General features: G+C 65.4%; 46 protein-coding genes and 3 pseudogenes (2 of these 49 only partly in view). 23 read left to right on the forward strand and 26 right to left on the reverse strand.

From position 1 onward, the window contains the following. On the reverse strand, positions 1–936 hold the 5' portion of the coding sequence (locus A5740_RS07420; RefSeq protein ID WP_076192699.1) for a globin domain-containing protein. Its footprint begins 300 nt before the window's first position; 936 of the gene's 1,236 nt are visible here — the first part of the coding sequence; the start codon lies at positions 934–936; the stop codon falls past the left edge of the window. Then, a complete protein-coding gene (locus A5740_RS07425; RefSeq protein ID WP_076192701.1) occupies positions 933–1,382 on the reverse strand; it encodes an Rrf2 family transcriptional regulator in 450 nt (149 codons plus the stop codon). Before A5740_RS07425 ends, A5740_RS07420 begins: the two co-directional genes overlap by 4 nt. Positions 1,383–1,540: 158 nt before the next feature. Here A5740_RS07425 and A5740_RS07430 point away from each other — a divergent pair, with 158 nt between their 5' ends. The 4 genes from A5740_RS07430 to A5740_RS07445 all read left to right on the forward strand — a co-directional run bounded on the left by A5740_RS07430 (position 1,541) and on the right by A5740_RS07445 (position 5,134). After that, positions 1,541–2,266 (forward strand): MBL fold metallo-hydrolase, encoded by a 726-nt coding sequence (locus A5740_RS07430; protein WP_076192911.1) that lies wholly within the window; start codon positions 1,541–1,543, stop codon positions 2,264–2,266. A 229-nt stretch (positions 2,267–2,495) separates the two neighbouring features. Next, a complete protein-coding gene (locus tag A5740_RS07435; RefSeq protein WP_076192702.1) occupies positions 2,496–3,485 on the forward strand; it encodes a DUF2235 domain-containing protein in 990 nt (329 codons plus the stop codon). 64 nt (positions 3,486–3,549) lie between these two features. Further along, positions 3,550–4,401: a hypothetical protein gene (locus tag A5740_RS07440; protein ID WP_076192704.1), complete on the forward strand. Its 852-nt coding sequence runs from the start codon at positions 3,550–3,552 to the stop codon at positions 4,399–4,401. Positions 4,402–4,423: 22 nt separating this feature from the next. Next, the gene (locus tag A5740_RS07445; RefSeq protein ID WP_076192706.1) at positions 4,424–5,134 is read left to right on the forward strand and encodes a crotonase/enoyl-CoA hydratase family protein; all 711 of its coding nucleotides are present in this window, start codon (positions 4,424–4,426) and stop codon (positions 5,132–5,134) included. Between the two features lie 99 nt (positions 5,135–5,233). Here the strand turns inward: A5740_RS07445 and A5740_RS07450 are convergent, their stop codons facing one another. Continuing rightward, positions 5,234–6,073 (reverse strand): hypothetical protein, encoded by an 840-nt coding sequence (locus A5740_RS07450; protein WP_076192708.1) that lies wholly within the window; start codon positions 6,071–6,073, stop codon positions 5,234–5,236. A 60-nt stretch (positions 6,074–6,133) separates the two neighbouring features. Here A5740_RS07450 and A5740_RS07455 point away from each other — a divergent pair, with 60 nt between their 5' ends. The 5 genes from A5740_RS07455 to recD are packed head-to-tail and all read left to right on the forward strand — an operon-like array spanning position 6,134 to position 15,994. Then, the gene (locus tag A5740_RS07455; protein ID WP_076192709.1) at positions 6,134–6,610 is read left to right on the forward strand and encodes a MarR family winged helix-turn-helix transcriptional regulator; all 477 of its coding nucleotides are present in this window, start codon (positions 6,134–6,136) and stop codon (positions 6,608–6,610) included. Then, the gene (locus tag A5740_RS07460) at positions 6,607–7,857 is read left to right on the forward strand and encodes an MFS transporter (RefSeq protein WP_076192913.1); all 1,251 of its coding nucleotides are present in this window, start codon (positions 6,607–6,609) and stop codon (positions 7,855–7,857) included. The genes A5740_RS07455 and A5740_RS07460 overlap by 4 nt, the downstream gene beginning before the upstream one ends. A gap of 24 nt (positions 7,858–7,881) precedes the next feature. After that, entirely contained in the window at positions 7,882–11,067 is a 3,186-nt protein-coding gene (recC, locus tag A5740_RS07465; RefSeq protein ID WP_076192711.1) for an exodeoxyribonuclease V subunit gamma, read from the forward strand. Continuing rightward, on the forward strand, positions 11,064–14,321 hold the full coding sequence (gene recB, locus A5740_RS07470; RefSeq protein WP_076192713.1) for an exodeoxyribonuclease V subunit beta: 3,258 nt from the start codon (positions 11,064–11,066) through the stop codon (positions 14,319–14,321). Before recC ends, recB begins: the two co-directional genes overlap by 4 nt. Beyond that, positions 14,321–15,994, forward strand: a complete 1,674-nt coding sequence (gene recD, locus A5740_RS07475; protein ID WP_076192715.1) for an exodeoxyribonuclease V subunit alpha — start codon at positions 14,321–14,323, stop codon at positions 15,992–15,994. The genes recB and recD overlap by 1 nt, the downstream gene beginning before the upstream one ends. On the opposite strand, the gene A5740_RS29300 is transcribed toward recD, so the two are convergent. The 3 genes from A5740_RS29300 to A5740_RS07485 form a co-directional block, all read right to left on the reverse strand. Then, entirely contained in the window at positions 15,991–16,119 is a 129-nt protein-coding gene (locus A5740_RS29300; RefSeq protein WP_256386351.1) for a hypothetical protein, read from the reverse strand. The two genes, recD and A5740_RS29300, sit on opposite strands and share 4 nt — an antisense overlap. A 182-nt stretch (positions 16,120–16,301) precedes the next feature. Beyond that, a complete protein-coding gene (locus tag A5740_RS07480) occupies positions 16,302–16,718 on the reverse strand; it encodes a hypothetical protein (RefSeq protein WP_083653952.1) in 417 nt (138 codons plus the stop codon). Between the two features lie 42 nt (positions 16,719–16,760). Continuing rightward, complete coding sequence (locus A5740_RS07485; protein ID WP_139334981.1) at positions 16,761–18,536, reverse strand: alpha/beta fold hydrolase; 1,776 nt, start codon at positions 18,534–18,536, stop codon at positions 16,761–16,763. 135 nt (positions 18,537–18,671) lie between these two features. Between A5740_RS07485 and A5740_RS07490 the strand changes: the two genes are divergently transcribed. Continuing rightward, complete coding sequence (locus tag A5740_RS07490; RefSeq protein ID WP_076192718.1) at positions 18,672–19,313, forward strand: TetR/AcrR family transcriptional regulator; 642 nt, start codon at positions 18,672–18,674, stop codon at positions 19,311–19,313. Positions 19,314–19,322: 9 nt separating this feature from the next. Here the strand turns inward: A5740_RS07490 and A5740_RS07495 are convergent. After that, positions 19,323–20,188: pseudogene (locus A5740_RS07495) on the reverse strand (SDR family oxidoreductase). Positions 20,189–20,264: 76 nt separating this feature from the next. Here A5740_RS07495 and A5740_RS07500 point away from each other — a divergent pair. Further along, positions 20,265–20,822 carry a TetR family transcriptional regulator gene (locus tag A5740_RS07500; RefSeq protein ID WP_076192720.1) on the forward strand — a complete coding sequence of 186 codons (558 nt, stop codon included), beginning with the start codon at positions 20,265–20,267 and terminating at the stop codon, positions 20,820–20,822. An 8-nt stretch (positions 20,823–20,830) separates the two neighbouring features. Here the strand turns inward: A5740_RS07500 and A5740_RS07505 are convergent, their stop codons facing one another. Next, the gene (locus A5740_RS07505; protein WP_076192722.1) at positions 20,831–22,087 is read right to left on the reverse strand and encodes an Ig-like domain-containing protein; all 1,257 of its coding nucleotides are present in this window, start codon (positions 22,085–22,087) and stop codon (positions 20,831–20,833) included. 204 nt (positions 22,088–22,291) lie between these two features. Between A5740_RS07505 and A5740_RS07510 the strand changes: the two genes are divergently transcribed. Beyond that, positions 22,292–23,902: a peptide chain release factor 3 gene (locus A5740_RS07510; protein WP_076192724.1), complete on the forward strand. Its 1,611-nt coding sequence runs from the start codon at positions 22,292–22,294 to the stop codon at positions 23,900–23,902. Positions 23,903–23,908: 6 nt separating this feature from the next. Here A5740_RS07510 and A5740_RS07515 read toward each other — a convergent pair whose 3' ends face one another. The 3 genes from A5740_RS07515 to A5740_RS07525 form a co-directional block, all read right to left on the reverse strand. Beyond that, positions 23,909–26,245: an esterase-like activity of phytase family protein gene (locus A5740_RS07515; RefSeq protein ID WP_076192726.1), complete on the reverse strand. Its 2,337-nt coding sequence runs from the start codon at positions 26,243–26,245 to the stop codon at positions 23,909–23,911. A 132-nt stretch (positions 26,246–26,377) separates the two neighbouring features. Beyond that, positions 26,378–26,755, reverse strand: coding sequence for a type II toxin-antitoxin system death-on-curing family toxin (locus A5740_RS07520; RefSeq protein WP_076192728.1), 378 nt, complete (start codon positions 26,753–26,755; stop codon positions 26,378–26,380). Beyond that, complete coding sequence (locus A5740_RS07525; RefSeq protein WP_076192729.1) at positions 26,752–26,949, reverse strand: antitoxin Phd; 198 nt, start codon at positions 26,947–26,949, stop codon at positions 26,752–26,754. The genes A5740_RS07520 and A5740_RS07525 overlap by 4 nt, the downstream gene beginning before the upstream one ends. Positions 26,950–27,096: 147 nt before the next feature. On the opposite strand from A5740_RS07525, the gene A5740_RS07530 reads away from it, so the two are divergent. Together A5740_RS07530 and A5740_RS07535 are read left to right on the forward strand one after the other, a co-directional pair. After that, positions 27,097–29,088 carry an OPT family oligopeptide transporter gene (locus A5740_RS07530; protein WP_076192731.1) on the forward strand — a complete coding sequence of 664 codons (1,992 nt, stop codon included), beginning with the start codon at positions 27,097–27,099 and terminating at the stop codon, positions 29,086–29,088. A gap of 93 nt (positions 29,089–29,181) precedes the next feature. Then, positions 29,182–29,808 (forward strand): annotated as a pseudogene (locus A5740_RS07535) (metallophosphatase); the annotation flags it as partial. On the opposite strand, the gene A5740_RS07540 reads toward A5740_RS07535, so the two are convergent. Beyond that, complete coding sequence (locus A5740_RS07540; RefSeq protein WP_076192733.1) at positions 29,751–30,716, reverse strand: mechanosensitive ion channel family protein; 966 nt, start codon at positions 30,714–30,716, stop codon at positions 29,751–29,753. The pseudogene A5740_RS07535 and the gene A5740_RS07540 overlap by 58 nt on opposite strands. Positions 30,717–30,827: 111 nt before the next feature. Beyond that, on the reverse strand, positions 30,828–31,481 hold the full coding sequence (locus A5740_RS07545; RefSeq protein ID WP_076192735.1) for an NUDIX domain-containing protein: 654 nt from the start codon (positions 31,479–31,481) through the stop codon (positions 30,828–30,830). A 67-nt stretch (positions 31,482–31,548) separates the two neighbouring features. Here A5740_RS07545 and A5740_RS07550 point away from each other — a divergent pair, with 67 nt between their 5' ends. The 3 genes from A5740_RS07550 to A5740_RS07560 all read left to right on the forward strand — a co-directional run bounded on the left by A5740_RS07550 (position 31,549) and on the right by A5740_RS07560 (position 34,296). Further along, entirely contained in the window at positions 31,549–32,949 is a 1,401-nt protein-coding gene (locus A5740_RS07550; protein WP_076192736.1) for an ADP-ribosylglycohydrolase family protein, read from the forward strand. 51 nt (positions 32,950–33,000) lie between these two features. Then, positions 33,001–33,501 carry a hypothetical protein gene (locus A5740_RS07555; RefSeq protein ID WP_076192738.1) on the forward strand — a complete coding sequence of 167 codons (501 nt, stop codon included), beginning with the start codon at positions 33,001–33,003 and terminating at the stop codon, positions 33,499–33,501. A gap of 90 nt (positions 33,502–33,591) precedes the next feature. Next, positions 33,592–34,296 carry an endonuclease/exonuclease/phosphatase family protein gene (locus tag A5740_RS07560; RefSeq protein ID WP_076192740.1) on the forward strand — a complete coding sequence of 235 codons (705 nt, stop codon included), beginning with the start codon at positions 33,592–33,594 and terminating at the stop codon, positions 34,294–34,296. Between the two features lie 176 nt (positions 34,297–34,472). On the opposite strand, the gene A5740_RS07565 is transcribed toward A5740_RS07560, so the two are convergent. From A5740_RS07565 to A5740_RS07585, 5 genes are all read right to left on the reverse strand, one after another. Beyond that, a complete protein-coding gene (locus A5740_RS07565) occupies positions 34,473–35,027 on the reverse strand; it encodes a hypothetical protein (protein WP_083653953.1) in 555 nt (184 codons plus the stop codon). A gap of 78 nt (positions 35,028–35,105) precedes the next feature. Beyond that, positions 35,106–35,696: a hypothetical protein gene (locus A5740_RS07570; RefSeq protein WP_076192742.1), complete on the reverse strand. Its 591-nt coding sequence runs from the start codon at positions 35,694–35,696 to the stop codon at positions 35,106–35,108. Between the two features lie 76 nt (positions 35,697–35,772). Next, a complete protein-coding gene (locus A5740_RS07575) occupies positions 35,773–36,153 on the reverse strand; it encodes a hypothetical protein (RefSeq protein ID WP_076192744.1) in 381 nt (126 codons plus the stop codon). A 79-nt stretch (positions 36,154–36,232) separates the two neighbouring features. Then, the gene (locus tag A5740_RS07580; protein ID WP_139334982.1) at positions 36,233–36,580 is read right to left on the reverse strand and encodes a response regulator transcription factor; all 348 of its coding nucleotides are present in this window, start codon (positions 36,578–36,580) and stop codon (positions 36,233–36,235) included. A 167-nt stretch (positions 36,581–36,747) separates the two neighbouring features. After that, the gene (locus A5740_RS07585) at positions 36,748–37,155 is read right to left on the reverse strand and encodes a hypothetical protein (RefSeq protein WP_076192746.1); all 408 of its coding nucleotides are present in this window, start codon (positions 37,153–37,155) and stop codon (positions 36,748–36,750) included. Positions 37,156–37,438: 283 nt separating this feature from the next. Between A5740_RS07585 and A5740_RS07590 the strand changes: the two genes are divergently transcribed. Then, the gene (locus tag A5740_RS07590; RefSeq protein ID WP_076192748.1) at positions 37,439–38,518 is read left to right on the forward strand and encodes an HNH endonuclease; all 1,080 of its coding nucleotides are present in this window, start codon (positions 37,439–37,441) and stop codon (positions 38,516–38,518) included. A 24-nt stretch (positions 38,519–38,542) separates the two neighbouring features. On the opposite strand, the gene A5740_RS07595 is transcribed toward A5740_RS07590, so the two are convergent. Continuing rightward, positions 38,543–39,343 (reverse strand): hypothetical protein, encoded by an 801-nt coding sequence (locus A5740_RS07595; RefSeq protein ID WP_076192750.1) that lies wholly within the window; start codon positions 39,341–39,343, stop codon positions 38,543–38,545. A 120-nt stretch (positions 39,344–39,463) separates the two neighbouring features. Next, the gene (locus A5740_RS07600; protein ID WP_175616186.1) at positions 39,464–40,000 is read right to left on the reverse strand and encodes an Ltp family lipoprotein; all 537 of its coding nucleotides are present in this window, start codon (positions 39,998–40,000) and stop codon (positions 39,464–39,466) included. A 212-nt stretch (positions 40,001–40,212) separates the two neighbouring features. Here A5740_RS07600 and A5740_RS07605 point away from each other — a divergent pair, with 212 nt between their 5' ends. Beyond that, positions 40,213–41,793 (forward strand): SIR2 family protein, encoded by a 1,581-nt coding sequence (locus A5740_RS07605; RefSeq protein ID WP_076192752.1) that lies wholly within the window; start codon positions 40,213–40,215, stop codon positions 41,791–41,793. Between the two features lie 332 nt (positions 41,794–42,125). On the opposite strand, the gene A5740_RS07615 is transcribed toward A5740_RS07605, so the two are convergent. From A5740_RS07615 to A5740_RS07630, 4 genes are all read right to left on the reverse strand, one after another. Then, positions 42,126–42,515 carry a hypothetical protein gene (locus A5740_RS07615; protein ID WP_076192755.1) on the reverse strand — a complete coding sequence of 130 codons (390 nt, stop codon included), beginning with the start codon at positions 42,513–42,515 and terminating at the stop codon, positions 42,126–42,128. A gap of 105 nt (positions 42,516–42,620) precedes the next feature. Further along, positions 42,621–43,007, reverse strand: coding sequence for a hypothetical protein (locus tag A5740_RS07620; protein ID WP_076192757.1), 387 nt, complete (start codon positions 43,005–43,007; stop codon positions 42,621–42,623). 34 nt (positions 43,008–43,041) lie between these two features. After that, positions 43,042–43,596: an HD domain-containing protein gene (locus A5740_RS07625; RefSeq protein ID WP_254849099.1), complete on the reverse strand. Its 555-nt coding sequence runs from the start codon at positions 43,594–43,596 to the stop codon at positions 43,042–43,044. Positions 43,597–43,745: 149 nt separating this feature from the next. Further along, positions 43,746–44,699, reverse strand: a complete 954-nt coding sequence (locus A5740_RS07630) for a hypothetical protein (protein ID WP_139334983.1) — start codon at positions 44,697–44,699, stop codon at positions 43,746–43,748. A gap of 261 nt (positions 44,700–44,960) precedes the next feature. Between A5740_RS07630 and A5740_RS07635 the strand changes: the two genes are divergently transcribed. From A5740_RS07635 to A5740_RS07645, 3 genes are all read left to right on the forward strand, one after another. Further along, positions 44,961–46,298: a hypothetical protein gene (locus tag A5740_RS07635; protein WP_076192763.1), complete on the forward strand. Its 1,338-nt coding sequence runs from the start codon at positions 44,961–44,963 to the stop codon at positions 46,296–46,298. A 75-nt stretch (positions 46,299–46,373) separates the two neighbouring features. Next, on the forward strand, positions 46,374–48,467 hold the full coding sequence (locus A5740_RS07640) for an McrB family protein (RefSeq protein WP_076192765.1): 2,094 nt from the start codon (positions 46,374–46,376) through the stop codon (positions 48,465–48,467). A gap of 2 nt (positions 48,468–48,469) precedes the next feature. Further along, positions 48,470–49,780 carry an McrC family protein gene (locus A5740_RS07645; protein ID WP_254849112.1) on the forward strand — a complete coding sequence of 437 codons (1,311 nt, stop codon included), beginning with the start codon at positions 48,470–48,472 and terminating at the stop codon, positions 49,778–49,780. Positions 49,781–50,800: 1,020 nt separating this feature from the next. Here the strand turns inward: A5740_RS07645 and A5740_RS29030 are convergent. Together A5740_RS29030 and A5740_RS07655 are read right to left on the reverse strand one after the other, a co-directional pair. Then, positions 50,801–50,960 (reverse strand): annotated as a pseudogene (locus A5740_RS29030) (translation initiation factor IF-2 N-terminal domain-containing protein); the annotation flags it as partial. A gap of 94 nt (positions 50,961–51,054) precedes the next feature. Continuing rightward, entirely contained in the window at positions 51,055–54,435 is a 3,381-nt protein-coding gene (locus A5740_RS07655; RefSeq protein WP_076192768.1) for a DEAD/DEAH box helicase, read from the reverse strand. Between the two features lie 125 nt (positions 54,436–54,560). Here A5740_RS07655 and A5740_RS07660 point away from each other — a divergent pair, with 125 nt between their 5' ends. Further along, a protein-coding gene (locus A5740_RS07660; protein WP_076192769.1) for a helicase-related protein crosses the window boundary here: on the forward strand, positions 54,561–57,671 show its 5' portion. Its footprint extends 300 nt past the window's final position; the window shows 3,111 of its 3,411 coding nt (coding positions 1–3,111); it begins with the start codon at positions 54,561–54,563; the stop codon falls past the right edge of the window.

Genomic DNA, 57,671 nt, shown 5'->3' on the forward strand with positions numbered 1-57,671 from the left:
CAGCACCCGCACGTGGGTGTCGGGCGCCTCGGCGGCCACGAACTCCAGGATGCCGACCATCGGGGTGATCCCGATCCCGGCCGACACCAGCACCAGCGGCCCGTCGGGCAGTCCTCCGGTGTAGAGGTCACCGAACGGCAGGGTGACATCGAGAAGGTCGCCGACGCACACGTTGGCCCGGATCCAGCTCGACACCTCGCCGGCGGGCTGGGTCTCGACGGCGTCGACCGGCTTGACCGCGAACGTCAGGTCCGTCGATCCGGCCACGTTGACCAGGCTGTACTGGCGCAGCTGGCGGGCCCCGTCGGGCAAGGTCACCCCGACCGACACATATTGTCCGGCCACGAAATCGACGGGCTTCTCCGAGCGGACGGTGACCAGCACCGCGCCGGAGGGGTCGTCGACCCGGGAGACGACACGCAGCCGGCGGTAGACGTCGCCGGGCTCGACACCGGCCGCGGCGTACAGATCGCGTTCCAGGCCGATCAGGGTGTCGGCCATGATCCAGTACACGCGGTCCCAGGCCTCGGCCACCTCGGGGGTGACGGTGTCGGCGCCGAGCACTTCCACGATCGCGGCGAACAGGTTGTCGTGCACGATCGGGTACTGGTCGGCGGTGATGCCCAGCGACGCGTGCTTGTGACCGATGCGTGACAGCAGGGCTGACGGATGCGGCAGGTCGGGGTTGACCAGGTGGGTGGCGAACGTGGCGATCGAGGCGGCCAGTGCGCGCTGCTGGGCTCCCTGGGCCTGGTTACCGCGGTTGAACAGGTTGCGCAGCAACTCGGGGTGGTTGGCGAACAGCCTGCGGTAGAAGTCCGAGGTGATCTCGTCGATGTGCGCGCCAATGAGGGGCAGTGTGGCAGAGACGATTTCGGCGTGCTTGGGCTCGAGTTCGTCGCGTACCGCAGACGGCTCAGGGCTGGTGACGGTCATCGGAGATTCCCTTCGGTTGTGAGTTGTAAAACAATCGGTAGGCGGGTGTCCGCCGTGAGATCGGTGACGGTGTAGCGATCGAGTTCGCGATAGAACGCCTCCTTCGCGTCGGCCAGCACCCGGCGAAGCCGGCAGGCCGCGATCAGCGGGCAAGGGGAATCCCCTCCGCAGTTGATGACCTCCTGGTCGCCTTCGAGCTCACGTATCAGCCGGCCGATCGAGGCGTTGCGTCCGGCGTCGGTGAGTACCAGTCCCCCGACCCGGCCCCGCCGGGCGTGCACCATGCCGAGCTCGGAGAGCTTGGCCACGGCCTTGGCGACGTGGTGTTCGGAGGCGTCGGCGCCCGCGGCGATGGTCCGGGTGGTGATGCGCCGGTCCTGTGTCTCACCGGCGGACAGCAGCATCATGGCGCGCAGTCCGAGGTCGGTGAACCGGGTGAGGTGCATGGCTCTGACGCTAGTAATTCCGCATTTTTGAGGCGAGTTTTTTCCGTGTGGGCTTAAACACGCGATGACGTGCGCTTTTTGGACCTGCACGGATGCTGGGAGCCGGCACAGTCGACGGTCCGCGGCGCCGCTGTCGGGCCGCCAAATACGCTTGGCCCATGTCCGAGCCCAAGGTTGACGATCGCTTGTATTTCCGCCAGTTGTTGGCCGGCCGCGACTACGCGACCGATGACGTGATCGCCCAGCAGATGCGCAACTTCTCCTACCTGATCGGCGACCGCGAGACCGGTGATGCCGTCGTGGTCGATCCGGCGTACGCGGCCAATGATCTGGTCGACCTCCTCGAAGCCGACGACATGCGGCTGTCAGGCGTGCTGGTCACCCATCACCACCCGGACCATGTCGGCGGCACGATGATGGGCTTCACCCTGGCCGGCCTGGCCGAGCTGCTGGAACGGCAGAGTGTGCCGGTGCATGTGAACAGCCACGAGGCCGAGTGGGTGTCGCGCGTCACCGGGATCGCGCCCAGCGAGCTGACCGCGCACACACACGGCGACAAGGTCGCGGTCGGCTCGGTGGACATCGAGCTGCTGCACACCCCCGGACACACCCCGGGTAGCCAGTGCTTTCTGCTCGACGGTCGCCTGGTCGCCGGGGACACGTTGTTCCTCGATGGATGCGGGCGCACCGACTTTCCTGGCGGCAACGTCGACGACATGTTCCGCAGCCTGCAGGCGCTGGCCGCACTGCCCGGCGATCCGACCGTCTTCCCCGGGCACTGGTACTCGGCCGAGCCGAGCGCTCCGCTCGACGAGATCAAACGCAGCAACTACGTGTATCGGGCGTCGAACCTCGACCAGTGGCGCATGTTGATGGGCGGATGATGAATCGTTCCAGATCGCGAATGTGCGGAATCCGCTGAATCGACGGATCCTCCACGGGGCAATTCCACGTTGCGGCGCATCGACTGCCACGGATTTCGTTGCCCAGACTTTTGCGTTGGAAAGAATCCGCACCCGCGGGCGATTCGAGTAGTCCAATACTCAGGACATCGGCGCGCGGGCACGGCAAAGTGTGAGTCAGCACTATTTGACAGTTTTGCCGGGGGTCGCCGTGAAGAACATCGTGCTGTGCTTCGACCACACAGATGAACATCCCGGGCTCCGTGACGCGTCGAATACCGAGATGCTGTTTCGGTTGCTGGACGGCACCGAACAGCTCACTTGGTATCACAGCGGCACGGCGATGCGCCCCGGCAGACGCCTGACCCCGGCCTATCGCGGCGACTCGGTGAGCGCGGCGCGAGCCGCCATCGTCGAGGCCTACCGGTTCCTCGGGGATGCATGGGATCCCGGGGATCGCATCTACGTCTTCGGCGGGGGCGACGGTGGACACCGCGCCGGGGAGCTGGCCACACTGCTCGGCACGGTCGGCCTGCTGCCCGCGCACTCCGATGACGTGCTGGACTACGCGTTGGCCACCTACGTGCTGCCACGCACGGCCCGCACCCCGCAGGACTGGCGCCAGATCAAGGTGTTGGCGGCACAGCTGTTCGGCGATCGCGATCCGGCCGTGCCGGTGCGGTTCGTCGGCCTGTGGAACGCCACCGCAACTCCGGGCACGAAACAACACATGGGTCCGTTGCCCACCGTGGAAACCGGGCGGCATGCGGTCGGGGTGGACGGCGGACGCCGGACGATCCGGTACTGCGAAAGCCTCGACGAGGTGTGGTTCCGGGGCACGCGAGGCGACGTGACCGGCGGCAACGACGCCTGCTGGCCGCTGGCCGACATCGCGCTGGACTGGGTGCTCGACGGCGCGATCGCCGCGGGTCTACAGGTCCTCGAGCGCGGTGCGTGCCCCACTGATCTCGACGCCCTGGCCGGTACCGCGCCGGTGATCGGCCGGTGCCGCCCACCGCTGGACGCCAAGGTGCACGCCAGCGTCGAGGTGTACCTGCGGTCCCACCCGCACTACTGGCGGCGGCTGCCCGCGCGCATCGAATGGGCCGACGTCGAGTGGCTGGCCCGCGGTGAGCGGCTGGTGCACACCCCGGTCACCGCGACCGTTGCCCGTGACGTCCTCACCGCCGTCGCGTCCTGATTTCGACCCGAGTTTGCTGGGCCGGACCGCTGCCCACGCCGAAAGTCCGTGATATACCCACTTGGTGGGGATCATCGATGCGGTCACGGAGCGGGGGCGTGAGTTGGCCAGTTTCGAACCGGGTGCGTGGACGGCGCTCGCGGCGTGGGTGGCGATCGTCGTCGTCGTCATCGCGCTCATCTATGCATGGCGGCAGTATCTGAAAGCCAAGGAGCGGCGGGCCGAGCTGACACAGCCGAATGTGGCGATGTTCATGGAGCCCAGCAGTGCCGACTGGCATCTGGTGGAGCTGGTGGTCCGCAATTACGGACAACGCCCGGCCTACGGCCTGCGGTTCGAGTTCGCGAATCCGCCGACGGTCGGCAAGTACGAAAGTTCCTACGACGACAACTATGTCGACATCGTGCCGCTGAACCTGCCCGCCGAGATCCCGTATCTGGCGCCGTCGCAGGAGTGGCGCATCGTGTGGGATTCGGCGTTGGACCGCAAGGAGCTGGGTGAGGCCATCGCGTCCCGGTTCGACGGAGCGATCACCTATTACGACGAGCCCGGCTCCCCCGGCAAACCCAGTGGCCGCAAGTTGCGCAACACCGCGGTGCTGGATTGGGCGACGCTGCCGCCGGTGGACCGTATGGAGTTGTTGACCACCCATGATCGGGCCCGTCGGGAAAAGCAGAAGCTGGAGTTGTTGCGCGGGGTGCTGACGTATTTCCAGTACGCGGCCAAGGAGTCCGACGAGCAGAAGCTGCGCTCGGAGATCAACCGCATCAACGCGATGGGTGCCGAGCTGCGGTCACGCTGGCGTGATCGGTACGAGGCCACCCATGACGACGATGACGACGACGATTACGACGATGACGATCCCGAGACCGATCTGATCAAACCGGCAACCTCCGGCAGCCGTCACCGGGCCTGAACCCACTCGCTACCATCGTGCGATGAGTCCCCTGGTGAGCTATGAGCTCGACGACGCCGTCGCCACGATCACGATGGACGATGGCAAAGTCAACGCACTGTCTCCGGCGATGCAGGCCGAGATCAGCGGCGCGCTGGATCAGGCAGCCCAGGCAGCCGCCGGCGGCGAGGTGAAAGCCGTTGTGCTGGCTGGTAATTCAAAGGTGTTCAGCGGCGGATTCGACCTGAGCGTGTTCTCGGCCGGTGACGCGGCCGCGACCCTGGGCATGCTCGCCGGCGGGTTCGAACTGGCGGTGCGGTGTCTGACCTTCCCGGTGCCGGTGGTCATGGCCGCGACCGGACATTGCATTGCGATGGGCTCGTTTCTGATGTTGTCCGGTGACCACCGGGTCGGCGCGTCGACGGCGCGGTGCCAGGCCAACGAGGTGAAGATCGGGATGACGCTGCCGATCGCCGCGATCGAGCTCATGCGGATGCGGTTGACGCCGGCGGCTTTTCACCGTGGCATCTCGATGGCCGCGACGTTCAGCGGTGACGCGGCGATCGCGGGTGGTTGGCTCGACGAGACCGTCGAGGCCGACGCGGTGTTGTCCCGCGCCCAGGAGGTGGCTGCCGAGGCCGCGGCGACGTTGAATGCCGGTGCACATGTGGCCAGCAAGCTCAAGGCCCGCGCCGGTGCATTGACCGCGATCCGGGCCGGGATCGACGGGCTGGCGACGGAATTCGCGGGCTAGGCGCTCTCGGGCTTTTTCCCCACTTCCGTCACATCTCTGCGGACTCTGCTCGCGTGTGAAGCGCTGTGGCGATTTTTCGTCCGTTTTTCCGCCGCAGCGCTACACACGCGGGGCCCAGGCTTTGGCGATCCGACCGAGCACGTTGGCCGCGCCGTCCCGGCGAGTGACCCGAATGACGATCCAACCCATCTCGATCATCTCGTCGATCCGGGCGATGTCCTTGCGAAGGGTTTCCGGATCGGTGTGATGGCTACCTTCGTATTCGAGCGCGATCTTCGACTCCGGCCAGGCAAGATCGACCTCGCCGATCACGGCGCCGTATTCGTTGCAGACGGGATACTGCGTTTGTGGCCGTGGATAACCGGCGCGAACAACCAAGAGCCGCAACCAGGTTTCCTGCGGCGACTCCGCTCCTGGGTCCACCAACGCGATCGTGGCGCGGGCGCGCTTGATGCCCTTGCGGCCCGAATGGCGTTCCGCCGCCCGCTCGATGTCAGCCACCTTCAGGCGAGTGGCCCGCGCCAACGCGTCGATTGCCGCGACGGCCGTATCCTCCGGAAACTTGCAGGCCAGATCGACCGCGGTGCGGGCAGGTGTGGTGAGGCGGATATCGCCGACCCGGCAGATCTCGCCGTCCTCGATCGCGTCGGCCCACGTGACGATCCCGCGGGCCGGCCGTCGATTGTTGGTGTCGATGACATAGGCGGGCAGGCTCGCGTCGATCCACCGCGCTCCGTGGAATGCCGACGCGGAGAAGCCGGCCAGGACACCGTGCCCGCGGCATCGCAACCAGCACGCCTTGGCCCGCATGAGCGCAGTCGGCCTGGCGCCCTTGGCAACGTAGATGTCGCGATGAACGGCGACGAACCGGGTCCGCAGTTCGTGCCGCGTCAGTACACCTGAGGCCAGCGCTTGGCTTCCGACGAATGGATTCCCCATGGGCGGAGTCTGCCGAGCCCTACCGACAGCTTCACACGCGAATGTTTGATCAATATATGTATGTGCTATGCATATATAGTGCCTCGCTACAACGACCTCGATGAACTGCTGGTGCGGGTCCACCTCCTCCGGCAACGGCCGGGGTGGCGCCGCCGGCTGATCGACGCGTCGGGAAGCGTTCCGTCATTGTCGACGCTGCGGGTGCTCCGTGCGGTGGAGCAACGGCAGAAGGTCGGGCTGAGCGCATCGGTTGGCGAGGTTGCCGAGTACATGGCCGTCGAGCACTCGACCGCGAGCCGCACCGTCACGAACGTGGTGAATGCCGGTCTGCTCACCAAATCCCTGGCTCCTGACGATCAACGCCGGTGCGTGCTGACGCTCACCGACCAGGGCCGTAAAGCGCTGGCCGAGGTCACCGAACGACGACAACAGATGGTCGCCGAGACGGTGGCCGACTGGCCCGATGCCGAGGTGGACCGGCTCGTCGACCTGTTGCAGCAACTGGTCACCGATTTCGAGCGGGGTGTGTGTTCGTGACGGCCCAGACCACGGTCCGCCCGCAACCACGCGGAGCCCTGCGGCTGATGTTCGACCCGGTCTTCGGCGCGTTGTTCTGGGGCAAGATGTTCTCGGTCGTCGCGGTCTGGACGCACGGCATCGTGGCGGCCATCGTGATCTTCGACGCCACGGGCTCGGCGGTGATGGTCGGACTGGTCGGTGTCGCGCAGTTCCTCCCCCAGCTCATCCTCAGCCCGACCAGCGGCAAGTGGGCCGACATCGGTGACCCGGCCCGTCAGATCCTGTGGGGTCGGGTGCTGTGCATCATCGGGTCGGGTTCCACTGCCGTCTGGCTGGCCGCGGCGCCGGATCTGCAGGGCACGGCCGCCGCCGTGCCGGTGCTCGTCGGCTCGACCCTCGTCGGCTTCGGTTTCGTCATCGGCGGCCCGGCCATGCAGTCGGTCGTGCCGAGCCTGATACGCGACGGCGAATTGCCGACGGCCATGGCACTCAACAGCATTCCGATGACCATCGGCCGCATCCTGGGCCCGGCCATCGGCGCGTTCCTGGCCGCCCGCCTGGGTGCGGCACCGGGCTTCGCGATCAGCGCGGGCCTGCACGTCATCTTCGCGATCTTCCTGCTGCTGGTCACCTTCCCGGTCCGGCCGGACCGCAGCCCGCACGGCGATTACCGGGTCCGCGCGGCCCTGGCCCATGTGTGGCGCGACCGTCCGCTGTTGCTCGCGCTGCTGGCGGTGGCGACTGTCGGGTTCGCCTCCGATCCGTCGATCACGCTCACCCCGTCGATGGCCGAAGACCTCGGCGGCGGCCCCCACCTGGTCGGCGCCCTCTCGGCCGCGTTCGGCATCGGCGCTGCCCTCGGCATGGTGGTGCTGGCCGCGATGCGCGGAAGGTTGCCCGCCGCTCGAGTGTCGGCGATCGGGCTGTGGCTGCTGGTCGCGGGCTGCGCGCTGTTGGCGCTGGGCACCGTCACCGTGCTGGCGTTGGGCGGGTTCGCGATTGCGGGGCTCGGGTTTGGCTGGGCGATGACGGGTTTGAGCACAGTGGTTCAGGAGCGGGCCCCCGAACAGCTGCGGGGCCGGATCATGGCGCTGTGGCTGGTCGGGTTCCTCGGATCACGGCCGTTTGCCGCGGCTCTGCTCGGCGGTGCGGCCGACCTGTTCAACGTGCGAGTCGCGTTCGTCATCGCCGGTGCGATCACCCTCGCGGTCGCGCTGACCGCCCGACCGGGCGCGCTGTCGGGGCCAAACACCGCGCCGCGCTAACCCGGTCTCCTATCGTGTCTGTCGATGGCATTTCACCTGCACCGGGCCGAGCGCACCGATCTGCTCGCCGACGGGCTGGCAGATCTGCTGAGCCGATCCCCGGCTGACCCGTTCGCCCAGGAGTTGGTGCTGGTTCCCGCCAAGGGGGTGGAGCGCTGGCTGAGTCAGCGGCTGAGCAACCGGCTGGGCGTATGCGCGGCGGTCGAGTTCCGCAACCCGCGGTCGCTGATCGCCGAGCTGACCGGCACCGACGAGGGCGATCCGTGGTCGGCCGACGCCATGGCCTGGCCGCTGCTCGCGGTGATCGACGAGAACCTCGACCAGCCGTGGCTACAGGCGGTCGCCACACATCTGGGCCACTTCGAGATCGGTGACGAGCATGAGCTTCGCCAGGGCCGACGCTATGCAGTGGCCCGACGGTTGGCGGGCTTGTTCGCCTCCTATGCGCGGCAACGTCCGCAACTGCTGGCCGAATGGGAGGGTCTGCCCGAGGACCTGGCCTGGCAGGCCCCGCTGTGGCGGGCGCTGCTGGAGCGGGTCGACGCCGTACCCCCGCACGAACGGCATGCGAAAGCCCTTGCCCGCCTGAGGGACTCACCCAGCGAGCTACCCGAGCGGCTGTCTCTGTTCGGGCACACCCGCCTGCCGGTCACCGAGATCGAACTGCTCACCGCGCTGGCCACCCACCACGATCTGCATCTGTGGCTGCCGCATCCCAGCGACGTGCTGTGGCAGTCCCTGACCCCGCACACCGGTGCGATCCCCCGCCGCCAGGACACCAGCCACCGCGACGTGCAGCATCCGCTGTTGGCCACGCTCGGCCGCGACCTGCGCGAACTCCAGCGGGCCCTGCCGGTTCCGGACAGCGACGAATACCTCAGCACCCCAAGCTATCCCGACACCCTGCTGGGCTGGTTGCAGTCGGATATCGCCGCCAACGCGGTCCGGCCGGCCGGACGCGTCCATCGGCGGGAGGATCGCTCGGTGCAGGTGCACAGCTGCCACGGCCCGGCGCGGCAGATCGAGGTGCTGCGCGAGGTGCTGCTGGGCCTGCTTGCCGACGATCCGACGCTTGAGCCCCGCGACATCCTGGTGATGTGCCCCGACATCGAGACATATGCCCCGTTGATCACGGCCGGCTTCGGGTTGGGCGATGTGATCAGAGGTGCGCACCCGGCGCACAAGCTGCGGGTGCGGCTGGCCGATCGGGCGCTGGTGCAGACCAATCCGCTGCTGTCGGTGGCCGCGTCGGTACTCACCCTGGCCGGCGGACGGGCCACCGCGAGTGAGGTGCTGAACCTGGCCGAGTCCGCACCGGTGCGGGCCCGGTTCGGGTTCACCGACGACGATCTGGAGGCCGTCACCGCGTGGGTGCGGGAAGCCAACATCCGGTGGGGCTTCGACCCGGAACACCGCCGTCCGTACGGGGTCGAATTCCTGCACAACACCTGGCGTTTCGGTCTCGACCGGGTGTTGGCCGGGGTGGCGATGTCCGATGACTCGCACGCGTGGTTGGGCACCACGCTGCCGCTCGACGACGTGAGCAGCAACCGGGTCGAGCTGGCCGGCCGGTTCGCCGATTTCGTCGACAAACTCAGCCACACCGTCGATCAGCTCAGTGGGGTGCGCCCCTTGCACGAGTGGCTGGCGGCGCTGAGTACCGGGATCGACGCGTTGGCTTTTTCGGATGAGGAGTGGCCCGCAGCCCAGGTGCAGCGCGAGTTCGCCGAGATCGAAGCGGCCGCCGGTGCCGCGGCAACTCCCCTGCGGCTCAGTGATGTTCGCGCGCTGCTGGACCGGCACCTGGCCGGTCGGCCGACGCGAGCCAACTTCCGCACCGGCACGCTGACCGTGTGCACCATGGTGCCGATGCGTTCGGTGCCGCACCGCGTGGTGTGTCTGGTAGGTCTGGACGACGGGGTGTTCCCCCGGTTGGGCGCGGTCGACGGCGACGACGCGCTGGCCCGCGACCCACGCACCGGCGAGCGTGACATCCGTTCCGAGGACCGCCAGTTGCTGCTCGACGCCATCGGTGCGGCCACGCAGACCCTCGTCGTCACCTACACCGGTGCCAACGAGTACTCCGGACAGGCCCGTCCGCCTGCGGTGCCGCTGGCCGAGCTGATCGACACCCTGACAATCACCGCGGAACACCCGGTCGACGTGGTGACCACACATCCTTTGCAGCCCTTCGACATTCGCAACGTCACGCCGGGTGCCCTGTTGCCCGAGGGGCCGTTCACGTTCGATCCTTCCGCGCTCACCGCCGCGCAGGCCAGCGCCGGCCGTCGCGCCGACCGGCCGGCATTCTTCGACCAACCCCTGGCGCCGTTACCGGCGGACGACGTCGCGCTGGAGGATCTCGTCACGTTCTTCAAGGATCCGGTGAAGGGCTTCTTCCGGGCCCTCGACTACACCCTGCCGTGGGATGTCGACGGCGTCTCGGACGTGATGCCGGTGGACATCGACGCCTTGGAGGAGTGGACGGTCGGCGATCGGATGCTGAGCGACATCCTGCGGGGCATGACGCCGGCCGACGCGCAACACGCCGAGTGGCGCCGCGGCACACTGCCGCCGGGGCAGTTGGGCTGGCGACGGGCGATCGCCCTACGTGATCGATGTGCCTTGCTGGCCACCGAGGCGCTGCGCTTCCAGACCCAGGACCCGCACGCCCTTGACGTCGACATCGATCTGGGTGCCGGGCGCCGGCTGACCGGCACGGTCTCCCCGGTGTTCGATGACCGGCTGGTGTCGGTCACCTATTCCAAGCTCGACGGCAAACACCTGTTGCAGTCCTGGATCCCATTGTTGGCGTTGGCCGCCGGGTATCCGGACCGCGACTGGTCGGCAGTGTGTATCGGCCGGCCCCGCCGCGGCGACACCCCGCGGGTCACCGGGCTGGGCCCCCCGGACAACCCGGTCGAGCTGCTGGCCGATCTCGTGGCGATCTACGACGCCGGCCGCCGTGAACCGCTGCCGCTGCCCGTCAAGACCTCCTATGCGTGGGCGGCAGCCCGGCATGCCGGTGACGACCCGGAGCGCGAGGCCGGATTTCGCTGGCGTAGCGGCAGATTCCCCGGCGAAGATGAGGCGCCGGCGCACGTGCGGGCCTGGGGTCGCGGGGCGCCGCTGAGCCGGCTGGTCGGGTTGGGTGAGTATGCCGAGCGGTTGTGGCTGCCCCTCCTGCATGCCGAAAGGCAAGCCCAGTGAAGGTTTTCGATCTGCTCGGTGCACTGCCGCAGACCAACAGCACCACGGTGCTGGAGGCCAGTGCGGGTACGGGCAAGACCTTCGCGCTGGCCGGGCTGGTGACGCGGTTGGTGGCCGAGGGCGCGGCGACGCTGGACCAGATGCTGCTCATCACGTTCGGCCGGGCGGCCAGCCAGGAGCTGCGGGAGCGGGTGCGGGCCCAGATCGTCGCGGCGTTGGCGGCGTTGGCCGACCCGTCACGCGCCGACAACGATCTGTTGCAGCACCTGGTCGCCGAGGATCGGCAGGCCCGCAGTCAGCGGCTGCGTGATGCCTTGGCCGGTTTCGATGCCGCGACGATCGCCACCACGCATCAGTTCTGCCAGATCGTCCTGAAATCCCTTGGCGTGGCCGGGGACAGCGATTCGGGGGTGACGCTGGTCGAGAGTCTTGACGAGTTGGTCTGCGAGATCGTCGACGACCTGTATCTGGCTCACTTCGGCGCCCAGCGGGACACTCCGGAGCTGGGCTATGCCGAGGCGCTGCGGCTGGCCCGGGTGGTGGTGGCCACCCCGGCGACCGAGCTGCGGCCCGCGGATCCCGAACCGGATTCACCGGCGGCGATCCGGCTCGGGTTCGCCCGGGCGGTGTGTGCCGAGTTGGAGATCCGCAAGCGACGTCGGGGTGTGCTCGGTTATGACGATCTGCTGACCCGGCTGGCCGATGCGCTCGAACACGAAGGCTCGGCGGCCCGGGTCCGGATGGCGCAGCGCTGGCCGATCGTGATGGTCGACGAGTTCCAGGACACGGATCCGGTGCAGTGGCAGGTGATCGAGCGGGCGTTCTCCGGGCGGTCCACCCTGATTCTGATCGGTGATCCCAAGCAGGCGATCTATGCGTTCCGCGGCGGGGATATCGACACCTATCTGCGGGCTGCGGCCACCGCCGGGGACAAGCAGACCCTGGGCACCAACTGGCGCAGTGACAGTGCGCTCGTGGACCGGCTGCAGGCGGTGCTGCGCGGCGCCGAGCTCGGCGGCCCCGACATCGTGGTGCACGATGTGCAGGCGCATCACCAGGGTCACCGGCTGGTCGGGGCACCGCACAACGACCCGTTCCGGCTGCGCGTGGTGCCACGGAAACGCACTGGCACCAAGGTGATCCCGATCGCCGAGCTGCGCAACCACATCGGCAAGGACCTGGCCGCCGACATCGGTGCGCTGTTGGCCAGTGGGGCCACCTTCGCCGGCGAGAAACTGCAGGCCCGCGACATCGCGGTGATCGTCGAGACCCATAAGGACGCCCGAGCCTGTCACGCCGCGCTGCTCGAGGCCGGCATCCCGGCGGTCTACACCGGCGATTCGGACGTGTTCAACTCCGAGGCCGCCGAGGATTGGTTGTATCTGCTGGAGGCGTTCGATCAGCCGCACCGTCCCGGTCTGGTGCGGGCCGCGGCGGCCACGATGTTCTTCGGCGAGACGGCCGAAACCCTTGCCGCGGGCGGCGATGCACTCACCGATCGGGTCGCCGACACGCTGCGCACCTGGGCGGGGCACGCCCGGGAACGCGGCGTGGCGGCGATCTTCGAGGCCGCGCAACTGGCCGGCATGGGCAAGCGGGTGCTGTCCTGGCAGGGCGGTGAGCGGTTGATGACCGATCTGGCCCACATGACCCAGCTGCTCGGCGACACCGCGCACCGCGAGGGGTTCGGGTTGCCGGCGCTGCGCGACTGGCTGCGCACGCAGCGTTCCGAGGGCGGTGCGGCCGCCGAGCGCAACCGGCGTCTGGACAGTGACGCGGCCGCGGTGCAGATCATGACGGTGTGGGTGAGCAAGGGGCTGCAGTTCCCGATCGTCTATCTGCCGTTCGCGTTCAATCGCTATGTGCCCGAACCTGATCTGGTGCTGTTTCACGACGAGGGGGTGCGCTGCCTGCAGGTCGGCGGCCCGGATCCGGCAGTGACACGAGCCGGGCGTGCGGAGGCGGCCGCCGACGACAGCCGGCTGACGTATGTGGCGATGACGCGGGCCCAGTCGCAGGTGGTGGCGTGGTGGGCACCGTCGAACGACGAACCGAACGGCGGCCTGTCGCGGCTGCTGCGCGGTCGTGCCCCCGGCCAGGCCGCGGTGCCCGACCGGTGTGCACCGGCCAAGATCTCCGACGAGGACGCGCACGCACGGCTGCGGGCCTGGGAGGCCGTGGGCGGTCCGGTGCTGGAGGAATCGGTGATCGGCGCGATACCACCGATCCCCCGCCCGGAGATCCCAGATGATCTGGCGGCCCGCCATTTTCACCGGTCCATCGACACCGCGTGGCGCCGCACGTCGTACTCTGGTCTGCTGCGCGCGGCCGAGGAAGACGGAAACGCCGGGGTGTCCAGTGAACCCGAGGTGGCCGAACTCGACGACGAGTCGACCGACATCGCCGTCGTCGTCGCCCCCGCCCAGGGCACCGACGTGCCCTCCCCCATGGCGGCGCTGCCGACCGGCGCGGCGTTCGGCTCCCTCGTGCATGCCGTGCTGGAGACCGCTGATCCGCTGGCCGCCGATCTGGAAGCCGAGCTCCGGGCCGAGGTGGGACGGCATGCGGCGCGTTGGCCGGTCGAGGTCGGCACCGACGAGTTGGCCGCCGCGCTGCTTCCCATGCACGACACCCCGTTGGGACCGTTGGCGCCGGGGGTGACGTTGCGCCAGATCGGTCTGCCAGACCGGCTGTGCGAGTTGGATTTCGAGTTTCCGATGGCCGGCGGTGATTTGCGCGGAGGCGAGTTCGCGCGGCTGGCCGATGTGGGGGCGCTACTCGACGAGCACCTCCCGACGACGGATCCGATGGCCGTCTACGCCGAGCGGTTGTCGACCGGGCTTCTGAGTCGTCAGCCGTTACGTGGGTATCTGTCCGGGTCGGTGGATGTGGTGTTGCGGATCGGGCAACGCTTCGTGATCGTCGACTACAAGACCAACTGGCTCGGCACCGGTGACACGTCGCTCACCGCGGCCGACTACGGGCGCGAGCGCATGGTCGAGGCCATGTTGCATTCGGACTATCCGCTCCAGGCCTTGTTGTACAGCGTTGTGCTGCACCGGTTCCTGAGTTGGCGGCTGCCCGGGTACGACCCAGCGACGCATCTGGGCGGGGTGCTGTACCTGTTCGTCCGGGGCATGTGCGGGCCCGAGACACCCGTCGTCGACGGACACCCGGCCGGGGTGTTCAGCTGGGAGCCGCCGGCCGCGTTGGTCATCGCCATGTCGGAGCTGCTGGACAAGGGGGCGCGGTGATGTTGGAGGCGTTCGCCGAGATCCTCGAACCCGCCGATGTGCAGGTGGCCCAACGGTTGAGCGCCCTCGCCGAGGAAACGGACCCGCGCGTCGAGTTGGCGCTGGCGCTGGCGGTGCGGGCGCTGCGCGGCGGTTCGGTGTGTGTGGATCTGCGCGCGGTGGCCGCTCAGACGCAGCGGCCGGACCTACCCTGGCCGGCCGTCGAGGACTGGTTGGCGGCGGTGGCCGCCAGTCCGCTGCTGGGCACGCCCCCGGTGCTGCGGTTGTTCGGCGACCTGTTGTACCTCGACCGGTATTGGTTGGAGGAGCAGCAGGTGTGCGATGACGTGCTGGCCTTGATCGGTGCCAAACCCGGCGGCTCGGTTCCCGACGTGGCACGGCTGTTCCCGGACGGGTTCGAGGAGCAGCGGGCCGCGGCCAACGTGGCACTCTCGCAAGGGTTGACGGTGTTGACCGGTGGTCCGGGCACCGGCAAGACCACCACGGTGGCGCGGCTGTTGGCGTTGTTGGCCGAGCAGGCCGCGTTGGCCGGGCGCCCGACGTTGCGGATCGCGCTGGCCGCACCGACCGGCAAGGCCGCAGCCCGGCTGCAGGAAGCTGTGCAACTGGAGGTGGACCGGCTCGATGTGGTGGACCGGGAGCGCATCTCGGGTTTGCAGGCGACCACGTTGCACCGGTTGTTGGGGCCGCGGCCGGACACGTCGTCGCGGTTTCGGCATCACCGAGCGAATCGGTTGCCCCACGATGTGATCGTGGTCGACGAGACGTCGATGGTGTCGTTGACGATGATGGCCCGACTGCTCGAGGCGGTGCGGCCGCAGACCCGTCTGCTACTCGTGGGCGATCCCGATCAGCTGGCGTCGGTTGAGGCCGGAGCGGTGTTGGCCGATCTGGTCGACGGGCTGGGCTCGCGTGGAGTGGCGGCGCTGCGGACCTCGCACCGGTTCGGTGAGTCGATCGGTGCGCTGGCCTCGGCGATCCGGGCCGGGGACGCCGCCGCAGCGACGGCGGTGCTGGCGGCCGGCGGTGAGCATGTCGAGTGGGTGCAGACCGATCCGGTCGAGCGGTTGCGGGAAGTGCTTGTGCCGCATGCCCTGGCGTTACGTCAGGCGGCGGTCCTCGGTGATGCCCGGGTCGCGCTGGAGATTCTCGACGAGCACCGGCTGTTGTGTGCGCACCGGCACGGGCCCTACGGCGTCACGCAGTGGAACCGGCAGGTGCAGCGGTGGCTGGCCGAGGCGACCGGGGAGCCGACGTGGGCGCAGTGGTACGTGGGCCGGCCGATCCTGGTGACCGCCAACGACTATGGGCTCAAGCTCTACAACGGCGACACCGGGGTCACGGTGGCCACCCCGGACGGGCTGCGCGCCATCGTGGGTGGGACCGTCGGCGGGTCGGTGGGCGGCTCGGGGTCATTCGCCACCGGCCGGCTCACCGAGGTGGAGACCATGCACGCCATGACGATCCACAAGTCCCAGGGCAGTCAGGCCGACGAGGTCACCGTGCTGTTGCCGTCCGAGGACTCTCGGTTGCTGACGCGGGAGCTGTTCTACACCGCGGTAACCCGGGCCAAGACCCGGGTGCGCGTCGTGGGATCCGAAGCGGAAATCCGTGCGGCAATCGCCCGGCAGGCCGTTCGTGCGACCGGCCTGCGCAAGCGGCTGAAGCCTTAGACCGCCCGGCCGGCGAAGAAGGCGCCGGAGACGAGGCCGATGACGATCGCAAGCGTGGGCAAGCCCATGACGACGGCCGTCACCACGCCGGCGACCGCGCCGACGCCAAGCACCAGCAGAAGCACACCTACAACTGCACTCAACATTGCGCATCGCCCTTTCTATGACAGCGATCACAATGTACATCGTCCGTGGGCTGAATCACATACAGATGATGCACCGATCGGTTAACAATTCCCCCGCAGAATGCATAGCTGAGCTTGATATATGTCTCTATCAGCGCGCCAGAGCGAACCCGGTCAGCGCGCTATCCGGCGCCCGACACGTTCAGCGCCCAGATCACCACCGCGGTCAGCACCGCGAAGGCCAGCATCGAGATGGCGAAGGCCCGTCCCCACCGGCGCTTGGGGGCGACGAACGGCAATACAAACGTCCAGATGAGGCCCAGCGGCAAGTAGGCGACCATGCCGAACACGATCCCGTAGCCGTGTGGATCGTCCGCCGGGTCGCTCGAGAACGCCGAACTCAACACCATGAAGACGATGAACGCCCACAGCGCCGCGGCACCGCCACCGATCGCCCCGGCCACGCAGCGGATGACCACGACGGTCGCGTCGTAGCGGTTGGCGGGCGGCCGAACATAGGGAACGTACGGAACCTGCGCCTGCGGTCCGTACCGATCGACCCACTCGTGTGGGTACTCCTCGGGCGGCCTCTCCCCCACGGCAACCTCCCGGCTCGGCGTCCTCACCAGGATATGGGCGCATCAGACGGCGATCGCGACAGACCGTCCGGCCAACGGTTCATACACGGCGAATTGCATCAGGAAATCGAGGATCGGGCCTATCAATCCGTCCCACGGCGTCGCCTGCACCGAATCGGTTGAGGTGAACGGCAATACCACGGCGGTGGCCGTGCCGGATGGGGTCGGGATGTCGATGCGCTGTTGTGGTGCGCCGTAGACGCCGTCATGGGTGCCGTCGTACATGTCGTTGATCCACCCGGCAGAGATCGTCTTGACCGCGTCGATGTTCTGCGGCTGCGAGAAACCGGCGATCAGGTACTCGGCGAATTGCAGGATCGGGTTGGCGCCCTGCAATCCGTCGATATGACGTCCCCCGACCAGCATGACGCCGTTGAACTGTCCGGGCCGGGCCGCCTGCAGTTCGTCTCCGACGGTGCCGTCGAGATTCCACACGTAGCGCTCGGATGAAATAACCAGCACGGGACGGTAATCGGCGCCGTTCAGCTTGCCCAGCGCCTCGGTCATGTCCCCGTTGGTGTCCACGGCGTCCAGTAGCACCACCCCGGCCAGGTCGTCGACGGCGCCGTTGTCGACCATGCGGCCGGCAGCGCCCGTGACCAACATCCCGCCCAGAGAGTGGCCGACCAGAACGACTTTCGACGGCAGCGCCACGGGGTGCCCGGCCGCGGCACTGGCACTCGCGGTGAGTTCGCCACGATCGCCGGCAAACAGGTCGGCCACCGACTGCTGCATCGGTTCGCCGCCGATCCATTCGCCGCCTGTGTCGAAGAGGTTTGACGACAGGGAGGGGGCGACCACGATGCTGTTGGTCTCCTCGGCCAGGTAGGCCGCGGTGTAGCTGTACATCGGGCCCGTCGCCATGAATCCGTGCTGCAGGTAGATGACGCCGGTCGCCGAGTCCGGGTCTTCGGGGAAGTACCAGTCGGCGCGCACGTCGCGGTTGGTGCCTGGCATGGTCAATGTCGACGACCGCACCGTGACGGTGCTGCCCGGCGGGAGCACCGGCGGCCCCGAGAACACCTGCAGCGCCGCTCCGACGACGTTGAACACCAACGAGCCGACGATATTGACGATCGGCACTGAAGGCGCCGTCGCTGCGGCACTGGCGGTGGCGGCCGCCATCCGGGCAATCGGTCGCGGGGAAGGGGCCGTGGTATCGACCACCCGATCGGTGATGTCGGTGACGTCGGTGACCAGAGCGCGGCGTCGCGTGATGACGCGGTCGACGAGCGTGCTCGCCTCCGCGATCGGCGTGGCCTCGGCTGCGTCGGCAGTCTGGGGTGTCGCCTTCTCGATCGGACGCTCGGTCACGGCGGCCGCAGGTACGGAAACGTCGAGAGTGTCACGTCGCGGCGTGATCTTGGTGCGTGGGACTGACTGGCGGGCCGTGACTTTCGCCGTCCGGTCGGCGATGTCGTGGGCCAGTTCTCGCACGTGGACCGGTGGCGTCAGGACGTCCGTCACCGCCTCGGGCAGCAGCCGACGCGGGCGCTGACGCACCGGCGCACCATCGGCCTTGGCGGTCGCTGCCGTCGTCGAGGTGTCGGCGTCGCTCTTGGCGCGGTGCGGCTTCTCTTTGCGGGTGGCGACGCGGGCGGTCTTGTCACGTCGGTTCGAGGGTTTGTCGGAGTCGTTGGCGGACTGGCTCGTCGACTTGCCGGCGCCGGGCTCGGCATGAGCCATCGGGGTCGCGACGACCATCAGCCCCATCCAGAGCGCGATCACCAATACGCCCCACCCCGTCGTCAACACTGCAATTCGCCCCGGTTTGATCACGTCGGCACGCTAACCGGCATCGTCCACCCTCCGCAGGGAAATAGAACAAATTCGTTGGAATGTGTCATTAATGCGGTCGGCCAGACGCGTCCGGCATACTGAAACCCCAGCACGCCGCCGAAGCAGGACAGTCAATTGTCAGCACCAGAACCCCGCCGTCGTGGGCGGCCGGTGGGCGGCGGCAATACCGCCGAGCAGGCTCGCGAGATGCTGATGGACGCCGCCGAGCACATGTTCGTCACCCGCGGCTACCGGGCCTCGACCATGGAGGTCATCGCCCACGAGGCCGGCTATTCCCGCGCCGCGATCTACCGTCAATTCGCCAACCGCGACGAGCTCATCGCGGCCATGGTGCAGCGAACCACCCAGCGGCACATGTCCTCGATCATGCCGCGCCTACCCGAGGGCGCCGGGCCGATCGAGCTGTTGGTCGAGAGCCTGGTCATCGTCGCGACCGAGCTGGTCTCCGATCCGCTGCTCAACACGATGGCCGAGCAGACTCCCGACGGCACGATCGCGTCGTTGATCGCCAAGGACTCGGACCTGACCGAGCTGGTGACCGCCACCATCGAGTCCATCATCGCCGACGACGACACCCGGTTCCGGTCCGGCGTGCACCCGAACGATCTGGCTCAGTTCATCATCGCGACGTCGTTGAGCTTCCTGTTGAAGGCCGTGCCGGTCCGCAACGATGCAGCCGTTGCGCGGCGCTACATCGAGACGTTCGTCCTGCCGGCCATCGTGACGGAACCGCCGTCGCCGCGCCGGGTGTTCTGAGCGGCGCGCTCAGTCGAAATAGTGGCCATGGGCAAGGTCCTCGAGAAGCCCGACTTCGCTTGGTCGCCAACCGAACCGCTCCCGCGTCATCGCACTGGAGGTCGGCGCGTCGAGCGCGAACATGCCGCCGATCCACCCGAAGTGTTCGAAGGCCTGTTCCGCCGGGACTGTGTCCACCGGCAGGTTCAGATGGCGGCCGATCGCGGTCGCGATGTCGCGGCCCGCGATCCCCTCCTCGGCGACCGCATGCAGAACTGTCCCCGTGGGCGCCTGCTCCAAGGCGAGCCGGAACAGCGGGGCGGCGTCGAGACGATGTACGGCCGGCCAGCGGTTGGCGCCGTCACCGATGTAGGCCGAGACCCCTTTCTCGCGGGCGACCTCGATCAGCCGGGGCACGAAGCCGTGATCACCGTCGCCGTGGGTCGTCGGTGACAGTCGCACGATCGACGCCCGGACCCCCTGATCGGCAAAGGCCAGCACGGCCTGCTCCGAGTGTCGGGGCAGGCCGGATTGAGACGCGTCGTCCTCCGTCAGGACACGGCCGGGCTTGTGCCCGGCCACGCCGGAGGTGACCACCAGCGGGCGGTCCGAGCCGGCGAGGGTCTTGCCGAGAACCTCGATGGCACGACGGTCCAGCGCGCCGGCGTCCGCGAAGTTGTCGAAGTCGTGATGAAAGGCCAGGTGGATGACGCCGTCGCCCGCAGGCTGTCATGGTCGTTCAGGTCGCCGCGATGGACGTCGGCTCCGGCCGCACGAATTGCGGCGGCCGCGGCGTCGGAGCGAGCCAGGCCGACCACGTCGTGCCCGTGCGCGACGAGGTCACGAACCACGGCCGTGCCGATGAAACCTGACGCGCCGGTGACGAAAACCTTCATGAGAACCTCCTGAGGTCAGTGACTGTCGTCAAGACAACGCGATGACAGTCACTGACATTCCCTAGGATCACCATTCATGAGCCGCTGGGAGCCCAATGCGAGAGACCGCCTTCAGGAGGCGGCATTGCAGCTCTACCTCGAGCGCGGGTTCGACCAGACGACGGTCGCCGAAATCGCCGAGCGGGCCGGGCTGACCGAGCGCACCTACTTCCGTTACTTCGCCGACAAACGCGAGGCGCTGTTCGGCGGGCAGGCAATTCTCACCGAGATCCTGCGGACCGCCGTCGCCGACGCCCCGGCCGACATCCCGGCGCTCGATGTCATCGCCGCAGCGCTGGCCGCACTGGCCCCGGTGTTCGACGGGCGGCGCGACCATGCCCGGCGCCGGCAGTCCGTCATCGACGCCAACCCCGCGCTACAGGAACGCGAACTGATCAAGCTGGCCACGCTGTCCACCGAGCTGACCGAGGCGCTGGCTCATAAAGGCATCGCCGAGACGAGCGCACGTTTGGCCGCCGAAACCGGGATGGCGGTGTTCAAGGTCGCGTTCGGCCGCTGGGTGCACGACAACCACGACGGCGGTTTGGCGTCCATCGTCACGGCGACGATGGACGAGCTGAAAGCCTTCGAGTAGCGGATGGGTCAGTGCAGCGCGCTGCCCTTGACCCACTCCGCCCAGGGCACCGACCAGTCGCCGTTGTTGGTCGGCTTGAGCGGGTCGCCGCCGGTATTGCGGATCTCGACGATGTCGCCGGGCACCGAGAAGTTGTAGAACCATTCGGCGTTCTCACCATTGAGGTTGAGGCAGCCGTGGCTGGTGTTCTCCTTGCCCTGCGCCCACACCGTCGCGTTGAGCTGGTGCAGATAGATGCCGTCGATGCTGATGCGGGTGGCCCACGGGATCGTGGTCTTGTACCCGAGCCGCGAATTGACCGGCAAGCCGTAGGTCGAGGAGTCCATGACCACCGGATTGGCCTTGTCCATCACGGTGTAGATGCCGCGCGGAGTCCAGAAACTCATCGTGGTGCCGCCGATGGTCTCGGTGCCGCCCATGCCCATCGACGTCGGCATGGTGCGCACCAGCTTGCCGTTCTCGTAGACCCTGACCTGCTTGTCCTTGTCGTCGGCGACCGTGACGTGTGAGGCACCGACGGTGAACGACACCTTCTCGTCCTGCGCGCCGTAGAGGTCGTCGCCGAGCTTGGCGCCGTAGATGCCGGCGTCGACGGTCACCTTGGTGCCGGGCGCGTAGTAGCGCTCCGGACGCCAGTGCGCGGTCTGGTCGTCGATCCAGTTCCACGAGCCGGCGGCCTTGGGCTCGGTGGTCACCTTCATCCGGCGTTCGGCGGCGGCCTTGTCGGTGATCGGCTCGTCGAAGCGGGCCACAATCACCATGCCGACGCCGTAGGTGGCGCCATCCTGCAGCGGGGCATAGTTCGTGCCATTGAGGTAGACCCGGGCCTGGTAGCCGGGGGTGACGGTGCTGAAGCTCGTGGTCTTGTGGGTCGGCATGCCGCCGGGGCCGCGGCCGGTGATGGTCAGGGTGTAGGTGCGGCCGTAGCCCAGCGCCGTCGTCGGCTTCCAGGTCTTGGCATCAGGGGTGAGGACGCCGGGGATCTCCTTGCCGGAGTCGTTGACCATCTTGACGCTGACGACGGTGCCGGTGTCGGCGGTGACCATGATGCGCGCGAGCGGGTCGACTTCAGCGTTCGGCTTGGGGGTGATGGTCAGCTTGGCCGGTTCGGTGGGTGAGGGCTGCGGTGCGCCCTGGGGCGCGGCCGCCAACGTCTGGCAGTGTTCGGCGCAGTCCGGCAGGGCCGAAACAACGACACCACCCGATACGGCCAGCACGGCAAGTGCAACCGCCAGGTAGGCACGACGAACAGACGTCAATGTCACTCCAATGTGGTTTGGCGAGGGCCGGATTGAGCCAGGTCATGATCGGAAACCGATCGGTGACCCAATCGTAGCCGGACCATGCGGGCATCGGTGCGACGCCTCGGGAGTGTGGGCGAGTCGTGACGCTGTCGTTGCCCGCCTGCGGTCGCGGGCCCCGCTCGATTACGGGTTTGCCCCCGAACGCCAATACCATCGCTAGTCGAGATGACCGATAACGCCCTCGCCACCACCCCGCACGCTGCCAAGATCGCCGCCGAAGCGGCCCGCCGTCGCACCTTCGCCGTCATCAGCCACCCCGACGCCGGTAAGTCCACGCTGACCGAGGCGCTGGCGCTGCATGCCCGGGTGATCACCGAGGCCGGCGCGATCCACGGCAAGGCGGGCCGGCGCTCGACGGTGTCGGACTGGATGGAGATGGAGAAGGCCCGCGGCATCTCGATCACCTCCACCGCGCTGCAGTTCCCGTATCGCGACTGCGTCATCAACCTGCTCGACACCCCAGGCCACGCCGACTTCTCCGAGGACACCTACCGGGTGTTGACGGCCGTGGACTGCGCGGTGATGCTGATCGACGCCGCCAAAGGTCTTGAACCGCAGACCCTCAAGCTGTTCCAGGTGTGTAAGCACCGGGGCATCCCGATCATCACCGTGATCAACAAGTGGGACCGCCCGGGCCGGCACGCCCTGGAGCTGATGGATGAGATCCATGAGCGGATCGGGCTGCGCACCACTCCGCTGACCTGGCCGGTGGGTATCGCCGGAGATTTCAAGGGCGTGATGGACCGTCGGGCCGAGAAGTTCATCCGGTTCACCCGTACCGCCGGCGGCGCTACCGCCGCCCCCGAAGAACACATCGCCGCCGCCGACGCGCACGCCGCTGCGGGTGACGACTGGGACACCGCGGTCGAGGAATCCGAGCTGCTCAGCGCCGACGGATCCGACTACGACCGGGAGACCTTTCTGTCCGGCGAGTCCTCCCCGGTGCTGTTCACCTCGGCGGCGCTGAACTTCGGCGTGAACCAGCTGCTCGACGTGCTGGTCGAGCTGGCCCCGTCGCCGAGCGGCTCACTCGATGTCGACGGTGTGCGGCGGGCGGTCGATTCCCCGTTCAGCGCGTTCGTGTTCAAGGTGCAGGCCGGCATGGACACCTCCCATCGCGACCGCATCGCCTACGCGCGCGTCGTCTCGGGCACCTTCGAACGCGGTGACGTCCTGACCCACGCCGCCACCGGCAAGCCGTTCGTCACCAAGTACGCGCAGTCGGTGTTCGGTCAGCAGCGCTCGACGCTCGACGACGCCTGGCCCGGTGACGTGATCGGGTTGGCCAACGCCGCCGCACTGCGCCCGGGTGACACGCTCTACCGCGACGTCCCGGTGGTGTATCCGCCGATTCCGAGCTTCTCCCCCGAGCACTTCGCGGTGGCCCGCGGCACCGATCCGAGCAAGCACAAGCAGTTCCGCAAGGGCATCGAGCAGCTCGAGCAGGAAGGCGTCGTGCAGGTACTGCGCTCGGACAAGCGTGGCGACCAGGCGCCGGTCTTCGCCGCGGTCGGGCCGATGCAGTTCGAGGTGGCCGCCCACCGGATGGCCACCGAACTCAGCGCCCCGATCGCATTGGAGAACCTGCCGTATCAGGTCGCCCGGGTCGTCTCACCCGAGGACGCCGAGTTCGTGAATCGTCAGGTGTCGGCCGAGGTGCTGACCCGCAGCGACGGTGTCATGCTCGTGCTGTTCTCCACGCCGTGGCGGCTCGAAGGTTTCCAGAGGGACAACCCCGACATCAAGCTCGGGTCGTTGGTGGCCGCCGAGGGCTGAGCGTCGTCATCCCTTCAACGCCTCGGTGGCCGGTCCGAGATCGAGGAACACCGTTTCCCCGTTGGCGTCGTCGAGTCCGTCGTTGTCGGTGATGACGTACAGGTTGCCGTTGCCGGCGATGGTGACGCCCTCGACCTTCTCCTGCACATAGCCGTTGGTGGCCTGCAGATCCGGCAGTAGGTTGCGGGCCAACGTCTTCGGCAGGGCCTGGGGCTTCTCTGCGGCCGATGCCACGCCTCGGGCTTCGGGGATCGCCACTCGGTACAGTGCCTTCACCCGGGCGTCCGGCCCGTTGAGTTTGTCGCGTTCCAGGACCAGCAATTCGCCGTCGTGGACGCTGATTTCGGACAACCCGATCCAATCGTCCTTGGTGGTGGTGGCGTCCAGTTGGTAGCCGAACCACTCCCACGTATCCCGGCCTGGCGTGTAACGCCCGATCCGGACGACGCCCTTGGGGTCGGTCTTGAGTTCGCGCTGCAGCGCCACCCACACCGCGTCACCATTGCTGCTCGGCTGGACGGCAACGCCTTCGAGGCCCTGGCTACCGAGTTGTGCGGCAATGTCTTCGGGTAGCGCGACCCGCTTCTCGATACGGCCGCCGGCGTCGACGTAGACCAGCTGGTTGCCGGGGCCCTCGTCGCCTTCGGTGGCCAGCACAAATCCCCCGTCGGGTCGGGCCGAGAGGCCTTCGGTGTCGAGGGTGACGGGCGTGCCGTTCTCCGTGATCGGTAAGGCGGTGTCGATCAGCGTCGGCGTCTGCGCCACGTCCACCCCGAGAATGCACGCCGGGCCGTAGGCGTTGTCGGTCGCGGTGTAGAGCCGGTCGGGGTTCTGCGGATCGGCCGACAGTGCGCCGAGCGCACCCCATCCGATCGGTGCGCCGTCGAGATCTGCGGAGACGATCGACGGGAAATTTGGTTTGCCTGCGGCCGCGAAGGTTTCGCCGTATCCGTAGAGGTTCACCGAAGCCCGCACGTGCGCCTCGGCGTCGTCGGACTCCGAGGAGATGGCCAGCAGGTTGCGCGACGGGATCGGCAGAACACCTTCGGGCCCAGGCGTGGTGGGCAGGATCTGGCGGAACACCGGTGCGGTCGGGTCGCTGACGTCATAGACCGCGACGAAGTTGCTGCGTTCGGAGGCGATCAGCGCGGTCGGCTTGCCGCCAAGCTCGGTGATGGCCAATCCTTCAGGCTCGGGGCCCTTTTTCTCGGATCGACTTTCGATGTGCAGGCCGGTGCGTACCGCGAGTTGTTCGAGGGCGTTGCCGGAATCCCACACCACCTTGCCTGTCGCAGCGTCGAAGATCGTCCAGCCTCGGGTGCCGCCCTTCCAGTCTCCCTCGTTGGCGGTGGCGACGTGGTCATCACCGATCCAGCCGATGGCGTCGGGCTCGCGCGGGGTGTCGTTGATCGAACCGGTCTGGTCGATCGCGTCATCCTCTTGGGTATCGATGCCCTCGACGGACTCACTTCCGGCGCTGAAGATCTTTTGCACCGCGCCACTGTGGCCGTCGATGACGGCGAAACCGTTGTTCTCCTGCAGGGTCACCGCAACCTGGCCGCGGGAGTTGATGCTGACGTACTCGGGTTCGAGATCTTCGGGAGTGTCCAGCCCGGCTGCGCGCGCGACCTCGACGTCGAAGTCGACCTTGCGTGCCGTCCAGGTGTTCGGCACGCCCTGGAGGTCGATCAGTTGCACGAAACCCGTTGGGGGTTGGGGAAGGTCACCTTCACCCTTGCCGGGCGGGGTGAACTTCTCGTCGCGCTGGTTTTCCATGGCGATCGCGGCGAACGTGCCGTCGGGACTGATGGCGATCGAGTCCGGTTGCCCGCCCAGGTCGATGGTGTGTGCGCGGCTACGGTCAGCGATCCGGACGATGTCGACGCGCCCGGACGGATGAGTGAAGTCGCCGCCGGTAGTGTCCACCACGACCAGAACGACGTCGCCGACGGCGGCCACCGAGGTGGGCTGGTCGTCTTTGTGGCCCAGCTCGGCCAGCGAAAGCGTGCCGATACCAATTGGTTTGGCCGGGTCATGGATGTCGACGAAGCCGATGCGCTTGGCCGCAGCGTCGGTGTAGATGAGGGTGTTGCCGTCGGGGGTGACAGTGGAGATCTCGGCGACGGTCTCCCGGTCGGCCGGGTCGTCGGCCGGCTTGTTGAGATACACCGGGTAGGTGGCGGTGCGGTGGTAGCGGTCGGCATCGGCCAGGTTCCAGTCGATGGGCGACGAAGCCTTCGGGGTCTGCGGTGCACCCTCCCCCGACTTCGTGTCGTCCGTGGCGCAACCGGCCAGAACCATCGCCGCCGCCGTGGTCACCGCTGCGGCCCGTGCCGTTTTCATCCGTCACCCTCTTCAGTTGTGCCGATGCGTCGAGGCGAGCTTGGCGTGCACGGGTGACCGGGCGGGCGGCTTTGGGTGAACGGTGCGCAACGGCTGGGTTTCGGAGTGGGCATGCGGTCGGGCGCCAGCCTCTTACCCGCTGAAACCCCTCAGCAATGTAGCGATCTCCCCGAGTTCGCAGTCCTGGACCGCGACGTCGTTCATCAGACGCTCGGCCCGATCGACGTCGAAGTCGGCCGCAAGTTCAATTCCGTTGATATGCAGGAACGTCCACGCCGACGCCCAGGCGGTGCGCTTGTTCCCGTCGACGAGGGCATGATTGCGGGCCAGGGACTGCAGCAGTGCGGCTGCCTTTTCCCACACCTCCGGATAGGCGTCCACGCCGAAGACTGTCGCCTGAGGCCGGGCGATAGCGGCGTCGAGCAGGCCGTAGTCACGCACCTTCAGTTCCCCGCCGAACGCGATCGATCCCGCGGTGAGGACATCGTCCCGGTCGAGGTATTCGATCACGCCAGGCGTCGATTGAGTTCGGCTGACCTCTCGGCCACGACGCGCGCCGCCTCGGCCACTCTGCGTTTGTGCATGCTGGCTCGATCCATGACTGCGGCGTGGGCGAACTTCTTCAACGACAAGTCATCGACGCGGGCAGCGGCGCGAATCTGCTCCATTTCCGCGTCGTCGAATTCGATGTTGAGCGAAGGCATAGTTTTATGATACCGGTATCGGTACCAAAACCGGTACCTTCGAGCTCGTACCAATTCCCGTCGATGCGTTCCCAAGCGCCTACCGTGTAATGACGAAATTTGCCGAGGACGCCGCGCGGCCTTGGGTACAACCGAGAGGATGTCGCGTTGGCCGGAGTACCAGTAGAGCCCGTCGCCTCTGCCGCACCGACGCTGCGGGAACTGACCGTCCGCGGGATCCTGCTCGGCGGCGTGATCACGCTGGTGTTCACCGCCGCCAACGTCTACCTGGGTCTCAAAGTCGGGCTGACGTTCGCGACGGCGATTCCGGCCGCGGTGATCTCGATGGCCATCCTGCGTAACTTCGCCAACCACTCCATCGTCGAGAACAACATCGTGCAGACCGTGGCCTCGGCGGCGGGCACCCTCTCGTCGATCATCTTCGTGTTGCCCGGGCTGGTCATGATCGGCTGGTGGACCGGGTTCCCGTACTGGATCACCGTGGCGGTGTGCGCCGTCGGCGGCATCCTTGGCGTGATGTACTCCATCCCGCTGCGCCGCGCCCTGGTGACCGGATCGGATCTGCCCTACCCCGAAGGGGTGGCCGCCGCCGAGGTCCTCAAGGTCGGTGACAGCTCCGGCGGCGCCGAGGACAACCGTGTCGGCCTGCGGGTCATCGCGTTCGGCGCCCTGGTGTCGGCCGGGTTCGCGCTGTTGGCCAACGTCAAGGTGCTGGCCAATTCGGTTGCGGCGTATTTCCGTGTCGGAGTGGGTGGTTCGATGTTCGGCGCCAGTTTGTCGCTGGCGTTGATCGGCGTCGGGCATCTGGTCGGCATGGGTGTCGGTATCGCGATGCTCGTCGGGCTGGTGATCTCGTTCGGGGTGCTGTTGCCGATCCGGACGATCGGGGCGTTCGGGGCCGACGCATCCGTGGCCGACGTGATCGATGGCGTCTTCGTGCACGAGGTGCGGTTCATCGGCGCCGGGGCGATCGCGGTGGCCGCAGTGTGGACGCTGTTGAAGATCCTGCGGCCCATCGTCAAAGGCATCACCGACGCGTTGGCCTCGGCCCGCAACCGCCGCGAGGGTCAGCTGGTCGATCTGACCGAACGCGACATCCCGTTCCCGATCGTGGCGGCCGTCGTGGTGGCGATGCTGATCCCGATCGGCGTGCTGCTGTGGGAGTTCAGCCACGGCACCGCGTTGCATGGCAGTTCGGCCGGGATCATCGCGGCCAGCTTGATCTTCATCTTCCTCGTCGGCCTGGTGATCGCGGCGGTGTGCGGCTACATGGCGGGGTTGATCGGCTCGTCGAACAGCCCGATCTCCGGGGTGGGCATCCTGACCGTGCTCATCGCCGCGGTGCTGATCAAGGTGGTGTTCGGCCGCGCCGACGACGAGCAGGCCCTCGCCCTGGTGGCCTTCACGTTGTTTGCCTCGGCCATCACGTTCGGTGTCGCCACCATCTCCAACGACAACCTGCAAGACCTCAAGACCGGCCAGCTCGTCGGCGCCACGCCGTGGAAACAGCAGGTGGCGTTGGTGATCGGGGTGTTGTTCGGCGCGGCGATCATCCCGCCGGTGCTGGATCTGATGCAGCAGGCGTTCGGCTTCCTGGGTGCGCCCGGCGCCACCGACCACGCGTTGGCCGCTCCGCAGGCCGCGCTGATCTCCTCACTGGCCAAGGGGGTGTTCGGTGGATCACTGGACTGGTCGCTCCTGGGGTTGGGCGCGGTGATCGGCGCCGGGATCGTGATCGTCGATGAGATCCTCACCCGCACATCACGATTCACCTTGCCGCCGCTGGCCGTCGGGATGGGCATGTACCTGCCGATGAGTCTGACGCTGATCATCCCGCTGGGCGCCGTGTTGGGTCACTTCTACAACCGCTGGGCCGACCGCAGCAGCGACGTGGAGCGCAAGAAACGGCTCGGGGTGCTGCTGGCCACCGGCCTGATCGTCGGCGAGAGCCTCTACGGCGTCATCTTCGCCGGGTTCGTCGCCGGCACCGGTAGCGACGATCCGTTCGCTCTCATCAGCGGGAACGACGGGACGCTGGCCGAGGTGCTTGGCGTGGTGGGCTTTGCGGCAGTGCTGGCGTGGCTGTACGGCCGCATTCGACGGGTCGCCGGGCGGGCAGCCGTGGCCCCGTCGGAATAGTCGCGCCCGCCTTCATGGCACCGGTCATCAAGGCCTCGGTTTGCGGTCAATATCAAGCAGTAGACCGCGGCGTTGATGCATCGCTCATCGGGGTTCACCACCATCCCGCTGTGGCTGGATCTCGGTGGCTTACGCGTCGTGCATGCCTGTTGGCATCAAGACTCCATCGACATCGCCGAGAATCTCTGCGGCACAAGCACTCCGTTCGGCGAGGTGAAGCACCTCGTGGCCGCCAGCACCAAGGACCATCCGCTATACCGGGCGGTCGAGACGCTGCTCAAGGGTCCGGAGATCAGCCTCATCGAGCATGACCAACCGGAATACCACGACAAGGACGGTCACCCCCGCGACAGCGCGCGGGTGCGGTGGTGGAACAGCGAGGCCCGCACCCTGCGCGATCTGGCATTGATCGAAGGCAATTTCACCACCGCGGCCGGCGCACCCTATCCCCTGTTGCCCGAGCTTGAGCTTTCGGCCAGCGACCAGACCTACGTCTATCCACCTGGAGTACCGGTGTTCTACGGCCACTACTGGCGGCAGGGTCCGCCCAAACATCGACACGACTGGACCGACTACACCGCGTGCGTGGATTTCAGCGCGGTCAAGGGCGGGGCGTTGACGGCCTACCGCTGGTCAGGCGAAAAGCAGATCCGCCCGGACCATTACGTCTCGGCGTCGTCCCGGCCACCGACGAGTGCGGCAATCCGGCCCTGCGGATAGGGCAGGTCGATGTCGTTCTCGTCGTAGGCGCGCACGATCTCACCGCGAAGGCGTCGCTGCACCGACCATTGCGCGTTCGGCCGGGTCTTCACCGTCATTCGCAACGTAACCAGGTCGGGCGACAGGTCTTGCACGCCAAGCATTTCGGGCTCGCCCAGGACCTTGTCGGCCATCGACGGGTCGGCGATGACCTCGTTGGCCGCATCGACAGCCACCTTCTCGGCGCGGTCCAGGTCGGCGGTCAGCGCAACGGGGACTTCGACCCGGGCGACGGCGTAGTCCTGGCTCATGTTGCCCACGCGGGCGATTTCGCCGTTGCGCACATACCAGAGGGTGCCGTCGATGTCGCGGATCGTGGTGATCCGCAGCCCGACGCTCTGCACCTCGCCGATCACATCGCCGACGTCGACGTTGTCCCCGACGCCGTACTGGTCCTCGAGCAACATGAAGACGCCGGTGACGAAGTCGCGCACCAGGTTCTGGGCGCCGAAGCCGATGGCCAGACCGACCACACCCGCTGAGGCGATGAACGGCGCGATGTTCACGCTGAGCGCGCTGAGGATGGCGAGCACCATCCAGACCAGCAGCACGATCGACACGGTCGATTTGAGCACCGAGCCGATGGTCTGGGCGCGTTGTTGGCGGCGTTCGGCGGCTTGCAGGCCGCTCGTCGTCGCCGAGGCGCGGTCCCGGAGGTAGCGCAGCAGCGGAGGTTTCCTGGCCTCACCCTCCACCTCCGCGCTTCGGGGCTTCCTGGCCCGGCCGGTGGTCGCGCGGTCGATCATGCGATGCAGCAGGTACCGCACGATCAACGCGACGATGATGTACGCCACGACCCGGATGGGAACCTCGATGAGCCAATGGCGATTGGTATCCGTCCATTCGAAAGCCAAGTTGGATACATCCATGTTCTCGACGGTACGGGGTGACCGGTGTCCGCGTCGAGCCTGATCAGAGCCCTAGAACGGTGGCCTGCGCATCGTTTTGCGAATGGCGAATTCGGGTAAGAACCATTGGACTCAGCTGCTTGTGCGCCGGCGAAACAATTCGGCGGGCCGCCCCCGGCCGCGTGCCGAGAAGTCTCCGGTGGCTTCGAGTTGGTCGTGCATGGCGCGCCGGAACGTGTCGCGCTGCAACTCGTGACCGGCGACGGCTTCATGGATCAGGCGGAGATCACGCAGGGTGAAGGTGTCGCCCAGCAGTCCGTCGGGGTCCGGTGCCGTCACGTAGTGGGCGCGGACGTCGGTGACGGCCAACTTGATGATGTCGGGGTGGTCGTAGACCAGCTGCCCGGGGGCGTCGACGGGCATCAAGCGCGTGGTGGCGCTGAAGCGGTCGGCCAGGCGGTCTACGGGGACGACGGCGAGGTGCGCGACGGACAGCACCCAGCCACGGTCGTCGCGATCCAGGGCATCGAACACCTGGAGTTGGCGAGGATGCAGACCGCGGATGTTGGCCTTGTCCGCCAACGACCGCCGGACCGCGTCGGCGAGCACCTCCCGCTCGTGCAGGAACGTGCCCGGCAGCGCCCAGCCGCGGGCTTGGGGTCGTCGGACTTGCAGCACCACGAGTCCGACGCCGGGGTCGACGGTCAGCACCGCGGTGTCGACGGCGACCGAGGGTCGCTCGTAGTCCTGTAACCGCTTGCCGTTGGAGTCCGGATGGTTGTCCATGTCAGTGCCTCAGCGTACAGTCTGATTTCAATTAGCGCAGATTTGCGCAAAACAGAGGAGGGCCGCCATGGCATCACTGCATGACCGGGTCGAGGGCGTACTGCTGGGCACCGCGGCCGGCGACGCGCTGGGTGCGCCGTACGAGTTCCAGCCCGCACGTGGGCCGGAACTGCCCGTGGAGATGGCCGGTGGCGGGCCGTGGGCGCCGGGCGAATGGACCGATGACACCGCGATGGCGATTGCGATCGCCGAAGTCGCGGCGACCGGGGCGGATCTGCGCGAGGCGGCCGCCCAGGACGCGATCGTGGCGCGGTGGCATGAATGGTCCCTGGGCGCAAAGGATGTGGGGATACAGACCCGGTCAGTGTTGCGGACCGCGGTGCGTGACGGGGCACCGTCCGCGGCCGGTGCTCGTGCGGCGTCGGCCGCGCTTCATGAAGAGACCGGCCGCACGGCTGGCAATGGATCGTTGATGCGGACCGCCCCGGTGGCGCTGACCTACCTCGACGACGAGGACGCGATGGTGGAGGCGGCGCGAGCGATCAGCGAGCTCACCCACTTCGATCTCGATGCGGCCGACGCGACCGTGTTGTGGTGCTGCGCGATTCGGCATGCGGTGTTGACGACGGAGCTCGATGTTCGAATCGGGTTGGCGCATCTAAATTCCGAACGTCGCTCGGTGTGGTCGCAGCGGTTGGACGAGGCCGAGGCGGCCCGGCCGGCGGACTTTGCGAACAACGGGTGGGTGGTCGCGGCGTTGCAGGCGGCGTGGTCGGCGATCGTCACGACCGCCGGTGCGCGCCCTGGTCCCGAGCACCTGCGCCGCGGGCTCGATGCGGCCGTGCGCTGCGGCAATGACACCGACACGGTGGCGGCGATCGCCGGCGGGCTGCTCGGGGCGGCGTATGGCGCGTCGGCGGTGCCACTGCAGTGGCGGACGTTGCTGCATGGTTGGCCAGGGATGCGGGCCCGCGGGTTGGTCGGGTTGGCGACGGCCGTGCACGCCAAGGCGCCGGTGTCCGATCCGGACTACTCGTGGTCCGCGGATGTTCTGGCGGCCCATCCCCATGACCCGCAGGTGCTGCTGGGCAGTGTGAGTGCGCTGCGGCGGTTACCGGCCGAGGTGTCGGCGGTGGTGTCATTGTGCCGGATCCCGGACGGCCAGGTGCCCGAGGGCATGCCACATGTCGAGGTCCGGCTGATCGACAAGGTCGACTTCGACGAGAATCCGCACCTGGATCATGTGCTGCTCGATGCGGTGGGCATGGTGGAAGAGCTTCGCGCACAGGGGCATACCGTGCTGCTGCATTGTGTGGAGTCCTACAGCCGCACACCCACGGTGGCCGCGCTCTACGGTGCGCGATTGCAGGGTATCGGGACCGAGGAGGCATTGCGTGATGTGTTGACGGTGCTGCCAGATGCCAATCCGAATCCGGTGTTTCGGGAGGCGTTGCGGCGGTTGGGGTGAGACGGTCGCCGCAGCAGCAAACTTGTCGGTGGACGCCGGTAAGATTTATACATGCAGGTGACACGAGCGGTTTATCCTCTTCTGGCCCGCGATCTGGTCCGCCTAGCTATGTTCAGCTACGCCGGTGGGCCACTTCGAGAACACACCGAGATTCCGATCGAGGGTGTGGGTGTGGCACATGTCCTCACCGAAGTGTCCGAGGATGATCCGCGGTTCGGGTACACCGATGTCTTACTCGCCCGCTACCAGAACGGTGAATTGACTGCACCTGTTCCGCTCGCCGGTTCGGTTTGCGAGAACTCGGTAGCGCCCTGCATGCACGAGCACTGGTGCGACGTGCCACGACTTGTCCGGTGCATTCATGGTGATTCGGATACGCGCTTCGTCCTGGACATCGACTGGGAGATCGACGAGGACGATGACCACGACGTGGACGAGGTGCCCCAATCGTCGGACGAGGGTTCCGATGTCGACCCAGGGCTTACCCCTCGGATTCTGGAGATCTACAGACGGGCAGAGGAAAGGCCGGTAGGGAGCATCCATTTCGGATGAGTTCTTCGGCAGGCGGTCGACTTGTCGGTGCCCTCGTCCATACTGTCCGGCTCGCTGGAAATTCCACGTCGAGCGAGAGGACGCTTCCCGATGACGCTGCGAATCGCCACGCTGAACATCCGCCACGGTGGCCGGAAGTACGGTGACGCACTCACCGCACGACTGCTCAGCTACGACGCCGATCTCTTGGTGGTGACTGAGTTCCGGGACAACGACACCGGCGCCCAGCTCATCTCACGATTGGGGGACGCCGGATACGAGACCACACACCCGAAGGCGCTGCCCACACAGAACACCGTGCTCATCGCCTCGCGCACGCCCATCGACCGGGCATCAACGTTCACCAGGGATCTACCGACCCATCATTTGTGGTGCGCCGAGTTCGCCGGCGTCATCGTTTGCGGCGTCTGCCTGCCGCAGGCGCACGCGAAACTCCCCTACTGGGAGGCGTTGATCGACCGCGCCCGCCGCAGCGGTGTCGATCTGCTCATCGGCGACTTCAACACGGGCAACAACGACCTCGACAAAGAACCCAAGGGCACGAAATTCATCGACCCCGAGATGCCTGGTCGTCTGATCGCGTCGGGCTACACCGATGTGTGGCGGTCTCTGCATCCGGAGGCCCGTGAATACTCGTGGTTCAGCCGGCCCGGAGGCAACGGGTTTCGCCTCGATTATGTATATGCCACACCTGAATTCGCTGAGCGGGTCAGTGCGTGCGAGTTCGACCACGCGCCGCGACTTGCCGGGGAGACCGACCACTCGGGGTTGGTCGTGACGTTGACCGAGGGCTAGTTCGCCCTAAAGCCATTAGTTGCGAGCGACTTACCGATTCGCCGCCTGGAAGGGGTCCCGCACACGAGAAGTCATAGAGCTTCCGGGCCGGGACTCCTGCTGCTGCAGTCAGCCAAGCACGCGTGGTCGGTGAACATTCCCATGATGTGCGACGGAACGCAGGTTACTGCGATGAGTCAGTGACACTCATCGCATCGTCCCGTCGCAGGCAGCTGGATGAAATGAACCGGGCAGAGCTTCGGCGCCTCGTCCAACTTGGCCTGCGCGCGTTTCCACTCTTTCGCCGCTTTTGCCTTCGGTGTGAGCGTGGGTTCGCCGCCGCCTGGCGGCAGGACCGCGCCGAAGTGCCGGTAGCACTCGAGTCGCACCCGCGCCGCGTGATCGTCAAGTTGCTCGAGGCTCATCGACTCGACATCACCGAGTATCAGCGGCACGTTACTGTAGCCGGCGCCTACCGTGCCTTCTGCGGTCACGCACAGAGAGCTGAGGTGCGGTATACCGTGATCGCGACAATGGTGGATAACCCGCTGCAGCAGACTGCCGATCCAATTCATCACCAAGCCTTTGTGCTCGATGCCCGAACGGGTTTGGACAGCGTTGGACAGCTCGGTATACGTGACGAAGCCGTTGTACTTCTTTGCCGTCTCCGTCAAAAGGGCGATCGCGATTGGTTGCCAAGCGTCGAGCGCGTGCTGCATGGATACGAATCGGCTGTCCTTGTCGTAGGGCATATCTCACTCCTCCGGGATACTCACCACCATTGTCGACTCACAGTCGGCGCCTGCAAACGACTGGCGCCGGCGCCACGGTCAGCCGTCGGCCAACTCGGCGCGTTGATCGTCACTGAACTCGGGCATCGCGGCTGCCGGGTTAACGAGCTTGGCGCCGCGATAACTGCGGACGTTGCCCGACGCTGCGGCCCACGCCTCGCGGGATTTCCCGCGTCCGTAGGTGACAGACTGCTCCGCCTTGACGCCCAGACCCTGACCGACCTCCACGGCATCCTGATCGGCACCCATGTAGAGGAATTCCCAGCCGTGGTCGTTGGTTTGTTGTTCGACGAGGGCTTTGATCGCCGGCCGGTGCCATTCGTGGCTCGCGTTTTCATGACCGTCGGTCATGATCGCCACGACCACAGTGCCGGGCTTGTCATCCTCGGGCAGCGCCTCGATCTCGGCGGCAGTGTCGGTGATGAGCTTGCCCATCGAATCCAGCAGCGCGGTACCTCCGCGCGGTGACAGCTCCAGCGGTGGCACGTGTTCAAGTGGAATGCCTTGGTAGACGACCTCGTACCCATTGTTGAACTGCGCCAGGGTCACAGCGCACTGCCCGTCGGCGTCGCGCTGTTCGGACAGAAAGGCGTGGAATCCGCCGATGACGTCGGATTTGATCGATTGCATCGACCCGGACCGGTCGAGCAGGAATATGAGTGTGTGAGGTTCTGATTGGCCATGGTTGGCCCTTTCTCCGAAAGCGCTAAGAACGCTTGGTGTTTCGGCGGGGTTTGAACCGCATCGGTTCGGGGGGTGCTGCTGGCGGCCGCGGCGTGTTCGCCCACTTGTCATTGCGGGCGCGTTTGACGTCTTCGGCGGTGACCCGACCTCCGGTGGTGGCGTACGGGGCCAGCCTGGGCGTGTTGGCCAGGCGGGGTCCGACAGCATTTTCGGTGAGGCCTGCGCTCTTTCCTGCTGCCGCGATGGACATTTCGTCGTCGACGACGGCGCGGGCCAGCTGCTCGTCAAGCAGCTGGCCGACCTCCGTCAGAACAGACCGCAGATGTTCGAGAGCTTCAGCAGCGATGCCGGCAGATTCTGCGCGGGCGAGGTGGTGGCGAATCTTCTCGTAGGGGTTGGACATGATCAATTCTAGCGCAGATAGTGCGGCATCCGCAATAACTGCGGATTCTGTGTTTCTGACCTGCCCCGCGCAACGCGCTTTACAGGTCATCGACACTGATGTAGCCGTCCTGGATGGCCCGGGCGACCAATGCGGCCTTGCTCCGTGCCGGGCGACCCGCCCGCTCGTACTTCTCGCGGATCCGTTGCACGTAGGTCCGCACGGTGCTGTCGGCGAGAAACAGCGTCTCCCCGACCGCCGCTTTGGTGTCCGCTTTCAACCACGCGATCAAGATCTCCCGCTCCCGCAGTGAAAGTTCGACGCGCACAACACCGTCTGCGGGCAGGTTCGCCGCGTGCGTCGGCAGCAGCTTCGGCGTGGGCGCGCGACCCGCAACGTCACAGGCGCATCGGGTCTCGGTAGGAAACGTCTCCATCTGGCAGGTCATCGGACACTCTCCGTATGTTGTCGGAATGCCCGCGCACGCGAGCCGACCAGAATGACAGAGGCCACCGACAACTACGGTTCAGCCGGCCACAGCCAGGGCGCAGGGTACCGCCGAAGACCCTGAGCGACGCGGCACTCGAGCCGGTTCTCGCGCCGCAGCGAGCAGTGTCAGCGACGGCTACGCAGCGCGTTGGTGACCCTTGTGCCGAGGAGCTTCTCAGCTGGGTGGCGGTCCAGTTGTTCGAGCGTAAGAGCCCGCTCCGGCCGCAGGAGGCGAGCGAGGTCGTCGGCAGAAACTTGCGGCACCTCCAGAGCGATGTCCCGGGCCTCGTATATGTCGATATTTTCGAAATCCCAGATGCCAGGCGCGCCGTCCTGGCGGTGGTAGTCCTCCGTGACGATCCAGTTCGCCAGGAAAATCCGGCGGCTCGGTATCAGCGTCCATACCTTGTATCGATCGATCGTTGCGCGCGCCTCCGGCCGGGTGAAGGCCAGCCACTGCAGGCTGCCGTCGTCGATCCGATTCAGCCGCCAGTGCTCCCAGCCGTAGTTGACCGCCCTCGTTGTGTACTTCACGGCTCTATCCTCGCCAGAATTGTCGGACGGTGTGGTTGCAAACCGACTGTGTGAAAACACAAACCTGTCGCAGGTACGGCCGAGCTGATCCGGTCGAACAAATCGTCGAGTTCGATCGCGACCACCTCCTGGGCTCTTCCCGACCCGCCGGCCGCAGATGCCATTGCATGACCGCATTCCGGCTCGACGATTCCGTAGGCATACCCAACCTCAAAACCTGATATCGCCGGTGATACCGAGCGCCACGACTCCCACTGCTCGGCTACCGTGATAACAAGGTCGTGTGCCCGACGCCATCGATCCCCTGCTGCTGGGACAGCGTGTAGTGGCGATTCTCGAGACCGGTGCCCGGGTGGCGACCTACAAACTGGCTACCCTCATGGCGCTCATCGACCATTGCATCGAGAACCTGCCGCAGCATCCGTCGGATCCGTTGGCGGTGCCGATCTCCGACCTCGCGCACCGGGTGCTGGAGCTGTACTGGCGCCAGGTGCGCCCGTTCGAGGGGCACGACCTTCGGCAGTCCACCGGCGAACGTGAACGAATTCCTCACGCCGTCAGGGTGTTACGTTCGGCTGCGGCAGGCTCGTCGCTGAGTGTGGCGATGACGACGGCGACGGAGGTCTACCAGGCGTCCCTCGATGACATCAGCCTGTGCCTGGCGCAACAACCGCTGTACCGGCTGCAGCGGTTACCAGGTGCCGACACCGCCGAGCCGTTCCTTTACGACGACAGTTTTCTGCACTCCAACGTCTCCCGCCGGACGCTGCGCGCCCATGGCGACGCGATCGAGTTGATGCCCGGGGTGGCGACCGGCCTGGCCCGGCTCGCGGGGCTACTGAAACCCGCCCTGGAAATCATGTGGGTCGACGATGTGCGACGGATGAACAAGTTCCTCACCGCCGAGGTGCCCGATATCGCCGGCCATCTGTTCGGCCGGGACCGCACCGCACTTGCCGCGGTCCGCGAGCCGTTGAAAGACATGTTTGGCCCGCATTGCTTCTACTGCAAGGCCCACCTGCCGGCCGACAATCCGATCGACCATGTGCTGCCATGGTCACTCGTCGGTATCGACGGGCTGGCCAACCTCGTGCTGGCCTGTACGCGGTGCAACACCGACAAGCGGCACGCGCTGCCGGCGGTCGAGATTGTCACCGAGGTGCTGGGCCGCGATCAGGCAGTACTGGGTCAGATAGCCGACGAGATCCGTTGGCCCGCTGAGTACAACCGGGTGGTCGCGGCAGCGCGCGGCATCTATGCCAGCCAGCCGCCGGGGATCGCGACGTGGTCGGGGTACAAGTCGAGTGCGCGGCTGGATATTGCGTTCATGCCGGAGTGGATCCGGAGAACGACGGACCAGTGACAAATACGTACTGGAACGACACGGCTATGCGGCGCCGTCGTCACGCGCCAGTTGAATCTGGTTCTTGATCTCCCGGTACGCCTGCACACGGGCCATCACCGCGTCCACCGCCGAATCCTGCTGCGCGGCTTCTGGTGTGGCCTCGATGCCGTAGAGCATGGCGCTCAACTTCGCGTGCAGCTCGGCGCGTTGCTCGGCGACCCGGGCATCCTCACGTTCGGTCCGGAGCGACTTGTCGATAAGTTGTGCTTCTTTGGCGCACTTGCCGATGAGTTCGACCCGCTCGATCGCGGCGCACTCCAGGGTTGCCGCGGTGGTCTTGGCCTCGGCGAGGATCTTCCGGTCGTCGGCGCTGGGTTTGTCCAGTGCCGACAGCTTTTCGATGACGCCCCGCAGCGCGTACGCCTTCTCGAAGTTCTCAGTGATCCCTTTGATGTCGGCACTGAAGTCGACGTCGCCCAACCAGCCGGCGCGGGCGGCTTCGGAGGCAGTCACCTGCTTCACGGCGTTGAGCGCGGACTCGACCAGAGCGGCGTTCTGCTTGCCGAGCGTGTCGATGCGGTGTTGCTTTTCCTTGCGGACCCGTTCGTCGCGTTCGCGTTTGGCGTTCGCGGAGCGCTTCGCTTGCTCGGCACGCGCCCGTTTCTCCGCCTCATAACTGCGTTGCTCAAGGGCGACGACAATCTTGTAGCCACCCCAGCTCACAAGAACGACCGCCGTGATGACACCGAGGGCGATCCAGACCGGCTTCGGCACCAACGCGATGAGCACGATGACAAAGAAGACCAGCCCGCCCACACCCGAGGAACCCTTATTGCTGCTCATGACTTACCTCCACAAACGCGTTCATGCGACGCCGTCCTGTAGTTGATCTGGTTGGGCCAGAACGGCTCCCGTGGACGCAAGGTCGGTGCTCACGGGAACCGCTCGGTATCACGCCGGCCACTACAGCCCTGCTGCGGTGGCTCCGTAGGCTGCCTGCGCCGGGGTGTATCCCTCGTACTCGAGTTGGCCGATGAGTCCGCTACGCGAGAACCCGGAATAGTCCAGGTAGGCCTTGGCAGCCTTCGCGGCTTGCGCATTCCAGTCCACGGTGATGCTGTCGACGGCGAAGGTCGCGTCTGCGGTGGAGAAACCCTCGTATGCCAATTGCTGGATCAGGCCCTGCCGTGAAAAGGCGGTGTAGTCGAGGTAACCCTTGGCGGTCCGCACCGCATTGCGCTGGCTCGCCGTCAAGGCGGGCTCCAGCGGGACCATGGGTCCGGAAAGGGCGTGGACGTTCGGTTCGCTGTGCTCTTCGATGCTGGTGACGACGCCGGTCAGCTGTACCGACGGGTCCGCCACGTCGAGTCCGCCGGCGATGGCGCTGACCGACCACAGTGCGGCGCCAATGGTGGCCAACAGGAGGCCGGCGGCGTCGCGGCGATTCTTCTTTGTCTTGACGCGCGCGGTGGCGGGGGCCTGCACCTGGTAAGTGATCATCGTGTGCTCCGTTCATTGTTCGTGGTCGCTCGCACACGCGAGCCGAACAGAATGACAGAGCCCACCGACAAGTAGATGTTCGTGTCGCCAGATCCCGCTACCGTCGCCTCATGCCTCTACCGGGTGACCCCCAGCGGGAGATCGTCGCGACGACGGCGAGATAGGCCGATTCCGACGAAAGTGCGGCCGCCCCATCGCTACCCTCTGTGTCCATGGGCGGCCACCTCTTCATCATCAACGGCGACCTGAACAAGATCGCGTGCGATGCGGTACTACTGCCAACCGACAGCGCGTTCACGATTGAGCCCAAGTGGAACGGCTTGATCGAGGGCTACAGAGACGAGGTACCAGATACGTGGGACGGGCTCAAGGTCGTCCCGCTCGGCCGGCGGCACAAGAAACCGCGGGTGTGGTTGGGCAATGTTGGGCAATATGGCGAGCAGTCGGAGTCCTCTGCCTTCGCTCCCGTCATCGAGGAATTCGTCGAACGCGCCACCACCGAAGTGAAATCCACCCCACAACGAGAGCGCATCTACGAATGGCCGTTGCCACGTCTCGCCGTGAACGTGGTCGGCTCGGGGAAAGGCGGCGGCCGCGGCAAGAAGGGCGAGCTGACCCTGGGGTTGGTTGAAACCTTGACCGGACTCGCCCACAAGCACGAGGTGGACATAGTTCTCGTCACCCGCGGCGACAGAGCCTACGCAGCCGCACAATGGGCACGTCGAAAGTTCCTCAGAAACACCAAAGAACGTGACACATGGCCGCTGCGGGAAGACCTGATATCGAAAGCAGAAGCGTTGGCCGAGGACGCGAAAGAACGGCAACTTGTGTTGTTCATCGGCGCCGGGGTGAGCGCCGGCGCCGGGGTCGATACTTGGAAAGGGTTACTGGAGAACCTGGCGGTCGAAGCCGAGTTCACCGAAGCCGAACGAGAACTCCTGAAGACCAAAGACTTGCGCGACCAAGCCACGCTGGTCGAATCAGCGTTGCCGAAGACAAGCGCGACCTTCAAGAAGCGCGTCGCGGATCGCATCCGCGAGAGGCAGCACTACTCCCTTATGCACGGGTTGCTTGCCTCCTTGCCGAGCAAAGAGGCCGTCACCACCAACTTCGATGAACTGTTCGAAGATGCTGTCGGGCGTGATGCCATCGCCGTGCTTCCCAAGGACCCTCGAAAGACCGACGGTCGGCTGCTCCTCAAACTGCACGGCAGCGTCGACCGGCATGACGGCATGATCCTGACGCGAGCCGACTATCTCAGGATGCCTCGCCAGTACGGCGCATTGATGGGATTGGTTCAGGGCCTGCTCATGATGCGCAAGATGGTGTTCGTCGGTTATTCCTTGAGTGACGAGGACTTTCACGACCTGCTCGACGAAGTGCGGGCCGCCCGAGGAGACGACATGACTGATGTGGGTCGCGGTACCGTGCTCACGTTGCGCGATGACCACCTCGAGCGCCGACTGTGGAAAAGCGACCTGGACACCGTGCCGCTTGTGGCCGGCGACGAATACGAGGACGACATTCCCGGGGCCGCCCGTCAGCTCGAGCTGTTCCTCGACCTCGTCGGCTACCTGGCCGTCCCGCCGGCAGCGTTCTTCCTCGATGAGGCCTACGCCGATCTCACCGCGAGTGAGTCGGAGTTGATCGAGCCACTCGCCGAACTCGTCAAGCTGACCGCGCGGAGCGGGAAGCACACCGTTGGTGACCAGGTGAGGGCGTTCCTGATGAAGTTGGGGGCCGGCGCAACGCAAGCCCAGAGGATCTTGTCTGCCGGATACCGACCGAGCTGATCGAGCGTCAGGCAGCGCTCCGGCCGCAGAATCCGGGCCAGATCCTCAGCGGACACCTGCGGCACCTCGAGGGCGACCTCGCGAGCCTCATCGATGTCGATGTTCTCGTGGATCCAGATGCCCGGTTCTTGTTGGCGGTGATGATCCTCAGTCACAAACCAATTGGCGACGAAAATGCCGCCGATCCGGGATCAACGTCCGCAGCTTCGTTTGGTCGATGCTTGCCCTGGCTTCGAGGCGACTGATGGCCAGCCGCTGAAGACCGTCATCGTCAATGCGGTTGAGGCGCCAATACTCCCAGCCCTGCCTCGGCGTCCTGATCGTATTCTTCTTCACGAGTTGGTGATCCTCTCCAGGACAGCCGGGCGATCTTGCACCACCACGACATCAGAGAACTGCGCTAGCAAGGCGCAGACGAACGCGGACCGCATGACCTTCAGGTCGTTGAGTAGCTCGATGTGGCTGAGAGTTCCGTTCTTGCACAACTGTTCCCAGGCCACGACAATCATCCATGCGGGCACCAGCTGCGGTCCTGCTCCACGTGCCCGGGACCGCTCGGTCTCCACCCACACACCCGCACGGTCGAACGACGCAATCCAGTTGGTGCGCTTGTTACTCAACGTCTCGATGGCATCGTTGCCGGCGATCACCTCGGTGATGCGCTCCAACAGGTCGTCGTCGAGTTCCGCCGCGTAGTTGCGGCCGTCCCGCGGATGTGTCACTGCCCTACCTTTCGCACTGAATGGCACTGCCTGTGTTCAGGCCAGCCGGACAGAATGGCAGAGGCCACCGACATGTTTGCGAATCCGCGTGCGACGGCTTAGGCGCTATCCGTCACGGTTCGAGCGATAACCGTTCAGGCCGCACCAGTCGGCGCGATTGAAGGAGGAGGGATCTTCAACGGCCTGACAAACACGCCGACCCCACGCGGCAGTCCACGGATCCGAAACGGCCCGCACCGCCTGAGCGGTTCTCAACAGAAGTGGGTCGGTCCGGTCCGAATGGCCGACCATGCAGTACAAGCTGTCAAGAAAGTATTCACGAGCAGGGCACGCTGGATCGCCGACCAGTCCCAAGAGCAATTCCAGGTTGTCCACGTCGGCGATGACGAGATCCCAGTCCTGCATCGGCTCGGACGCTCCGCTGTATGCCCAGGCCCGGATCTCCTCGGGCGTTGGGTTGACCACGTCGACAAAGCTCGGCTCGTCATGCACCGCCGTGTCCTTGCAGCTCAGGTCGTGGCCGCAGCTATGTGCGCACAGGCGGACCGGCCAGCGCCGCGATCTGCTCGACGGTGTATCTGAGCTCATCGACCAGCCAACTGTCGGTCCGCTCCTCGAACACCGCCAGCAGGCTGCGGTAGTACCACAGATGCTGTTGCGGATCCTTGACGTTGAAGCGTTGCCAAAGGTGCTCACCGTACAAACGCAGGTCGCGCAGAATCGCCCGGGCGTTGTCGACCTTGTCGGCCAGCGATACCAGAACGGCATCGTCGGAGGCGCCCCGCAAATGCGCGATGTAGCGTTCCTTGCGATCACGCCAAGGCGGTTTGGGTACCTCGTCCGTATCACTGCATTCGGACACGATCTTGGCCACGGCCGAACCGAACCGGGATTCGATGTCGTCCAAAATCGGCTTTCCGCCCTGGTCTTCGACGGCATCATGGAGAAGACCGGCGATCGCCTGCGTCTGGCTACCGCCGGCTTCGATCACCAGCGCCGACACCGACATCAAATGGCCGAAGTACGGGATGTCCCCGCCTTTGCGGGTCTGTGTCGCGTGCAGTTTTGCCGCGTAACTCATAGCCTCTGCGAACTCGTCGCCAAGCTTCGGTGTGGTTGTCGACTCCATCTGTACTCTCTCCCGGTTGTCGACTTCAGTGTCCCAGACGGGTATGACATGCGGTGACGAACTGCAACCGTCGCTGAGTTGCCCGGGCGTGCCAGAACGATCTACTTCGGGCGGAGGCCCGGTCCTTGGATCAGGTCGTTTTCGGCGCGTGCGCGCTCGCTCTTCCAGGTGTCTCGTTCAAGTCTCACTCTGGTCCGTTCGAGCCAATTTCCGGATTGGGCGCTCTCGTTGAACGGTTCCATAGTTTGCAGAACTTCCGCTCGGGGCTGCTCGACCCCGCTGCGCATCTCCAAGGCGAGGGCGATGATCCGACAACCCCGCCGCAGGCGCGCCATGAGCAGGCATGCCTCGGCTATGCGGCCCCCGGCGAGAGCGGCCTGAACCTTCAGCAACTCGTTGCGTATTTTGCCCAAATCCACAAGTACCGCCTGCCCATTGCGGGATCTGCCCAGGACAGGCGCCCAGTCTCGCAAAGCGGCGATCACACGGCGAACGCATTGGTCGAGCAGGTCCGTGCGCCACGACTCCGCTCCGTCGGCAAGTTGGCTGGGAGGCGCGTGGCGACGCGGATCAGTTGACGACGGACCGCCTGTCACGACCCGATTGAGCGATCCGCGCCGTTCTCGTAGCCACCTCAAGGGGCGGCCGTTTGCCGACCAGTCGCCCCACTGCGCGTGATCTGGCGGTATCGGTTCTGACGCCAAAGCAAGTGCAACCTCGATGTCGACGACGTGATCGACGATGCCGCCCATCCCGGCGGCGGTGACATTGTCGTCGAGCTCCGACTGCACTCGAGTGTCATGTACCTCGAACGCGAGAAACCCTAGGCCTACGAGGAGCAAAGAACTCAACACTGCACTCAATACCGAGTGGTCGGCCCAGAACTCCGACAGCACGCCCAACGGCCAATCGGTGAGCAACATGGCCAACAGCCCGCACGCACAAGCACACGCAAGTACAACGAGCCAGCGCCGGTTCACACGGCCGAAACGGATAGTCGCTACCAGCACGAAGACAACGCATGACCCAGTGAGCACGGCGATCAACGCGATCATGTTCACCTCCGAGCGCCCGACCGCACATCAGCTGCAAACATCAGTTCCCCCAACGGACTGCACGCCCTGTCGACACTTGCCTGATGCTAACCATCCGTTGAGACTTTCCCGGAGAAGAATCGTCGATCGGCCGGGACGGTGGAATCAGCATTTCTCAGCATCCCGCGTTCCGTCCGGGGAAACATGTACTGACTCCCCGATGACCGGAGCCCGACACGGACACTCACCTAGACTGCGCTAGCGCGAGCAAAGGAGGCACCTATGGCCGACGATCTTGAATCGACGGGATCGACGCCGGCCGACAACGTCTCCGATCCCCTGCCCGTCGTCATCCCACAGGAGGGCGAGGTCGCCGTTTCCGTGCAGCCGGAGGGACTACTGGTTGCGGGTGAGCCGTCGGAGATTGAGGCCTACGTCGACCGCATCCGCAACGTCGCGGGCCATGCCGTCGGTGTGATCGGCGTGGACAAGGCTTCCGTCGGTAACGCCGCCGGCCTCGCAGCTGGGGCGGCAGCGTTTCTCGGCCAGTCCGCGAAGTTCGTCCAGCTGCATCCCGAGAGCGTCAAGGCAATCCAGAAGGGCAACCTGATCCCGGGGACCGATGGCTTCTACCGCATGATGACCCGCGGTGCGGACAAGAAGTTCGTCAGCCAGCTGCAGTGGAAGCAGGCCAACCTCACGCCGACGCGGATGATGTCGCTGCAGATGGTGGCGGTGCAGATGGCACTGAAGACCGCGATCGCCGAAGTCGAGGCCTCCGTCGAGCGTGTCGAAGGCAAAGTCGAAGAGGTGCTGCGCCTCGCCCACGCCAACCGGTCCGGTGACGTCCTCGGCGACCGGGTCACCATCGATCGGATGGCGAGCTACCTCGACAGACACGGGTCGTTTTCCGACGCCGACTGGGATTCGATCGCCGGCATCGGACCGGCGCTCAATCGCACGGTCGAGCAGCTGCGTCATCATGCCGACCGGACACTGCGCAGCTTTGACGCGTCCAAGCCCATTCAGGAGCGCGCGGATTTCATCGTCAAGGCGGTCGAGGGCAATCAGCTTGGTGAAACCCTGAGTCTGCTGGTGGTGTCCCAGGAGTCACTGTTCAAGTGGCAGCGGTTGCGGCTGGCCCGGGTCGAAGCCACTCAGCCCGAGCACGTGCAGCAGGTTCTCGACGACGCGCGCGATCTGCTTGCCCGGCAGATGATCGAGGACGATGCACTGTTCCAACGGGCCCGCGAGATCCTGGAGGCCGTTGCGAAAACCGAAGCCATTGACGGCTTTCGGTTCTGGTCGGTACAAGGGTTGCAGCGCAGCCTGCCGACTTTGCGGGAGGATCTGGATCGGTTTGGCAAAGCGCGGCGCGCGCACCTGCAGGACTGGCAGGATTTCAACGCACCGAGTCCTCGCGACGCCGCGAACGCGGCGGTGGAGCGTGTGACCGAAACCGCCACTGCGGCTCTTGGAGTCGCCAGTGACACCGCGACTTTGGCACTCGGCGCCGCGAGCGAAGGCATCGACAAGATCGGTGGATTCCTGGGGAGAGCGCGGGAGAAGAGCAAGGTATGGCGGCGGGAAAAGTCGGACGAGGCGGGCGAGTCAACCTAGACAGCGGCCTCTCTGCGTGCCGTCGGGATCGGCGGCTGTCAGTTGTGTTGTCCCTCATGAGAACGGCGGATTGATATGGTCGATGACCACACCCGACACGACATCCTCGAGGCGCTCAAGTCGTGGGATCGAGCTGCAGCGGCATCGAAGCTCACCAAGTCTGAGCAACTGCGCAACCAGTTCGCCGAACGGTTTCCCAGAACCGCCTGGGAGGAACTCTCCCTGGCGGATTACGCGCTCGGACAAAACAATCAGGACGTCGTTTCCTACTGGATGGAGTTCAAGGACGGTCTGATTCCGAGTATGAAGGGCGGCTCGGCGTTCAAGCACCTGATCTACCGGACCACCACGGGCTCATGGTATTTCCCGAAAGAGTACGAGTCAGTCGAGCAGGCATGGGAAGCCGTTCGGGCCGGGTTCGTGCAGATGCTGCATTTCGCCGCCGAAGGCCGGTTCGATGATGCCGACGATGTCAAGGCTCTCTACGCCGCTCCGGCCCTGCGGGCCAAGCTGCTGTGCATGTACTACCCGTCGGACCTCATCACGGTGTCATCGAAGGACCACATCGACCACTACCTGCGGGCATTGGGCGAGAAGCCTGCCTCCTCGGTGCTCCGCGCCAATCGACAGCTGCTCAACGCGTTGCGGTCCATCACGGAACTCGCTGACCTGTCCAATCAGGAACTCGGAATCTTCCTGTACCACTGGCACAATCCGCGCCCTTCACAGCGAGTGGTGAAGATCGCCCCCGGCGAACAGGGAAAGTACTGGCAGGACTGCCTCGACAATGGCTTCATCTGCGTCGGCTGGGATGACGTCGGCGATCTCGCACAGTTCAGCACCAAGGACGAGTTCCGTGACGTTTTCCGGGAGCACTACCCGTACAACGACGTCGAGCAGCAAGTCAGCCGGAAAGCCAACGAACTCTGGACGCTGAGGGAACTTCAGCCCGGCGACACCGTCATCGCCAACCGCGGCACCGGGTGCCTGCTCGGCGTCGGGACCGTCAACGACATCGGCTACGTGTGGCATCCCGAGCGCACGGAATACAAGCACACCGTCGGCATCGACTGGGACACCGCGGCGGCCGGGCCCATTGAGCAGGTAGACGCGTGGAGGGTGACGACCGTCTCGAAGGTGTCGGCCGAGTTGCAACGGAAACTCCTGGGACGGGGCCCGGCCCCCAAACCCGTTGAGGACGATGCGAAGCTGCTCGAACTGGAAGCTGCGCTGCGTCGGCGCGGTCAGGTGATCCTGTACGGGCCCCCAGGAACCGGAAAGACCCACATTGCCCGTCGGGCCGCGGCCTGGTTACTCGACGGCGGAAGCACGAACGCACAGGCCAACGGACTGCTCGCCGACACCGATGCGCTCACCCGCCGCGAACAAGCCTTGGCTGAGCCGACCGGTCCCGGCAAGGCTGCCCGACTGACCCGTATCACCTTCCATCCGTCCTATGCCTACGAAGACTTCGTCGAAGGCTTCCGCCCTCAGCGGTCCGACGACGGCGCCATGCAGCTCGTCTTGACCGACGGCATCTTCAAACGAGTCTGCACAACCGCCCACAACGATCCGACCAACAGCTACATCGTTTTGATCGACGAGATCAACCGCGGCAACATCCCAAAGATTTTCGGCGAACTGATCACGCTCATCGAGAAGGACAAGCGGGGCCTGACAGTTCAACTGCCGCAAAGCAATGACAGCTTCTCAGTACCCCCGAATATCCTCATCATCGGCACCATGAACACCGCCGACCGCAGCATTCACCTGCTCGATACCGCACTGCGCAGACGCTTTCAGTTCATCGAATTGCTTCCAGACATCGAACTTCTCGAAGGGGCTTCGGTGGGCGCGCTGGCACTCGATGCGTTCCTTGGCGGCCTCAACGAGGAGATCCGCAAACGCTTTGGTCGCGAGAAGCAGATCGGCCATGCGTTGTTCTATCAGAATGGTGAAATCGTGGACTCCCCAGACGAGTTCGCCGCCATCATCCGCTATGAACTGATTCCACTCCTCCAGGAGTACTTTTACGAGGACTATCAAGCCCTGGGCCACCTTCTGGGCGGAGTGATCGATACCCAAGCCCAGCAGATCGCTGAGCTCGCCAACGATCCGGAAGGGTTGTGCGTCGATCTGGCGAACAAATACGGCAGCGCCTCCGCGTGACCATGCGCCGTACCGTCGAGCTCGCCGAATACCAAAACGAATGTGTGCCCGCGGACAAGCCGACCCTGGCCGATCTGAAGCTGGCCGAAAAGCTCGCGGCCGGAGGCGCCGTCGATGCGCGGCTGGACGTGCGCTGGCTGGCCGATGGGAACGTAGAAATCAACGCGACCTCCTGGGTCGGTGTGGTGCGGTTCAGCGCTTTGGAGATCCGTGTTGTCCCCAAGTTGGTCGGTGGGTCGTTACGCGTCCTGCGGATGGTCGAGTACGCCAACGGGATACAGCTGCTGTCACACCTTCCACCCGATCAGCATCTGCCCGCCGACGGCACCGACCTGTTTCAGTTGATCGTCATGGCTTTGGTCCAGGAAACCAGAGAGCTGATCCGAGACGGGCTCATCCGTGACTATCGGCGCACCGACGATTCCCTCACTGTCCTGCGTGGCCGTCTACGGATGCGCGATCAGTTCCTGCGCCGGTACGGCAGCCTGCACAAGTTGGAGTGCCAATACGACGAGTACGACGGCGACATACCGGAGAACCAGCTACTTGCGGCGGCATTGTCCGCTGCAGCCACGCGCGTGGCCGACGACAAGCTGAGGACCGACACCCGAGGGCTCGCCGCAGTTCTGGCCGCAACATGCGAGCCTCCCACACTTGACCCCGAGTGGTACACGCGCCGAATTCACTATGACCGCCGCAACTCCCGGTACCGACCTGCCCATGAGCTCGCCGTCATGGTGTTGGAAGGACTGGCTCTCAACGATTTGCACAGCAGCGGCCACCAAGGTGTCACCGCCTTCATGCTCGACATGAACGCGATCTTCGAACGATTCGTCACCCGACTCGTCTCAGAAGCGCTGGCCGGGACAACGCTGGGGTTGAGTGCTCAGCAGAGCTACGGCGCCGTCGTCGTCGACGAGAGCACCGGGCGCACCTACAGCACCATCCGACCCGACCTCGTCATCGTCGACACCGAGTCAGGGCGCAAGGTCCCCGTCGATATCAAGTACAAGCTGTACGAGGACAAGCGATTCGGCACCGGCGACATCTATCAGCTCTTCACCTACGCCTACGCTCTCGGCGAGTCCGATTCGACGCGCAACGCCGGCGTCCTCTATGCCGCGACAACTTCCGTGACCGGGCCCGCACTGCGTATCAAGCCTCAGACCGGGATATCAGGGGCACACATTCGCGGCGCTGGACTCGACGTGGCCGGCATTGTGGACGGATTGAACGGTGTCCCTCCCGAGTTGGCACTGCGCACGGTTCGAGACATCGTTCACGACGTCATTGGGCTGGTGGGTATCAACTGACAACCTGGGGGACGAGATGCTGCAGTGCGTGAAACCACGCCCTGGCAGGTCAGACAAGCAGCAGCGCTATCGGGCCGACCTACGATCGCTTGCGCTATCCATAGCTCGACGGTGACCGGCCTAACCTCCACGAACTGGGCTTGTGTGAACGCATTGATTCGCGCGCCGCTTCATCGGATCGCTTCTCGGCCTCTGTCCGCGGACGCGGAGGCGCCATCATCTCGCGCACCCGCTTCCTCACTACCTCTGGATCAGGCTTTCGTGGTGGCTCGCGTTTGACCGGCACACGAATACTCCTCTGTGCTCGCTTTGGCAGCTTGGCGGAAGTACGACCCGCACTCTGTCGTTGCGGTACAGCAGGTTTAGGGCTCTGCGAACGCGACTTCTTGCTTTTCTTGGTCTGCTTGGCTTGGTCAGCCTTCTCATGAAGTCGAGAGATTTGCTTCCGCTGCCGATCGGAATGCACCTGAAGTCGTCGATAGTCTGCTCGCAGCTGAGCAAGTTCAGCCGAAACAGACTCGAATTGGCTGCGCCACCAATTCGTCTGATATTCAGGAAGTTTCACGTTACAGTCATGGCATACCTCATCCGCCACAACTGCAATCGGAGACAAGCGAACCGTGATGTCCTGGCGACCACACAGCGCTTGGTCGTGGCACTCGTTCAGGTAGTCCCGGTGATGTACAACATCTGTGGCCGACTCGTATAGGTAGTCGTATGCCGGTTCGGGCAGCTGCGGAGCCGGCTCCGCGTTTGGACGACAAGCGTGCCCATCGACCTTTCGCGGCTGAGTTCGCTTGACGAGCTGACTCTCGGACGTCCGACAGCTCCGATATTCGAACCTCTTCCGCACCCGATCAGCGAATTGCGGCGTAGTTGCCGAGTTGCCATCTCGCACTTCCGCGCCCAAATGACGAAGGTATCCGATGACCGCCTTATCCGGCACACGGAGTTCGGAGGCGAGTCTCGCAACTGTGAGGCCTGCACTGTTGTTCGTGACCTCTGGAGGGTCTGTTCTGTGCTTCCCGAAAGACTCCCGGAGACGGCTCGCGACTGGTGCACTCACTACTGACGACGCGGAATTGACAAACTCACCCTCCGCTTTCAGGTGGGCAAGCAAGCCCTTGCTCGGTAGCCCCAATTCCTTTGCGAGCTCGTGGATCCGCACCTTTCCGCCCACAGCAGCCATCCAATCTTCCCGTGGAGCCAGTCATATGTGACTGACAACCGTCCGCTCGATACGTTCGATTCCGATGCAGCGACCAAGGTTTAGCTCATCGGGTTCGTCCTTCGATCTGAGCTATGTCATGCACTGCCCGAAGAATCTCCTCGTCATAGGCCGAGAGCGCCTTCAACCCCAACCGCCTCCGGAAGGCCCCAAACAGCTCATCGTCCGGCGTCAGTTTGCCGTCGGCAGCCAGCTGCGCCAGGTGATGGGCCAGCTCGGATGGAGGAACGCGGTCCAGGGTCCGTGCGCCGAGTTCCCGTGGCACTACTTGAGCCTGGGTAGGCAACCGGAACGTTCGTGGCTTTACACCCTGCTCGTTCAGCGGGTTCTCTGCGACAATCTGTCCTTCTCGCTCAGCTTGGGAGATCGCACGATTCAAGGTGCGGGATACCTCTTTGCCGCCGCCATGCCCGTTACACGCCTCGATATAAGCGTCGTGAATTCGGAAGCCTATGACGGGGCCTTCTGATTCCACGATGCGTACCACGTTGTTGATGATCATGGCATCCGACGTGCGCTCGATACTGGGTAATCGTCCTTGGAACTCCCTGTAGGGCTTGAGGTTCGAACTCGGGCCGGCGGATTCCATCCGCGCGTGCACAGCGGGCGGCCCATCCACGGCACGCGTAGACATCGATGGGCCCGAACTCCGAGTAGGTGACTCAATATGAGCGGTAGGCATCCTGAGCGTGCCTGCACGCTCAGGATCGTCTGCGGATGGCCGGGTCGTCTCGGCCCGGCCAACTGCCGGCCCACCGGCCGGCGGCGTCGTCGTGGCGGAACTTCTTTCACTCCCGGCTGCGCCACCAAAGAGCCGCTCACGCTCAGCCGCGATGATCTCGCGCGCGAGTTCGGCTTCGGTGATGTCATACGCCTCGGGGGCGCTCTCAGCAGTTTCGCTCTGCCGTGCGAAACTCTCGAAGAGCTCCTTCTTGCGAGCCAAGATCTCACGGATTTGTTGATCAACGCCTTCATCGGACAGAAGTCGGTGTACTTGAACCGATTCCAGCTGCCCCATGCGATGGGCCCGTGCGATCGCCTGCCATTCGATGGTCGGTTTGAGCTGCGGTTCACAGATCACCACGACCGATGCCGCCTGGATGTTCAATCCGACACCGCCGGCCAGGATCTGAGCAACCAGCACGGCACCCTGTTTTGCCGCCGAAAATTGGTCGACCATGTCCTGTCGGCGACCCGCCGCGACCGAGCCCGTCAGCGGTCCGAAAACGCGACCGGGCAGGTGAGCAGCGACCTGCTGCAAAACGTCAAGAAAGTGCGAAAAGACGACGACTCGCCGGCCGTTGGCCTCCGCCTCTTCCACGATCTCGATGAGGCGTTCCATCTTGGCGGACTTATGCCCGCGATTCATGGCTGCTTGCCGCATCGCCATGAAGTTGCGTTCATTAACCGCAGCGCGATAGGCCGAAGCATCCTCGCCCGACATCGTTATCCACTCGTCAACCTCGACGAGTTCGGGAAGTTCGGCGAGAACGTCCTCTTGGTTGCGACGGAGATACGCAGGCGCGACTTGACGACGAAACTTCTTGGGCGAGAACTCGTCTGCATCAAGCACTAAATCGGGACGAAGGTAACCGACCAGGTTGCGGAACTCATCGAGGCGGTTCTCAAGTGGTGTACCGGTCAGCAGGATCGCGCGTTCGCAGGTGTCGATCAGGTGCGCGGTCCGTTGTGTCCTGAGAGCCTCGGGGTTCTTGATGTAGTGCGCTTCGTCCACGATCACGCACCCCAGGTTGGGCACGGACACATTATTTTTCACCCAGCCCAGGGTTTCGAAGGTGGTGACAGCGACTCCGCCGTTGCGTTCCCAGTTCTTGGCAGCCCATTGCCGGTCCGGCCCGTGCAGGCGGTGGGCGGCCAGCTTAGACTTGGCAGCCACTTCGCGAACCCAGTTGGTCACCACGGCGGCTGGGCACACCACCAGGAAATTATGGTCACCTTTGGCGCGAAGGTGAGCCAACGCCGCAATGGCTTCCACGGTCTTTCCCAGCCCCATCTCGTCACCGATTACGACCTTGCGCTGCACCAGTGCGAACTTCGCCGCAAAACTCTGGTACCCACGTAGTGACGCGGTCAGGTGGTCGCCCTTGAGCTCGAACTCTCGGACCGCTTCGATGATCTCGGTGGGAAGGTCGCCTTGCGTCTTCTCGTCGTCTTCGGTGATGAAACCCAGCTCGGCGAGCAGCGCGAAGTAATCCGCGGGGCGGGCAAGGAAGTCTTCCCACGGGTCACCGACTGTCGCGACATCTTGGGCATCGGCTATGGCGCGCGCAGACCTGGCGACGGTCTGGATGGCTTGTCGGAATTCCTCAACACTGGACTCAGCCGGAAGCACAATCGCGTAGTTGACGGCCTTGTCGATAGCAGCCGCGACAGGAGCCAGTTCTTCAACAATCGCCATCTCAGAAGTTGTGGCGGAGGCGCGGTGTGCCGCATCCCAGGCCCGCAAGCGGCGCAAAAACTCGGTGTACTCCGGAGTTCGCTTCTTGATATCGATCCGCATAGGCATCTCATCGAACGTGTTCTGCCGCAACGTACGTGCCGCTGCGCGGATGCGGGTGGCGGTGGTCGGCCCGATCCCCTCGAATCCCTCCAGTCTGTGCTCGTTCGCCAGGACTGCGAGGACGTTGGTGATGCCGTTGTCATTCAGTGCACCCACACGGATCTTGTCGCGGGTTGCTTCTCGAAGGCGTTCGACTGGCATGTCGGCCAGTAGCCGGTCGGTCTCCTGATTACGGACATGGTTGCCCGCGTCGACCGCGGACTTGCGTAGGTTCGCCTCGTCGGCCGCTGCACGGCGGATGACGGCCGTGGCGTTCGGGAGGATTGCGAACGCCGTGGACGCCTCGACTGTGGCGCCGTGCCCTTGGTCGGGTAGCTGCTGCTTGAAGCCCACCCAGTCGGCGAGGATGTCGCCGAACTCGAGCGCACGCACCCGCGGATCGTCGCGGGGCGCTGCCTTCTCAATCTCGCCGTGCAGTTGGCTGGTAAGGAACCAGCGGCGGTAGTCGGCCAAGAACGTCGCGGCCTGGTTGGCTTTGTCCCGCGTACCTCCGAAAAGGAGCAGCCGGCCGAACCCCGTGACCTTTCGTAAGTCGTCGGTAGCTTGTCCTACCTCCGTGGTCAGCCGATCGAGCTCTCGCTGCACGTCGAGCGGGACGTCTGGAAGGGTGGCCTTGGCGGCGACCGCTTGCAACGCCCCAAGGTCGTCGGACCGCAACGGCACGACGTGCCAAAGCACACGGTTGTCTCGCCGCGCCTGAACCACTCGTTGATGCAGCGCCGTCGATGCCTTGTTTGCGGTGACGATCACCTGGACTCTTGCCGCGAGCACCGCCCGGGCGGCCTCCACCCAGCCGCGTACCTCGTCACCTATCGCCGATGTTGACGGCTGGTCGTCTGTAGCCATGGCCCCCGTTGGTGGTCGGATTTCTGCGAAGATTAGCGGACCCGCCGACAGCCTGTGACGCAGCCCGCATATTGTCGGAGCCGTCGAGTAGCGTGGGCCGGCTATCTACCGAGAGGGACGATCGGGTGCTGCTAGAAGAGCTGAAACCAGGCCTACGTATCGACGGGCTGATCCCCGCCCAAGCGATCACGGTGATCTTTGCTCAATGGCATGGCACCGACGCGTTAGAGCTGACCTACAAGACCAACGACGGTGCCCTGGGCCAACAGGTGGTTTTCCGGAAAGACCAGGATCAACTCACCGTTGCCCAGGCTGGCAGTCGAGCCTTCGATGCCAACGCGACCGACTTCAAGCTGGTCGCCGAGGCTCAGCGCATCAGCCTGGCGGGGCTCTTTGACCCCATGCTGGCGGTAGCCACCAGCGACGTGCGCCCACTGCCCCACCAGATCCGTGCGGTCTACGGCGAGCTGCTTCCCCGCACGCCGCTGCGGTTCCTGCTAGCTGACGATCCCGGTGCCGGCAAGACCATCATGGCCGGCCTGTACATCAAGGAGCTGCTACTGCGCGACGACGTCCGGCAATGCCTGATCGTCGCTCCGGGCGGCCTGGTCGAGCAGTGGCAGGACGAGTTGTTCTTCAAGTTCGGGCTGCGGTTTGATTTGCTGACCAACCAACTCATCGACGCCAACGTCAATCTCAACGTCTTCGAAACCAACCCGCTGCTGATCGCCCGGATGGACCAGCTGTCCCGCAACGAGGAGCTGCAGGCCCAGCTCAAGGAAACCGAGTGGGATCTGGTCATCGTCGACGAGGCCCACCGCATGGGCGCCCACTACTTCGGCGGCAAGCTGGAGAAAACGAAACGTTTCCTGCTCGGTGAGCTCCTCGGTCGCATCACCCGCCACCTGCTTTTGATGACCGCGACCCCGCATTCGGGCAAGGAGGAAGACTTCCAGCTCTTCCTCACCCTGCTGGACCGCGACCGGTTCGAGGGCAAGAACACGAAGACCGCCAACACCGACGGCATCATGCGCCGCATGGTCAAAGAGGATCTGCTGACATTCGACGGCAAGAAACTCTTTCCCGAGCGCCGTGCCGAAACCGTGCCCTACGAGCTGACCGCGTTGGAGCAGGACCTCTACGAACAGGTCACCGAGTACGTGCGGGAAGGCATGAACCGTGCTGACCGAGTCGGCGGCAAACGCAAGAACACCGTCGGCTTTGCCCTGACGGTGCTGCAGCGCCGGCTCGCCTCAAGTCCGGAAGCCATCTACAAGAGCCTGGTGCGCCGCACCGAACGCCTGGAACGCAAGAAGCAGGAAATCCTCAACGGCACCTACACCGATAAAGAACCCACGATTGATTTCGACGGCCTCGATGCCGATGACTACAGCTCCGAGCAGATCGAGGAGCTGGAGGAGGAATTGCTCGATGCCGCCACTGCCGCGCAGACAGTGGAGGAGCTTGATGCCGAGCTGCTAGAACTAGCCGAACTCACGACCGTCGCACGGCAAGTCCGGGACTCTGGAACCGACCGTAAGTGGACAGAACTGAGTCGGATCCTGCAGGACGAGGCGCTGACCACCGACGCGAACGGCTGGCCCCGCAAGCTGATTATCTTCACCGAGCACCGCGACACCCTCGACTATCTGGCCGGCCGCATCCGCTCCCTGCTGGGTAAGCCGAATGCGGTGCAGGCTATTCATGGCGGGGTGCGCCGCAAGGAGCGGCGGACGATCACCGAGGAGTTCACCAAGAACCGCGACTGCCAAATCCTGTTGGCCACCGACGCTGCCGGCGAGGGACTGAACCTGCAAGCCGCACACTTGATGGTCAACTACGACCTGCCGTGGAACCCCAACCGGATCGAGCAGCGGTTCGGCCGTATCCACCGCATCGGCCAGCTGGAGGTCTGCCGGTTGTGGAACATCGTCGCCAGCAACACCCGGGAGGGTGCCGTGTTCGAGCGGCTCCTGGACAAGATCGAAGAACAACGGAAAGCCTACGGTGGCAAGGTCTTCGACGTGCTCGGCGAAGCCTTTAGCGAGACACCGCTGCGTGAGCTGCTGCTGGAGGCGATCCGGTACGGCGAGCAGGACGAGGTGCGGGCCAAGATGCACGAGGTGATCGACCACCAGGTGGCCGATGGACTCAAAGAACTGCTCGACGAACGCGCCTTAGCCTCTGAGCATCTGGCCGACGCCGACCTGGCGAAGCTCCGCGCGGCCATGGACGAGGCCCGCGCCCGACGCCTGCAGCCGCACTACATCGAGCTGGCGTTCAAGGCGGCGTTCACCCGGCTGGGCGGGCGCATTGCCCGACGCGAGCGCGGCCGCTATGAGATCGCCAATGTGCCCGCGCAGATCCGGGCCAGCAAGTATCAGCCGATCGCCACAAAGTACGACCGGGTGACCTTCGATCTCAAATACGCGCATCCCGAGGAACTTTCACACGCCGACCTCCTGGCGCCGGGGCATCCGCTGCACGACGCGGTGATGGATGAGGCAATCCGACAGTTTGGCGGCACCCTGCACAGCGGAACGGTCTTGGTGTCGTCGACGCTGGAGGAACCGCATCTGCTGGTGGGTGTGGTGGAGGAAGTGGCCGACGCAACCGGGGCGGCGGTGTCGCGGCGGTTCGGTTATGCCTACGTTGACAGCATGGGCACCGTCACCCCCGCCGGTCCGGCGCCGTACCTCGACTGTGTCGCCGCGCCGGAGACACCTGCGGTGGCAGCCGCGCGTCAGTTGCCCTGGCTGGCCGACGCCGAAGACCGGGCCACCAGCTGGATCATCACCACCCAACTGCCCGAGTACCTCGCCGAGGTACAACCGCGACGGGCCGCCGAACTCGCCAAGACCCGCGAACTCGTCGTGAGACGTCTTGAATCAGAACGTGATCGACTCCTGCTCGACGCCACGGTGGCGTCCGAGAAAGAGCAGGCCGGGGAGAAACCGAAGGAATCCGCCGAAAGCCTGAGCCGCAAAGCAGTCGACCTCGACATGCGGCTACGCAAACGCCTCGAACTCCTCGAGCAACAAGCCCTGATGTCGACGAAGCCACCGCGCATCATCACCGCAGCACTGGTGCTGCCGGTGAGCATGGTCGACAGTGAGTTGCCGGCTTCGGCCCCGATTCACGCCAAGGAGACTAAGGAAGTCGAGCGTCGCGGTGTCGATCTGGTGTTGGCGCGGGAGCGTGAATTGGGTAGGACACCGGTCGAACAGGCCTTCAAC

This window comes from Mycobacterium sp. GA-1841 (genome assembly GCF_001954135.1).
Lineage (GTDB): Bacteria > Actinomycetota > Actinomycetes > Mycobacteriales > Mycobacteriaceae > Mycobacterium.

Coding starts and splice junctions, on each gene's coding strand:
- A5740_RS07425 (WP_076192701.1), bottom strand. CDS start 1,382: ATGCACCTCACCCGGTTCACCGACCTCGGACTGCGCGCCATGATGCTG.
- A5740_RS07430 (WP_076192911.1), top strand. CDS start 1,541: ATGTCCGAGCCCAAGGTTGACGATCGCTTGTATTTCCGCCAGTTGTTG.
- A5740_RS07445 (WP_076192706.1), top strand. CDS start 4,424: ATGAGTCCCCTGGTGAGCTATGAGCTCGACGACGCCGTCGCCACGATC.
- A5740_RS07450 (WP_076192708.1), bottom strand. CDS start 6,073: ATGGGGAATCCATTCGTCGGAAGCCAAGCGCTGGCCTCAGGTGTACTG.
- A5740_RS07455 (WP_076192709.1), top strand. CDS start 6,134: ATGTGCTATGCATATATAGTGCCTCGCTACAACGACCTCGATGAACTG.
- recC (WP_076192711.1), top strand. CDS start 7,882: ATGGCATTTCACCTGCACCGGGCCGAGCGCACCGATCTGCTCGCCGAC.
- recD (WP_076192715.1), top strand. CDS start 14,321: ATGTTGGAGGCGTTCGCCGAGATCCTCGAACCCGCCGATGTGCAGGTG.
- A5740_RS07500 (WP_076192720.1), top strand. CDS start 20,265: ATGAGCCGCTGGGAGCCCAATGCGAGAGACCGCCTTCAGGAGGCGGCA.
- A5740_RS07510 (WP_076192724.1), top strand. CDS start 22,292: ATGACCGATAACGCCCTCGCCACCACCCCGCACGCTGCCAAGATCGCC.
- A5740_RS07515 (WP_076192726.1), bottom strand. CDS start 26,245: ATGAAAACGGCACGGGCCGCAGCGGTGACCACGGCGGCGGCGATGGTT.
- A5740_RS07525 (WP_076192729.1), bottom strand. CDS start 26,949: ATGCCTTCGCTCAACATCGAATTCGACGACGCGGAAATGGAGCAGATT.
- A5740_RS07540 (WP_076192733.1), bottom strand. CDS start 30,716: ATGGATGTATCCAACTTGGCTTTCGAATGGACGGATACCAATCGCCAT.
- A5740_RS07545 (WP_076192735.1), bottom strand. CDS start 31,481: ATGGACAACCATCCGGACTCCAACGGCAAGCGGTTACAGGACTACGAG.
- A5740_RS07550 (WP_076192736.1), top strand. CDS start 31,549: ATGGCATCACTGCATGACCGGGTCGAGGGCGTACTGCTGGGCACCGCG.
- A5740_RS07555 (WP_076192738.1), top strand. CDS start 33,001: ATGCAGGTGACACGAGCGGTTTATCCTCTTCTGGCCCGCGATCTGGTC.
- A5740_RS07560 (WP_076192740.1), top strand. CDS start 33,592: ATGACGCTGCGAATCGCCACGCTGAACATCCGCCACGGTGGCCGGAAG.
- A5740_RS07565 (WP_083653953.1), bottom strand. CDS start 35,027: ATGCCCTACGACAAGGACAGCCGATTCGTATCCATGCAGCACGCGCTC.
- A5740_RS07570 (WP_076192742.1), bottom strand. CDS start 35,696: ATGCAATCGATCAAATCCGACGTCATCGGCGGATTCCACGCCTTTCTG.
- A5740_RS07575 (WP_076192744.1), bottom strand. CDS start 36,153: ATGTCCAACCCCTACGAGAAGATTCGCCACCACCTCGCCCGCGCAGAA.
- A5740_RS07580 (WP_139334982.1), bottom strand. CDS start 36,580: ATGACCTGCCAGATGGAGACGTTTCCTACCGAGACCCGATGCGCCTGT.
- A5740_RS07595 (WP_076192750.1), bottom strand. CDS start 39,343: ATGAGCAGCAATAAGGGTTCCTCGGGTGTGGGCGGGCTGGTCTTCTTT.
- A5740_RS07600 (WP_175616186.1), bottom strand. CDS start 40,000: ATGATCACTTACCAGGTGCAGGCCCCCGCCACCGCGCGCGTCAAGACA.
- A5740_RS07605 (WP_076192752.1), top strand. CDS start 40,213: ATGGGCGGCCACCTCTTCATCATCAACGGCGACCTGAACAAGATCGCG.
- A5740_RS07625 (WP_254849099.1), bottom strand. CDS start 43,596: ATGAGTTACGCGGCAAAACTGCACGCGACACAGACCCGCAAAGGCGGG.
- A5740_RS07630 (WP_139334983.1), bottom strand. CDS start 44,699: ATGATCGCGTTGATCGCCGTGCTCACTGGGTCATGCGTTGTCTTCGTG.
- A5740_RS07635 (WP_076192763.1), top strand. CDS start 44,961: ATGGCCGACGATCTTGAATCGACGGGATCGACGCCGGCCGACAACGTC.
- A5740_RS07640 (WP_076192765.1), top strand. CDS start 46,374: ATGGTCGATGACCACACCCGACACGACATCCTCGAGGCGCTCAAGTCG.
- A5740_RS07645 (WP_254849112.1), top strand. CDS start 48,470: ATGCGCCGTACCGTCGAGCTCGCCGAATACCAAAACGAATGTGTGCCC.
- A5740_RS07655 (WP_076192768.1), bottom strand. CDS start 54,435: ATGGCTACAGACGACCAGCCGTCAACATCGGCGATAGGTGACGAGGTA.